Below are 56,808 nucleotides of genomic sequence, written 5' to 3'. Positions count from 1 at the left end.
AATAGATTAAATGACCAGGATGGCTTGTATACTCTTTTTTTACAGGGAATGAAGGATGGGGAAGCGGTAAACGAAAAGACGATTATCAATTCAATCAGCCGCGGTATTGATCTGTTTTCCGACTATGACGAGTTCAAAAAGCTGGCTTCAAGCGAAGAGCTGCGTTTTATCATTTCTAATACAACCGAAGCTGGTATTGTTTGTGAGAAAGAAGACTGCTTAGAGGATAGGCCGCAAAAAACATTTCCAGGGAAATTAACAGCTTTTCTGTACTTTCGCTACCAGGCTTTTGCCGGAGACGAGACAAAAGGGTGTGTCTTGATTCCATGTGAGCTGATTGAAAATAACGGGCAAAAGCTAAAGGAAGCGGTTCTGCATTATGCTGATCTATGGGAGCTGGAAGAGGGGTTTACGCAATGGATTCAGAACGCCAACACGTTTTGTCATAGTTTAGTAGACCGCATTGTTCCCGGTTATCCTGTAGACAGCATTGATGAGATCACTGCGGAATTAGGCTATCAAGATGAACTGGTTGTTGTGGGAGAACAGTATTATTTATGGGTGATTGAAGGGCCGAATTGGATTGAAGAAGAATTGCCCTTTGCGGCAGCCGGTCTCCATACAAAGGTTGTCAGCGATCTGACCCCATATCGGACGAAAAAAGTAAGAATTTTAAATGGCGCGCATACGGCAATGACGCCAGTGGCTTCTTTATACGGTTTGAAAACGGTGCGTGATTCAGTTGAACATCCGAAAGTGGGGCGCTTTGTTGAGGAACTGATTTATGATGAAATACTTCCTGTTTTAAAAATGGAAGGGCTTACTCAATATGCGGAGGATGTGCTGAATCGCTTTAAAAACCCGTACATCAAACATTATGTAGAAAGCATCGCACTGAATTCAGTATCAAAATTCAAAACGAGAAACCTGCCGACCCTTCAGGAATATGTTGAACAGAAGGGACAGCTTCCTGCACGTTTAGTGTTTTCATTCAGCGCGCTTCTGTATAGTTATCGGAATAGGGAAATGCAGGATGACCCGGCTGTTCTTCGATTTTTCCAAGAGGTTTGGATTCAGGAGACCGGAGATATGCTCCGTATCGCTTCAGCCTTTTTAGGAGAACAATGGCTGTGGGGAGCAAATCTGAATGAGATTCCGAAGCTGACTGAGAGAGTCGCTGAGTACTTGAATCATATTCATGAACTGGGAATGGAGCGGGCTCTTGAACAATGCTGTCTGCAAAGGGGGAAAGTGCTGTGAAATCATTTATAAAGATTCATAGACAGGATAATGTTTTGCTTGCTCTGCGTGATATTCAGAAGGGAGAGCGGCTGAATGCGGGCGGCGTGATGATTGAAGTAAAAGATGATATTAAAAGAGGCCATAAAATTGCATTGCAGCATATAAAGGAAAACGACAGCATCATCAAATACGGGTTTCCGATCGGGCATGCGTTAAAAGATATTTTTATTGGAGAGCATATTCATGTTCATAATACAAAAACAAATTTATCTGATATCCAAACGTACAGTTATACACCGAAATTTGAACAAAATCCATACACACATGAGAACCGGACATTTAAAGGATATAGAAGAGAAAACGGAAATGCCGGTGTTCGCAATGAATTGTGGATCGTGCCAACCGTCGGCTGTGTCAATGGAATTGCCGAAAAAATGCTTCAGCGGTTTGTCAGAGAAACGGGGGATATTGCCCCGTTTGACAATGTGTTAGTGTTAAAACATCAATACGGATGCTCACAGCTTGGCGATGATCATGAAAATACTAGGCAAATCCTGCTGAACGCCATTCGCCATCCAAATGCCGGCGGTGTCTTGGTGCTGGGGCTCGGCTGTGAAAATAACGAGCTGGCAGCCATGAAAAAAGCGCTTCAAGATGTCAACAAGGATCGGGTGAAGTTTCTCGAATCCCAGTCGGTGACAGACGAAATGGAGGCAGGTGTCGCATTGCTGAAGGACATCCATGAAGCCGCCAAAGGGGATAAACGGGAAGACATCCCGCTTTCTGAACTGAAAATAGGGTTGAAATGCGGGGGATCTGACGGTTTTTCCGGCATCACAGCGAACCCATTGCTCGGACGGTTTTCTGATTATATCATCGCGCAAGGGGGCAGCACGGTCCTGACGGAGGTACCTGAGATGTTCGGTGCGGAAACGCTGCTGATGCAGCGGGCTGCCAATGAAGAGGTATTCCATAAGATTGTCGATTTAATTAATGATTTTAAACAATATTTTATACAGCATGATCAGCCGGTGTACGAAAACCCTTCGCCAGGCAACAAAGCAGGCGGCATTTCCACCCTTGAGGATAAATCGCTGGGCTGCACGCAAAAAGCGGGGATTTCTCCTGTCTCAGATGTATTAAAATACGGAGAAGTGCTTAAGACAAACGGACTGACGCTTTTGAGCGCGCCTGGTAATGATTTAATCGCCTCCTCCGCATTGGCTGCGGCGGGCTGCCAGATTGTCCTGTTTACAACGGGGCGAGGCACGCCGTTCGGCACTTTTGTTCCAACGGTAAAGGTGGCGACGAATTCACAGCTGTACGAGACGAAGCCGCACTGGATTGATTTTAACGCAGGTCTCTTAGCAGAGGATGATGTTCATGAGGAATTTGTGCTTCGAGAGTTTATCGATTATATCACGAAGGTTGCAAGCGGAGAGCTTGTGAATCACGAAAAAAATGACTTCAGAGAGCTTGCTATTTTTAAATCGGGTGTGACGCTATAACAAGAAAGGCTATCCTGTAAAGGATAGCCTTTCTTGATTAAATCAGCTTTAGTCCGCTGATTAAGATAATGGATGCCATAATAAATTGCAGCGGACGGGGGGAAAATCTAGGTGAGAGATGACTGCCAACCAGCACCCCCGGAATGGAACCGATAAGCAAATTGGCCGCTAACAAATAATCAACGCTCCCGAAGCTTGCATTTAAAATACCTGCAGCAGTAACGAGCAGAAAAGCATGCGCAATATCGGTTCCGACAATGTCGGATGTTTTCATTTTAAATAAGTACAGCATAGCAATCGCAAACAACGAGCCGGAACCGATCGATGTTAAGCCGACGATAAATCCAAACACGACACCGATTAGAATCGTAAGCATTCGCTTATCTTCTAGCGGCATCAGCTGCCAGCGGTTCGGGCGAAGTTTTTTGTCCAGAAACAGGCGGACGATGATCGAAATGGCAACTAGGGTCAGAACATAACCAAGAGCGTGTTTAATAATCTCTTCCTGATGCTGGTGGAAGGCGGGGAACAAATGAAGTATGCCAATGGCTATAGAAGCACTGGGAATACTGCCGATGGCTAAGTATTTTACCAATTTAAAATTGATTGTTTTCTGCCGCCAATGGGACGCAACGCCAAACAGCTTGGTGATTGAGTTATAGACAAGGTCTGTGCCGACCGCTATGGAAGGATTGATTCCAAGCACTATTAAAAGAGGAGTTAAAAGCGCAGCTCCGCCTACACCTGTCAATCCGACTAAGACACCGACTAACAAACCCATTAAAATGATGCTAACACTCATGATAAAGGCCTCCTGAAAACCCGACTATTTTTATCAGATTATATATGATTAGGTCGCTTTAATCAATTAAATTTTTTGAATATTTGTACGTATGCTTCGTTGATTTTTGTATGCTCAATATCTTTATTCATTTGCCCTATAATGAGTGTCAGGACGAGATGGGAGTAAGTTTGACGGGTTAAAACAGGTCATTCGGGTCGGTATTTGGCGAATTAGGTCAACCATCAGCCAGCTATGTGCCAATACCGGCTGTCACTGTAAATCGCGGTGTGTATTGGATGCGGTAGGAAACGAAGGCAATAAAAAAGATACCTTTAGGTCAGGTATCTTTTTTTAGGTTACATACGCTGCTGATAAAACGGCAGCTCCGTATGGCCCATTTCTCTTACATAAACAAACAGGTTGCCTTTATGGTGAATTTCATGCTCCATCGCAAGCTGAAGCAATGCGCTGCCAGTGACTTTTCTTCCGAAAGCAGCTGTCAAATCAATTTCTCTGTTAAGGTGTTCCTCAGTCAGCTGTTCAAGGATGGCAGCCGTTTTTTCTGTATACGTTTTAGCCAAAACATTGAGATCCGTTTCCGTTTCTTCCTGCTGGTTTTGAAAAGGTGAGGCATTGCCTTCTTTAATGACATTTGCGAACAGATGGAAAGACGTCAGGATGTGCTTGACCAGCTCTTCTGCTGACATTGATGTTTCCGTCGGTTTGTAGCTGTAATGGTCTTTGCTGATTTTTTCTGTCAGCTCAATCGTCACATTGCGATGTGACAAAAAGTGACTCACAGTTTGAGTGGATTGGGTCAATAGAATCTCCTCCATATTCAAAATAAATGGTGCAATGAAATCCTATATCAATGGGCATAAATTAACAAGCAATATGCTAAGAAGTGATTGTATATTCTTGCGGTTAGCCGAAATTCGACAATTGCGGTCTTTTTGCGTTCTTCTTTTTCTTGTAAATATGATAAAATATGACATATCTCGGGTATATAAAAGGGGGGATTAATTGAGGATGAAGCAGACTATTCCGTCCTCTTATGTCGGGCTTAAAATTAATGAATGGTATACCCATATCCGGCAGTTTCACGTAGCTGAAGCAGAACGGGTCAAGCTCGAAGTAGAAAGAGAAATCGAGGATATGGAAGAAGATCAAGATTTGCTGCTGTATTATTCTCTAATGGAATTTAGGCACCGTGTTATGCTGGATTACATTAAGCCTTTTGGAGAGGACACCTCACAGCTAGAGTTTTCAGAATTATTAGAAGACATCGAAGGGAATCAGTACAAGCTAACAGGACTGCTCGAATACTACTTTAACTTTTTTCGTGGGATGTATGAATTTAAGCAGAAAATGTTTGTCAGTGCCATGATGTACTATAAGAGGGCAGAAAAGAACCTTGCCCTTGTGTCAGACGACATTGAAAAAGCTGAATTTGCTTTTAAAATGGCTGAGATCTTTTACAATTTAAAGCAGACGTATGTCTCTATGAGCTATGCCGTTCAGGCATTAGAAACGTATCAGATGTATGAAACGTACACTGTCCGCAGAATCCAATGTGAATTCGTTATTGCAGGTAATTATGATGATATGCAGTATCCAGAAAGAGCATTGCCCCATTTAGAACTGGCTTTAGATCTTGCAAAGAAAGAAGGCAATCCCCGCCTAATCAGTTCGGCCCTTTACAATCTCGGAAACTGTTACGAGAAAATGGGTGAACTGCAAAAGGCAGCCGAATACTTTGAGAAATCTGTTTCTATTTGCAAGTCGGAAAAGTTCGATAATCTTCCGCATTCTATCTACTCATTAACACAAGTTCTGTATAAACAAAAAAATGATGCCGAAGCGCAAAAGCAATATCGTCAAGGATTGGAAATCGCCCGTCAGTATAGCGATGAATTATTCGTGGAGCTTTTTCAATTTTTACATGCGTTATACGGAAAAAACATTGACACAGAATCAGTCTCACACACCTTTCAATTTCTCGAAGAACATATGCTGTATCCTTATATTGAAGAGCTGGCGCATGATGCTGCCCAATTCTATATAGAAAACGGACAGCCTGAAAAAGCACTTTCCTTTTATGAGAAAATGGTGCACGCACAAAAACAAATCCAGAGAGGAGATTGTTTATATGAAATCTAAATGGATGTCAGGTTTGTTAATCGTTGCGGTCGTGTTCAGCTTTACTCAGGAGATGGTCCATGCAGGAGAAACAGCAGATACAGAGGGAAAAACATTTCATATTGCGGCACGCAATCAAACATGATGATGACAAAAAAAGACCCTCATGGGTCTTTTTTATTTCAGCTTCCATTGTTTTATGGTTAGCTCAGAAGATCTGCTTGTCACCAGAGGATCTGCATGTCCGATTTCCTTCGCTTCTTCCAGCGATCCTGCTTTGATGACGTAGGCTCCGCCTGTGCCGTCGCTGAATGGCCCGAACATTTTTAAGCGCTTCTCTGCCTGTAAGCGACCTAAAAATTCATAGTGGCCGGCTACATGCTCCTGATTGAATTGACCTGTTCTTGTTGTCAGCATTAAGTACGTATTCATCTCATACCCCTCCTATTAAACTTCAGTGTTTAACACGATTATCCATATATCGATGATGGATGATAGGAGCTTTTCGTCCTACGAATGCCACTTATTAATGAAAAAAGAAAAAGGAGAGATGATAGGTGAGCATTCAAGTGAAGAAAAATTTGGTTTCTGAGGCGAAGTACGCGCTGAAATGCCCGAATGCGATGACCGCTGAATACATTACCATTCACAACACGGCCAACGACGCGTCCGCTGCCAATGAAATCAGCTACATGATCGGGAACACCAGCTCGACAAGCTTTCATTTCGCGGTTGACGATAAAGAGGTGATTCAAGGACTGCCGCTTAACCGTAACGCTTGGCATACCGGTGACGGCACAAACGGTACAGGCAACCGCAAGTCGATCGGCGTTGAAATTTGCTACAGCAAATCGGGAGGCCCAAAGTATGAGGCAGCCGAGGCATTGGCAATCTCTTTTGTGGCACAGCTTTTGAAGGAGCGGGGCTGGGGAATTGACCGTGTCAAAAAGCACCAAGACTGGAACGGTAAATACTGCCCGCACCGCATTTTATCAGAGGGGCGCTGGGAGCAAGTCAAGGCGGCAATTGAAAAGGAATTAAACGGTGGCGTATCACCGAAAAAAGCTTCTTCTTCTGCGCAAGTGTATTATGTGAAAAAAGGAGATACGCTGTCCGGCATTGCAGCAACACATGGTGTCAGTGTGAAAACACTGCAAAGCTTCAATCACATTACTGATCCAAATTTCATTAAAGTCGGACAGGAGATCAAGCTTTCAGGGAACGCTTCTTCTAAAAGCCATGCCACATCCTCATATCCGCTGCCATCCGGGGTAATCAAAGTAACGAGCCCGCTGACAAAAGGCACAAAAGTAAAGCAGGTGCAAACTGCACTGGCAGCTCTATATTTTTATCCTGATAAAGGGGCGAAGAATCATGGGGTGGACGGTGTATATGGGCCAAAAACAGCAAATGCGGTGAAACGCTTTCAATCTGTCAGCGGATTAACAGCAGACGGCATTTACGGTCCGAAAACGAAAGCCAAAATGGAACAAAAACTATAATGAAAAAAAGGATGCTTCACCTGAATGGAGCTTCCTTTTTCATCTTACATAAACGCAGCGAGAACTTCTCGAATATCGTATATACTTTTAGACTGATTTGGCACAGCAGGGGAGCGCCGCGCTACAAAAGGATTTCAGAGTTTTTGACAATTTCCTAGGCTTAAAGCTGCCATGGAAATCTAGAGAAGCAAAAATCTTCGAGCATTAACATAGAAAAAAAAAGACCCGGTGATCACCGGGGAAAATAAATAGAAAGTTAAAGGTTTAAGTTTAGTGATATTTTTTATATTCTACTTTGTAATCATAGTCATGCTTGTCATGATCATAACACTTTTTGCCATGGTCATAATATTTTTTATCATGGTCATAGCACTTTTTGTCGCAATCGTAATCTTTCTCATGATCATCATAATACTTTTTATCATGGTCATAATACTTCTTGTAATATTTCTTTTTGTAAGTGTAATACTCTTCTTTATATTTTTTATAATAACCCATGTTTACTCCTCCTTTAATGTTTGATCAGTTTTATTATATGATTTCAAAAAGAGATGGTATGGTCATATGTATTCGTCATTAAAAAAAGGCTGTTTTAAATAGACAGCGTGCCAGCTTACATCAGTTTGTTAAAAGATTTGGCAAGCATGAAGACATAAAATAGAACGTCTGCTGAATAAACGTAATAATAGTTTAGCCTCGTTTGAGTAAACATGTTTTCCGCCCTGTAACTTGATATGCTTGTGTACGATTGTTTTTTGCCGAGTAATCCACCTGTAGATCGACCGTATAAGACGTGTGTCAGAATCACACTCCAATGTAAACGCCGCATTTTTTCTTCTCTAGTAAAAGAAGAGCTAACTTTTCTTTCGCCTCAGCTGTAGAGTCAATCTACCAATAAATCCCTTCATCGATCTCCTGAAATGTAAATACGATAAAAAGGTTTTCATTCATAGATGAGTAGCGTAAACTGGTGCTGACTGATAAAGGAGAGCGCTTAGCATGAAAGATATGTATGACAGTTTTTTATCCCTTTCTGCGTCTGAATCGGAGTACCGGATTATTTATGAAGAGAACAGCGGGAGCGAGCATATTGTTCTTGGTCCTCACGGCGGAAGAATTGAGCCGGGCGTCAGTGAACTGGTGCGGGCATTTGCTGATCAATGTTCCATTTATATTTTTGAAGGATTGAAGCAGCGCAATAACCGTTCGCTTCACCTGACAAGCACTCGTTTTGATGAACCGCTTGCTTTAGAAAAAGTAAACGCCCACCGATTTTCACTGGCCTTTCACGGCTACCGTGATCTGAAAAAGCCGCATACATTGGTCGGAGGCGCGGATCGGAGAAAAGCAGCAGCCATTTGTGGTTTGCTGAATGAGGCGGGGTTCAGTGCGGAACTGGTCAATGAAAAAGACCGGCTGGCAGGTGTCCATCCGCAAAATATCGTCAATCGGACAAAAAGGGAGATGGGGCTGCAGCTGGAACTGAGTACGGCGCAGCGAAGCGCGCTATTTCACAATTTTGGCTGCCGTAAAGGACGGTACATAGAAAACAAGCTTTTTTCTCAATATGTGAATGCCGTTAAGCTTGGTTTTTATGGAAATAGCAAGTAGGACCTGCAATAACTGCCTATTCCTTCATACGCTGTGAATGTGTGAATGCGTAGGGAGGAATGAACAATGTTTTATCATATTAAAGAGCTTCAATATCAGGCAAAGCCTTCCCGTCCGGATCCTGTTTATGCGAAAAAGCTTCAAGAGGTGCTGGGCGGCCAATTTGGTGAAATTAGTGTGATGATGCAATATTTGTTTCAGGGTTTTAACTGCAGGGCAGATGCCAAGTATAAAGATTTGCTATGTGATGTGGGGACGGAAGAGATCGGACATGTGGAAATGTTGGCTACAATGATTTCCAGGCTTCTGGATGGTGCTCCCGCTGATGTACAGGAAAATGCTTATAAAAGCAACCCCGCTATTGCAGCCGTGATGTCCGGAATGAACCCTCAGCACGCTATTGTGTCCGGCTTAGGTGCGATGGCATCAGATAGTGAGGGTTATCCGTGGAATGCAAAATACATTATCTCAAGTGGAAATCTGCTGGCGGATTTCCGCGCAAACTTAAATGCGGAAGCCCAGGGGCGCCTTCAGGTGACGCGACTCTATGCCATGACTGATGATCCCGGGGTAAGAGATATGCTGTCATTTTTGATTGCGAGGGATACTTATCATCAAAATATGTGGTATGCAGCGATTAAAGAGCTGGAAGAAAGAGAACGGGATATTGTCGTTCCCACGACATTTCCGCGTGAGCTAGAAAAGCAGGAAGTTTCCTATGACCTGTTTAACTTTTCCAGAGGGGATGAAAGCTCACAGGGAAGGTGGGCTCATGGCGAAGCCTTTGATGGCCGGGGCGAGTTCAGGTATATCCCGGCTCCGATTGCGTTCGCATCTGCACCTCATCTTAAACCAGCGCCAATGTGGCTGCAGAATACCATGCCTCCGATGTCGAAATATTAATATCTCTGCCGGGCTGAGGACTTATGTTCCCAGCCCATTTTTTATGTCAGCCGCGACTTCTGATACTGTACAGTGTTTTTGCTTCCGCTACCTGTAATGGGGGCTGATCTTCTTCATATTCCGCTTTTGGCCTATTATCAGATAATAAATAAGCAAGCCTCTTCTGAAATTGAATACCTGCTTTACGCCGTTCAAACATTTCAAGTCTTTTCTCAGCAAAGTCCTTTGTCACCCGGAATACCGTCGCAATGGTTGCAAGAGCCTGACTTCTCCATTGCGGCAGTTCCATTTGCAACAGCATAAAGGTTGGCACACAGAAGTGGTACATAAATTGGTTCGCCTGGAATTCCTGCAGCTCCCTGAAGAGCTTGTTCATCTGAAAATGATTGCCTGCATGTTTTAATACGTGGCACAGTTCATGGCCAAAATCCTCCCATTGCTCTTCCTGGGACTTTTTTTGGTTCAATATGATACTGTACATGCCGTCGTATTTTACCATCATGCTTCCCATCTCCTCGAAATGAACCCATATATCAAGGTCGTTTGCGATTTTCAGCATGTCAATGTGATGGGGAGAGGTGATGCCCAGCCGGCTGTATAAATTTTTTACGTATTCCTCCAAATGTGATAAGTAATCGCCCAATTGAATACTCCCTTTCGAACGTATGTTCTGTTTGTAGCGAGAAAGAAAAGCCCGTTTAGGACTAAAAAAGTGTGTTGAAATCTTTCCCTTTTCTTTAAAAAATAAACACTTTTTTCTTTATATCGGTCTATTTTTTATATGTTTTAGAGAACAGAAAAAATATTTATTTGTTTTTCGGTTTCCGGCTTTTTTCTTTTTCTTTTAAATAGTTGATAAATTCGATGGCCTGCTGCTTGCTTTCCGGGGAAAAATCCTGCATATCCCGGTATGCGAGCTGCAAGTCCGGATCAGAAAACATATCATCGTCAGATTTTTTTTCTTTTCCTGTTAATAAGTAATCGGTTGTCACTTGGAAGTAATCAGCCAGCTTTTGCAGTGTGTCGTAATCAGGTTCGCTTCGCCCATTTTCATAATGAGAATAGCGTGCGCGCGATACACCGATGTGAGTTGCGATTTCTTCCTGTGTCCTTTTCCCTCTGAGACTCTTCAATCTGCTGCCTATCATACTATGACCTCTCTTTTTTTAACTCCCTAAGTTACTTACGATTATAGATACAATCTGTATCAAAATAAAGTTATGATAAAAAAAGTATCAAAAATAACTTGATGATACGGAATGTATCGTTTATACTTGGTAACAGTTGATACAAATTGTATCAAAAACAAATCGGGAGAGTGATCACATGCATCCGATTCAAATCGTTTTTAGTGAAAATCCGATAGATCAGCGCCATCTCGGGCAATCCGGCGGCTCCATTTCTTTTACGGCATGCGGCCTTCCGGTATTCCATTTTGAAAATCGAGAACAATTTCAGGCGTACTTGCTGTTAAAAGAAGAGGTGAAACGCAATGAAAAGGGATAAAAGCTATCCTTTTCCGATGTATTCAGGGCTATTGAATTCAGAACATTATGACAAAATAGGACCGGCTCTGTGGCTGTTTCTCTGGTTTATCAGCTCAACGACAAAAGAAATTGAAAAGGACGGCGTGAACTGGGGAATTGTGCTCGGCCATAAGCCGTTAAAAGCGAGAGAGATGGCAGCCGTATTCGGTGTTAGTGAAAAAACAGTCAGAAGATGGCTGGAGCTTCTTGAGAGCCATGGATACATAAAGGCTGCCCGCGCGCCATACGGACTTATGATTTCTGTGAAGCATTCCAAAAAATTCAGCTTCAGATCGGACAAAACGGAGCAACGCAGCGATAAAGAGCGGTCATTTTCGCCGCTGGCACAGGACAAAGAAGACCACTCTAATATAGATAAAACAAAAACATATACTGCTGCTGATGATGCAGTGGATCACATTGCGAAGCGGTTTGCACAATTACGGTCGGCTCAAGAAGGACGCACCGTGTATCCTTCCTCCAGAGATTATCAAGCCATCGCCCGTATTGTTGCCATCGGCGTTCCTGTAACGCAAACAATCAAATGGCTTGAGGAATGTTTTCAAGCTTTTGAAAACCGGCGAACTGCTGCTTCTGAAACGATAAAGGCCTTTCGCTACTGTTCGAAATTCATCGAAGACCGATTTTTTGCGCAGCAAGCCAAAAAGACCGCCGCAATACAACTTGAGAGGAATGAAAGTAATGACAAAACATACAATCGAGCAGATTTTAGACGAGCTGAGAAAAGGGAGACGTCCATTACTGGCGGACAGACCGGCCGAATCAGACGCAAGCCGGTATGATTGCCAGAGATGCAAGGATCAGGGGGGATATCTCAGCCGGCAAGACGGTCTGGAAGTATGGACAATGTGCAGCTGTATGGCAGAACGAAAAGTGAAACGGCTGCTTGGCGCCAGTGAAATTACCCCTGCCTTCAGACAGCTTGGCTTTCATGAATTCCGCACCCAAGGGAAGCCACAGGCCGTCAAGGACGCGTTTGAATGCGCCAAAGAGTTTGTGGCGGATTATGAACACATCAAGGACAGCCGGAAAAACAGCATCGCCCTTTTGGGTCAGCCCGGTACCGGGAAAACACACCTTCTTACCGCTGCGGCTAATGACTTGATGAGAAAGCGCCATGTGCCGGTCATTTATTTTCCGTTCGTCGAAGGCTTTACTGATTTAAAAAATGATTTTGATCTTTTGGAAGCTAAGCTGAACCGAATAAAGCAGGCAGACGTGCTGTTCATTGATGATCTCTTTAAACCGGTAAACGGCAAACCGCGCGCCACTGATTGGCAGCTGGAACAAATGTATTCCGTTTTGAACTACCGCTACTTAAATCATAAACCGATTCTGCTTTCAAGCGAGCTTACGATTGAAACGCTTGTCCGGGTTGATGAAGCGATCGGCACGAGAATCTATGAAATGTGCAGTGATTATTTAGTGATTATCAAAGGAACAGCGTATGACCTGAATCATAGATTGGAGGGCATCAGATAATGTGCAAGCTCTGTCATGCAAAGAAAGTAATTGTTGAACATACCGGGATCGGAGCGGTTTTTCATCCATGTCCGAACTGCCGGTCCGGCAATGATTTAACGCCGGTTATTCAAAAGCTGGAACAAATGCTGACAGCCGGAAAAGCGGGGCTGAATGCCCGTGATTAAACAGCTGGCTGCTCTTTTCGCTTTGCTGTTTCGTGCGAAGCGAACAGAAAAAAACATCGAACAATGGTACAAGGATGACGGGAAGTGAAGAGATGCAAGAAACAAAACAATTTGAAATGAGTCCTGCGCCGTGGCGTGCTGTCGCATGCGGAGATACGAAGCCAATTTATATCTATTCTGCTTACAGTGAAGAAGAAAAAGAGAGATTCCCTTATTCAAACGGCCGGCTGATCGCCGCTGTATTTGACCTCAGCTCTTTTTCGCAAATAAGCAATGCCAACTTGATGGCAGCCGCACCTGAGCTGAAGGAAGCGGCTAAAGCGGCGCTGGATTTTCTAAACGGGAATTCCGCTCATTCCAAGGAACACATCATAAGGGTATTAGAAAAAGCTAACAAAAGCGCTGAACCCGAAAGGAAGGAAAAGACATATGATCAACCCTAAAAAACTCGTAAATATTGATTCCATCACGCTCGACAGCCAGCTTGAGGATGGGAAAATCCGCGTTATTATAGTCGACGGCATAAAGCATGAAGCCTGGATCACAGAAGCTCCAGAGCACGGGAAAACGCTTGTTGAAACGAGAAAGGGAGACCTTGCCCGAGTAGAATTTGAAATCGGCTACAAATTAAACTAAAGCGAAAAAAGAATACGTCCAAGACGGAAAGCCTGCGGACACTGATCAACATGCACAGCATTTGTGCGTTGATTGGTGTCCGTTTTTTTATTGCACAAATGAGGAGGAATCATAGAATGCAAGATTTATTATTTGAATATAAACGCACATTAAAACAAACAAGAACACTTTATAAACCGCTCGCTGAAGCAGATGAATCAGTGCTCTCAGCTGAAGACATGAAGGATAAAAAGATTATCAGAAACATCATCACAGACCTCGAATATGTAACAGAATGGCTTGAAAAAGGAAGACAGCCCGGCATCAGACGGGCGATTGACCGGCGTGATGCGTATCAGCGGCTGATGATCAAAGATCCAAGAATCATAGAATCATTTTCTGGCGATATGATGTTTGAGCCGGACGGACAGGTATCTGAGGAAGACAGGGACAGAATCCGAGAAGCTTTATCCCTTTTAACGGACAGGGAGAAAGAAATGTTTTTGCTGCATAAGGTAGAATGCTTTTCTTATGAACGCATTGCTGATCTTCTTGGCGTCAAAAAATCAACTGTGCAGACGACAATCAAACGGGCTCTATTAAAGATGCAAAGACAGCAGGAGGAAATGAACCGATCACTTGCCTGAAGCTTGTCATACGTTTGCCACCTATAAGTGAAAAGAGCATGACACATAAGCGGCCGGCATTACCGGCCGCTTTTATGAATAAAAATCTATGCTGGAGGTGGCGGTGATGCCGTAGCATGAAAACACAACAGAGAGAACAAGCATTAGCAATCTATCAGCACCATCAGGGAAATATCACAAACCGGGCCATTGCAGAAACAATCGGTGTTTCAGCGAAAACAATCAGCATTTGGAAAAAACAGGACAGATGGAAAGAAGCCTTGTTTTCTGAAAACGGACATAAGCAGCGCCGCATAGAAAACGATGAATTAAATGAACGGCAGCGGCTGTTCTGCCTGTACTACGTAAAAAGCTTCAATGCGACACAATCAGCGATCAAGGCGGGCTATTCTCCGGACAGCGCCCATGTGACGGGCTGCCGGCTGTTAAAGAATGAAAAGGTTGCCGCTGAAATCAGGCGGATAAAAAAAGAAATGGTGAATGAAGTGTTTATTGAAGCGATGGACGTTTTGCAGGTATATGTCAAAATCGCGTTCGCCGATATCACGGATTATGTGACCTTTGGCAAAAAAGAGGTACAGGCCGTCGGGAAGTCAGGACCGCTGTTTGATGAAGATGATAACCCGATCATGAAGGAAGTCAGCTTTGTCGATGTCAAAGACTCCGGTCTCGTTGACGGCACCATTGTCACGGAGGCCAAGCTCGGCAAGGAAGGCATCGCCATTAAGCTTGCCGATAAAATGAAAGCACTTGAAAAGCTGTCATTATACTTTGATTTGTTTCCGGATCAATTTAAGCAAAAAATAGAAAATGAGAAGTTAAAGCTCGCGAAACAAAAAGCGGATAAAACTGATGACGGCCGCGAGCCAATTGAAATCATGATCAAACGAAAAGAGGACAAGGCATGATCGTAAAAGAAATCAATCCTCATTTTGAAGATTACGTGTTCAATTGGAAGCAGACGTACCAGTTTCTCGTCGGCGGCTACGGCTCATCTAAAAGCTATCATACCGCATTGAAAATCGTATTAAAGCTGCTGAAGGAAAAGCGGACGGCGCTCGTCGTCCGCGAGGTGTTCGATACCCACCGGGATTCGACCTTCGCTTTATTTGAAGAGGTGATTGAAGAGCTAGGTCTCACGAAGGCAGCCGCAGCACTTTCTTCCCCGCTTCAGCTGCGGTTTCAAAACGGCAGCCGGATCATGTTCAAAGGAATGGACAACCCGGCGAAGCTGAAATCTGTTCACAACATTTCATTAATATGGATTGAAGAGTGCTCTGAGGTGAAGTATGAAGGCTTTAAGGAATTAATCGGCCGTCTGCGTCACCCTGAGCTGAAGCTGCACATGATTTGCACCACTAATCCCGTCGGCACCTCCAATTGGACATACCGGCATTTTTTTCGAGATGAACGCAATCAGCGGTTTGTGCTGGATGACAGCGAGCTTTACGAAAAGCGGACACTTGTCAGGGGAGATACGTATTATCATCATTCCACGGCAAACGACAACCTCTTTCTCCCGGAAAGTTATATCAGGCAGCTTGACGGACTGAGGGAGTATGATCCAGACCTTTACCGAATTGCCCGAAAAGGAAGGTTCGGCGTTAATGGAATCAGGGTGCTGCCGCAGTTTGAGGTGCTCCCGCACGACCTTATCGAGAAACATATTGCGGCCATCAGCCAGCCGATCCTTCGCACGGGCATGGATTTTGGTTTTGAAGAATCCTACAATGCTGTTGTCCGTCTCGCCGTCGATCCTGATAAGAAATATCTCTACATTTATTGGGAGTATTATAAAAACAAAATGACAGATGACAGGACGGCTGAGGAGCTGCGGGAATTGGTTGAAACACAGGAAATGATCAAAGCCGACTCCGCTGAGCCGAAAAGCATTCAATATTTCCGCCAGCAGGGGTTTCGGATGGTCGGAGCCAGAAAGTTTCCCGGCTCCAGGCTTCAATATACCAAAAAGGTCAAACGCTTCAAAAAAATTTTCTGTTCGGACCGCTGTGAAAATGTCATCTATGAGCTCAAGTCACTGACGTATGCCAAAGATAAAAACGGTGCGCTGATTGAGGATGAATTCACGATCGATCCGCATACGCTTTCTGCTATTTGGTATGCGCTTGATGATTATGAGGTCGCAGATGTGAAGGAGACAGCGCAAAAACGAATCCGTCCGAACCGAGAAAGGAGAAGGTCATAAATGCCGCACAATCAAACAGTCAGAGCAACCGTTTTAAAAGCCAATGCATCTGCTCCTCAGACAAAGCAAATTTATGAAGACGACTTTTCTGATTTGTACGGAGAGGATATCATCGCTCCGCCCTACAATATCACCGAGCTCAAAACAATTGCTGAATACTCAACCATTCTTCAGCAATGCATTGATGCGTACAGAGTGAATATTACTGGTTTTGGTTTTGATGTGGAGTACACGTTTGATGTCAATGCCACGGATGTCGACCAGGAGAAAAAGAAAAAAGCGGAAAAAGACTGGGCCAGACTTGAAGCCTTTTACAAATGCCTTCACTTTGATGAATCTGCTGAAATGATTTTAGGCTATGCCATCGAGGACAGGGAAAAAACCGGAAACGGCTTTATGGAAGTGCTTCGCGACGGAATGGGAAAACCGGCCGGCATTGAATATTTGGATGTGAAATATATGCGCGTATGCGGGGCCGGCGAGCCTGTCGAAGTATCTTTTATGTATGAAGAAAACGGAAAAGTGAAGAGAATCAAAAGGCAGAAACGGTTTCGAAAATTTGTGCAGATGATTAATGGAAAGAAAGTATTTTTCAAAGAATACGGCGATCCTCGGAAGATGGACATGCGCACGGGCGAATATGTCAGCACACTGGCCGAAAAGCACCAAGCAAATGAAGTGATCCATCTTAAAATCGGAAGCGGCGTATACGGCGTGCCCCGCTGGGTAGGCAATATCGTCAATTTATACGGCGCCCGGAAAGCGGAAGAGCTCAATTTTATGTACTTTAAGCAGGGGCGTCACGTACCCGCTGCGATTACAGTGGAAAACGGGATGCTGTCTGAAGCGTCTTACCGGGAGCTGCAGGCGTACATGAATGACCTTGAGGGTGTGGAAAACGCCCATAAATTTCTTCTGATTGAGGCGGAAGGCATCGCGAAGGAGAAGGATCTACACGGCGGTGAAGATATCACGCCAGTTTCTGTGGAGATCAAATCACTTGCGGAAATCCTGCAAAACGACGCCTTGTTTCTTGAATATGATGAAAAAAGCAGAAATAAGCTGCGCTCTGCTTTCCGTCTGCCGCCGCTTTATACGGGAGAAGCTCAGGAATACAACCGGGCTACGGCTGATACTGCGAGAAAAATTACGGAGGAGCAGGTGTTTCAGCCAGAGCGGAAAACGCTTGTCAACAAATTGAACACACTGCTTTTGCCGGAGCTGAATCTTCATGATGTGAGGCTGACCTTAAAAGGACCGGACTTTCGTGATCCGCTTGAGATTGCGAAAGTGCTCGGTCCTTTTATTACGGCTGGAGCCGTTTCGCCAAATGATTTACGGGACCTTGCCGGACGGGTTCTCGGCAAAACGCTTGAGGAGTGGCCGGAGGACGTTTACAAACGCCCTGCCGGACAGGATGCTGAAAAGACGAATCTGACAGCACTTATGCAGGAGCTGAAGGACAGCATCGACGATATCAAAACGTCCTGAAGGGAGGTGAATCAAGCAGGTGGCGCGGGAATTGAAAAATGCCAAAATCAGCTTTGTCAGCTATGTGGACAAGGCGGCAAACCAGACAGAATTTTTCTTTACGAAGTCAGCCGAACCTCCGTCATTTGAAAAAAAGGTTCGGCTGTTTACGAAAAGCGAGCAGGATGAACAAAAGCTTGTATACGGAATTGTGTATGAGCCTGATGTTCCAGATGCCCACGGCGACTATATGACCGCAGAAGAAATTGAAAAAGCGGCGCATGGCTTTCTTGCAGACGCGCGGGAGATTGATATCAATCACAGCTTTGAAGGCGGCACAGGCGTGGTCGTTGAATCCTATGTTGCGCCCGATGATTTTATTATCGGAACAAAACGGATTACAAAGGGCTCGTGGGTGCTTGTGACAAGAGCGTCAGATGAGGTGTGGGAACAGATCAAAGCCGGCATCATCACCGGCTACAGCATGGCGGGCACTGCTGATGTACATGAAGAAGAACCGGTTGAAAAAGCCGGATTCCTAAGCGTGTTCAAGCAGCTGCTGGCCGACAAAACAGGAAAGGAGACTGAAGACATGAGGAAAGAAGACATGAGGGAATCAATCGAGCATGCGCTGTATCCGTTGCTCAAACGGCTGGAGACCATTGAAAAAAACACAGAAACAGAGGAAAAACCGGAGCAGACGGGAGATGACGAGCGCCTGAAGAAGCTCGTTGAGGACATGATTGCCCCGCTGATCGAACGCATTGAAGCTCTGGAAAAAGCTCGGGGAGCCTCTAAACAGACGGCGGACGATGCGGCCGGCAATACAGAGCAAGTCAAAAAAACAATCTGGAGCGGACTGCTGTAAACCAGTCAAAGAGGAGGAAATCAATTGAGAAATCAAGAGATCATTCGGAAAGCGGAAATGTCGCTTTCTGCTTTAAAAAGCGGCGGGCTCATGAACCCTGCACAAGCATCAGCTTTTATCCGCATGGTGCAAAACACGCCGACCATTTTCAGTGAATCCCGCGTGATTCAAATGGAAAACGATTCACAAAAATTTGAGAAAATCGGCTTCGGCCAGCGTATCTTACGTGCAGCTCAAGAAGGAAAGGCGCTGACAACAGACGAGCTGACGGTTCCGACGACAAGCACTGTCCAGCTGAACACAAAGGAAGTCATTGCGGAAATTAACATTACGTATGACACGCTCGAAAACAATATCGAAAAAGGCGGATTGCAGCAAACGATCATGCAAATTTTAGCAGAGCGGGCGGCAGTTGATATTGAAGAACTGATCGTAAACGGAGATACGGCATCAAAAGACCCATACCTGGCGCAGCTGGACGGTATCCGTAAACAAGCAGTGTCCCACATCGTCGATATGAACGGTGAAGAACTGTCCAGAGCGACATTTAAAAAAGGCTTAAAGGCTGTTCCGCCAAAATATTTGCGCATCCCTCAGGAATTCAGATTCTATACCTCTCACGGCTTAGAAATTGAATGGAAGGACCGCGTGGCGGACCGTCAGACAAATCTTGGGGACCAGGCTGTTCAGGGCGGCTTGTCCACAGCATTCGGCGTACCGGTAAAAGGGGTATCCAATATCCAGCCGTACGCAGTAGGAGAGGGAGACGCGCAATATGATGCGTCCGATATCATTCTGACACATCCGAAAAATATCATTCTCGGCTTCTCGCGCAATATTCGAATCGAAGTCGACAAGGATATCCGCTCCCGTAAGTTCATCATTGTCTTAACGGCCAAGCTGGACAGCAAATTCGAGGAAGAGGATGCCTGCGCTAAATTAATTAACGTAAAAGAATAATCGAAATGGGGTGGCCAGCTTATATGCTCATCGAACCGACTGACATCGTTTCTTATTCAGTCTATGACCAGGTGAAAAACAGGCCGGAAGAACTGCTGGCGCAGGATATCATCGAGGCGGAATCGGAAGCGGCCCTCATTACAGGGCACAGCTTTACAGACAGCGTCTACGATCCGCTTCCTGAAAAGGCAAAAATAGCTCTGCTGAAGCTCGCCCAATATTTTGCGCTAGTAAACAGCGACGAATCAGCGGCATCAAGCTATCAGTCTGAGAAAATGGGGGATTACTCCTACACGGTTTCCGGTGAAGCCGGTATTCAAAAGCCCGATGTGTATCATTTGCTGGAAGAGTTTATCCAACCGGATTATGTTCCGGAGTCCGCCAGATTGAAGGTGCGGTCGTTATGAGCTATCAGCAGATGCTGATCCATCGCTGTGATATTTATCATGAAACAGCGCAGCCGCCGCTGGCGGGACGATTCGGAATTCCGGCGGACAAGCTTCAGCCGGTATTTTCATATCCGGATACACCCGATGAAGAAAATGTCCCCTGCTACTTTACAGAAAAAACGCAGCAGCTGATTCAGGAAGAGCCTGATCAAACCGTGTACCACAGCTTTCTTGTCCATTTTCCAGGCTCTTCGGATATCCGTATGAACGACAAAATCATTTGGCAACACAACAGCTATATTCTGAAGCTGCCAAAAAAGATCAGACACCATCATTGGGAAGTCATCGCTGTCAGGGATGAAAGTCTATGAAGATAGCGGGACTTAAACAGCTGAACGCATCGTTAAAAGAAGCGGCATCCGGCGGTTTTTCCCGCGAGGCGTCCCGGTGGCTTGAAGAGTGCGGGCAAGATTTTCTGGAGATCGTACAATCTGAACTCATCAGCACGCAAACGATAGATACAGAAAAACTGCTCAGCTCCTTTCAGAAAGGCTCAGAGGACAACCTCTGGATGGTCCAAAGCGGCGGACTCTCACTTGAGGTCGGGACCCAGCTTGAATATGCCTCTTTTCTCAATGACGGCCACTGGACGTCAAAAGGAGACGATGTGAGATGGGTGCCGGGGCATTTTCAAGGCTCGCGGTTTATCTATGATCCGGCTTCTTCCACAGGCATGGCACTCAAGAAAAAATGGATACCCGGTACGGGCTATTGGGAGCATGCACTGCTTCTATATGAAAAGCTGTTTGCAACATCAATGGAACATAAATTGCGCCAGTGGCTGAAAAAGATGTAAAGGAGGAGCGGGATGAACAGCGAAACAGGATCGATCATGGCTTTTTTGTACAGCCAGTGGTCTGTTCCCATTTATGAAAGCCAGCTGCCTGATCAGTTTCAAGTGCCGTCTTTATATGTCCCTGCGCCATCTGTTTTTGAAGAAACAGATACGGTCTCCACATTTAAAAAAACCTACAGTCTCAATGTGAAGCTGTTTCATCTTGACTCCGTGCAGGCGCTGAATGAAGCGGACAGGCTCGCGGATGCCATCAGAGAAGCGAGAAATATGGTTCCGCTGCTCAGTGACTCCGGTGAGAAGACCGGGGATATGGTTCGCATCACCCGGATTGAGACGAGGGTAGGAGACAGGGGCGAGGCGGTCATGGTGATCAGGTGGAGCAGCCGATATTATTATCACAAAACAGAACAGCCTGTCTTACAGGATATCGACATGAACAGTGGGGTGAAGTAGCGGTGGCAAAGCAGAAACAAGCGAAGGCTGTACATACAGAGAGCCGGGAAGCTCTTTTTGATACAGCGGATTTGATCAAGCACGCAAAGGAGCTGTTCGGCGTTAAGCCGGAGATCCTTCAGGGGGCTTTATTTGGCGTGGACAAAACACGTCTGACGAAATCAGAGGCCAGTCAATTGATACAAACATTTTTAACTAAGGAGGTCATGCAATAATGAATGGCGGAACATTTACAGCAGGAACAGAAAAGGACCGTGCAGGCATTTATTTCAATTTTAAAACGACGGCACAGGAACGGGTGTCACTTGGTGAACGGGGGACGGTCGCACTTCCGGTCGCATCAAGCTGGGGCGAAGCGAAAACATTCGTCTCCATTTCAAGCGTGGAGGATTTAAACAAAAAAGTGGGTCTCAGCATCGACGATCCATCTTTATTACTGTTGCGTGAAGCGAAGAAAAACGCGAAAACGGTATTGATGTACCGCCTCACTGAAGGCGTCAGAGCATCTGCCGATATTGCCGAAGGCGTTAAAGCGACTGCTTTATACGGCGGATCAAAAGGGAATGACATCATCATCCGCATCAATGAAAATGTACTGGATGCAGCGGCATTTGATGTCACAACGTATATGGATGAATCAGAAGTGGATAAACAGACTGTCAAAAAAGCTGAAGAGTTAACAGCGAACGGCTATGTGACATTTACCGGAACAGGAGATCTTTCCTCTTCAATTCCGCTGACTGGATCAGAGGGAGACATGGCTGCCGAGACGCTGAACGCATCTGCGGGAATCCGTTTATCCGGCGGTACAGATAAAGCGCCGGTCAACTCAGACTATACTGATTTCTTGGCTGCGGCTGAAACGGAGAGCTTTGATGTCATCGCTTTGCCGGTTGCAGAAGGAGATCAGCTGAAGGCGACCTTTGCCGCATTCATTAAGCGTCTGCGTGACGGTCAAGGGCAAAAAGTCCAAGGGGTAACAGCCAACTACAGCGGTGACTATGAAGGCATCATCAATGTGACAGAAGGCGTGCTGCTGGAAGACGGAACAGAAGTGACACCGGACAAAGCGACGGCGTGGGTAGCCGGCGCAAGTGCGGGAGCAACCTTTAACCAATCTCTCACATTTGTGGAGTATGAAGGCGCCGTTGATGTCTTAAACCGCCTTGACCACGATACGATTGTGGAGCGCTTAGGCAAAGGCGAATTTTTATTCACATTTGACGCCCGCGATAAATCGGTAAGCGTAGAAAAAGACATTAACTCACTTGTCACGTTTACGGCTGAGAAAAACAAGAAGTTTGCGAAAAACAAAATCGTCCGTGTCTTAGACGCCGTCAATAACGATTTAACACGCGAGCTGAAAGCCTTAATCAAATCAAGAAAGGGAAGCGGAAGCGACATCCCGGCCTCTGAAGACGGGCTTCAGTATGTGAAAACGATGATTACGCAATACATGACAACGCTTCAGGATGCGGGCGGCATTACCGGTTTTGATTCTGATCAAGATATCACAATTTCAATGAATGAAGACCGTGACGGCTTCTTGATTGACCTGGCTGTACAGCCTGTCGACGCAGCAGAAAAATTCTACTTTAATGTGGAGGTAAACTAATATGGCATTAAAAGCACAAAACACGATTTCAGGTAAAGAAGGCCGCTTATTTCTCGATGGAGAAGAAATGGCGCATATCAAAACATTTGAAGCAAATGTGGAGAAAAACAAGTCTGAAGTAAACATTATGGGCCGTCGCATGACAGGCCATAAAACAACAGGCGCAAACGGAACAGGCACAGCGACGTTCTATAAAGTCACATCAAAATTTGTCATCCTAATGATGGACTACGTCAAAAAAGGCAGTGATCCTTACTTTACGCTGCAAGCTGTGCTGGATGATAAGTCCTCGGGAAGAGGCACAGAACGAGTCACACTTTACGATGTAAACTTCGACTCCGCCAAAATCGCCAGCCTCGATGTTGATTCAGAAGCATTAGAGGAAGAAGTTCCGTTTACATTTGAAGACTTCGACGTGCCTGAAAAGCTTTCTGACACGTTTTAATCAAAACTGAACAAGCCATACGCAGACCTTTCTCAGAAAGGTCTGTTTTTTAATGATGAAATCAATTTAAAGATAAGGGAGTTTTTTACATGAGCGAGAAGAACGAAAACGTATATGATCTTTCCTTTTTTATGCCGGGAAAAACAATCGAAGCCGAAGAAATCAAAGTGCCGATCTCTAAACGTTTTGTTGATAAAAAAGGGGACATCGTACCATTTATATTTAAAGCGATCACGACGGAGCGCATTGATGAATTAGAGAAAGAAACAACAACTTATAAAAATGTCAAAGGCAGAGGCCGTGTAAAAGATTTAGACAGCCAGCGCTTTTATGCCCGAATCGCAGTTGAATCAACGGTTTATCCGGACTTCCGTTCAAAAGAGCTTCGAGAAGCTTACAAAACGGCCGACCCGGTAGAAGTTGCGAAACGCGTCCTCTCAGTTGGAGGCGAATACGCAAACTGGCTCAACAAAGCGATTGAGATTAATGGTTTCGAAGATGAATTAGAGGATCTGGAAGAAGAAGTAAAAAACTAATCAAGGATGGGCATAAAGAAGCCGTGTATCTCTACTATGCGATGCACGAGCTTCATTATTCTCCATCGGATTTATTAGAACTGTATGAAGCGCCCAGAAACTTTAAGGCGCTTTTGTATGGACTGATTGGATATAAGCTGGATCTTCTTGAAAAACAAGCTAAGAAAGGAGGGGCATCGTAATTGGCAAAGCTGACAGCAAGATTTGAAATGGAAGACCGTGTAAGCAAAAAGTTAAGAAAGATACAAAATGGGTTTAGAGCACTTGAAAAGTATAGAAAAATGGCACAGCGAAATAGCGCTATTGATATACGAAAAGAAAGCAAAACGGTGTTAAGTACAATTGACCGGATACAAAAATCAATAAAGAAAAAGCTTGGGGCCCAAACGATATCCATTTCAGCTGAGGATAACGCCAGCACTGTCATTCAGAAGGTTCAAACTCAATTGCAGGGATTGCCGGCATCGGTATCTATTAAAATTGGCGCTAATGATCAAGCAACAGAAAAGTTTGAACGATTAAGAGAGTTCGTTTCGGGTTTCAAAGGCTTTACGATTATGCTGAGTGCGGAAGATCAAGTTTCGCCAGCTGTGCAAAAAATACAGCGTTATATGGAAACCGCACTTAAAAATGGTTACTCTGTTACGATACGCGTGATTGATCACGTCATGAAAACAGTCGGCCGCATTTCAGCAGGCATTGATGCACTTACACAAAAAGATAATCAAATTCAGCTTACTTTGAATGATCAGGTATCAAAGAAGCTGGATGAACTTCAGAAGAAAATGGATAGCTTTGGGAAACTAAAGACAGCTGAGAAAACAGCTCCCCCATCAGCTAAGAAAGCAGAGAGCAAAAAGGGAGAGGAAAAAGAAGGCGGTTCCTTCTGGGGAAACCTCGTTGAAGAAGGCAAAAAGAAGATCAAAGAAAAACTAGATGAAAAAGTAACTGAATATAAAGAAGCCGTTATTGATCGTGTTACCCAAAAGTTTGAAAAGTTTAATCCAGAAAAAATACTGGATGATAAGTTTTATGCTTTATTAGATAAAGTGTTCGGTCCCGAAGAAAAAACTCCGGCAGAAAATGCGTGCTGCTGCTGCAACGGATTGAACCCAGGAGCTGGAGGAGCCGCAGAATCAGGAGGTGAAGGCCTTTTAGATTCTTTTATTAGTGAAGGTACAGCCGGTATCAGCAATGCGATTGAGGAATTAAAAAATACCTTTTTGAAGGAATTTGAACATTTCACACCCGAATCGATCACCTCAAAATTAGAATCATACACAGAATCCATTACATCTAAAATGACCGCACTAGCTGAGAAGTTCAGTCCAGAGACGATTTTGACAGAGCTGGATAAGTTTACAACATCGTTTATGGGAAAAGTGGACGAAATCGCGACGAAGTTCAGTCCAGAGACGATTCTGTCACAGCTGGATAAGTTTACAACATCGTTTATGAGTAAGGTGGATGCGATTGCGACAAAGTTCAGTCCAGAAACGATTTTGTCACAGCTGGATAAGTTCACAACATCGTTTATGAGTAAGGTGGATGCAATTGCGACAAAGTTCAGTCCAGAAACGATTCTGTCACAGCTGGATAAGTTCACAACATCGTTCATGGGTAAAGTGGACAAAATCGCAAGTAAATTTAGTCCTGAAGCCATTTTTAAGCAGCTTGACAAGTTTACAGGCTCCTTTATGAAAAAAGTAGACGAAATCGCAAGTAAGTTCAGCCCTGAAGCCATTTTTAAGCAGCTTGATAAATTTACAGATTCCTTTATGAAAAAAGTGGACGATGTCGTAAGTAAATTCAGCCCAGAAACCATTTTTAACGAACTGGATAAGTTTGCAGATTCCTTTATGAAAAAAGTGGACGATGTCGTAAGTAAATTCAGTCCAGAAACCATTTTTAACGAACTAGATAAGTTTGCGGATTCTTTTATGAAAAAAGTGGACGATATCGTAAGTAAATTCAGTCCAGAAACCATTTTTAACGAACTGGACAAGTTTACAGACTCTTTTATGAAAAAAGTGGATGATATCGTAAGTAAATTCAGTCCGGACGCAATTTTCACTAAAGCGGAAGACTTTGTAACCAATATTGTTGACAAAATCTCTGAAAAATTCAATTTCCTCAACCCAGATAAAATCGCGAATAAAGCAGAAAAGTTTTTCGATAATATTGTCTCAAAAATCGCGAAAAAATTTGAGAAATTCAGCCCTGATAAAATTATTGAAAAAGCGGCGGAATTTTTTGAAAAAATGATAAAAGGCATTGCTGAAAAACTGGGGAATCTGGATTTTGGAGGACTGTTTGGCGGCAAATCCAGCGGAAGCAAAGGGAAACAAAAAGCCTCAAAAGCCAATACAAATCATTCAACTTCAAACAACTCAAACCGCACTAAAAAACCTTCGATGAACCAAAAAGCGTCAGGTTCTAAATCGAAGAAATCAGGCGGCAAATGGGGCGGAACTTGCGGATGCTGTTGTGCCGGTATCAGTACAGGCAAAAGCAAAAAAGTCAAAAATAGAAACGGTTCATTAAAGAAAGGCAATCAATCAAATCCTGTGAATACGCCTAAATCGGCAAAAGCAGCTAAAGGCGGATCAGGCAAAGGTTTTTCAGGCCTTCTGAAAACATTGGGAGAATCAAAAGGTTTAAAGGGCGGACTAAAGGGCTTAAAAGGAGCCGCAAAAGGTTTACCGGGATTAGGCGAAATTTTGTCTCTAACCGACTTAGCCGGAATCAATAAGGATAATGCCGGTGAAAAAGTAGGTTCAGCCGGCGGAGGTTTAGCAGGAGCAGCTGCCGGAGCGGCTATTGGAAGCGTTGTGCCGGGAGTCGGAACCGCTATTGGCGGTGTTGTAGGAGGAATTGCCGGCACTTTCGGTGGTGAAAGTTTAGGGAAGGCATTTGATGCCGGCGCACTGAATGATACATGGAACAGCATTACAGAGGGAGCGCAAAATGCTTGGTCAGCCATTCAGGGTATTTGGGGAACTGTATCAACATGGTTTATGGACAATGTTTGGGCACCAGTATCATCCGCAGTTGTGGGTGTGGCTACAAGTATATGGTCAAATATTGTAAACGCATGGACCACGATACAGACAATCTTTAGTACCGTGGCAACATGGTTTATGGATAATGTTTGGACGCCGGTATCATCCGCGGTTGTCGGTGTGGCTACAGCGATATGGTCTAAAATTGTAAACGCATGGACTACGATTAAAAATGTATTCAGTGCAGTTGCTTCATGGTTTATGAGCAATGTATGGGAGCCAGTCAAATCGGCTGTTATCGGAGCGGCAACCACTATCTGGGATAAAATGACTGGCGCTTGGGATAAGATTAAGAGTGTTTTCAGTACAGTATCAGGATGGTTCATGGATACAGTTTGGAACCCAGTTAAAAATACAGTCTTAGATGTAGGCAAGGGAATATCTGATGCTTTCCAAAAAGCTTTAGATACGGTCAAGAACATTTGGAAGGGTCTGAGCGGCTGGTTTAAAAAGAATATTCAAGAACCTCTTACTAAGGTTGGAGAAACAGTTTCGGATGCTTTTTCTAAAGCGTTCGGCTGGGTAAAGAAAATTTGGGATAAAGCAGGCGGCGTTGTCTCAAGCATTGTCAACTTCGTAACTGGCGGAGGAGACCCGGATGACTATAAAGGAGAAAAAACTAAAACTGATAAAAATGCCACAGGCGGCTATATCACCAAACCAACCATTTCATGGATCGGTGAAGCCGGCAAGGAATTCGTTATCCCAGTTGATAATAACCGAGGCAGAGGTAAAATGCTTCTCTCACAAGCGGCGTCTAAACTTGGTATGCAAGTCGTAGACAATATGGGAACCGCTTCGTCTTCTGCTGGAAGCCCGGTAGCTGTTTCAAGAGGAGCTGCTGCCAGTCCGATATCAGGGTCAGCCTCTCCATCAATGGACACTGCAAATCTGACAGGGCAAGCGTCCACACTCGGACAGCAATTTTCAGAAGGCTTTGGTAAAGGCATCAGCAATCAGCCGGTTAAAATGGAAGATTGGAAAAAGAAAAACATCAATATGCCATTTACACAAATGATTTCTTCTTCACCAAATTACGGAAAACAGATGGTAAGCGGCTATGCTAAGGGGCAAAACGGCACAGCAACCGGAACAGACGGCTTTTTACAATCAAAAGTCAAAACGCCGTTCCAAGCTACTGTAAACAAATCTTCATCATGGGGAAGCGGTACAATCAAAGGGTTTGCTTCAGGACAAAATAGTTCCCAAACCGGTACTGATCAATATGTAAATACACATGTGAATAAGCCGTTTTTGCGATCTAAAGAATCTTCAAACGGCTGGGGAACCGGTATGATCGCGAATTTTGTTTCAGGTATGACTTCTAAGGCAAGTGAAGTCCACGAAGCCGCCAAGGAACTCGCGAAAAAAGTTGAGAAGGCTTTCCGTGAAGAATTAGATATCCATTCGCCTTCTCGAGTTATGATGAGTCTTGGCCGCTTTGCCTCTGTTGGTGTTGTAAAAGGCCTGGATTCTGTCGATGTGAAAAAATACGCTGAAAAGCAAGCCGGTTCACTGGCAGCTGCTTATTCCGGAATGGGTGCAATAGGGGGAAATGTGAAACAGTGGCTTATGGCTGCAATGATGGCCACAAAGACACCATTAAGCTGGCTTCCAGGATTGATGACGATTGCTCAGTATGAATCAGGAGGCAACCCGAACTCTATTAACCTGTGGGATAGCAACGCGAAGGCGGGAAATCCATCACAAGGGCTTATGCAGACAATACCGACCACATTTAATGCACACAAAGCGCCGGGCATGGGTAACATTAGAAACCCGATTCACAACGCTGCTGCAGCGATCGGCTACATTAAAAGCAGATACGGCTCAATTGACAATGTGCCTGGTATTAAAAGCTTGAGACGTGGCGGACCGTATGTTGGATATGCCAACGGCGGACTGATCACAAAAGAACAAATTGCCCGTGTCGGTGAAGGAAATAAGCGGGAATGGATCATTCCGGAGGAGCGGGGCATACGCGGCCGCTACCTTCTTCAGAGAGCAGCCCAAGCTTTAGGAATGGAAGTAACAAATCCATCACAAACTCAGCAGTCTGAGCTTTCATCAGGACAAGTTTCAGCAGCCGTTACTTCCGGATCCCGGCAAACGGTACAAACAGCCGGAACGAAAGAAATAAAGATTGAATTCAATGGCGACCAGCATTTTCATAACGGGCAGGATGCTGACAGTCTAGTAGCTAAAATCAGGCAAGCATTACTTGATGAATTACAAAAAGACATTAACACCGGAACAAAGGGGGTCGTGGCTTTTGACTAAGTCTGTCTATGAATTTTGGATATCACAGGGGAAGGAAAAGCTGCGATTTCCCGTTCTTCCCGAGACAATTGACGTATCTAATAGCTTACAAAATGACTCAGTAAAAATAACAGGGCTGGGTGAAATCACATTTATTGAAGAGCCCGGAGCTAAAGAAATCTCTTTTTCTTCTTTTTTTCCAAAAAGGTATAGCCCGATAGCTGAATATCAGAATATCCCTTCTCCAGAGAACGCCCTTGTTAAAATTGAAAAATGGATGAAGGCGAAAAAGCCTGTCCAATTTTTAATTACGGGAACAAAAATCAATATGACATGCAGCATTGAAAGTCTTAAATACAGTGAAGGAGACAAAGAGATAGGAGATAGGGATTTTGATATTGTACTGAAAGAATACAAAACCGCTTCCCCCCGAAAAATCAAGCAAAAGAAAAAAACAAAGGCAAAACGTCCGTCAAAGGCCTCTCCGAAAACCTATACAGTAAAAAAGGGAGACACGCTTTGGGACATTGCCGGCAGGTTTTACGGGAACAGCACGCAATGGCGCAAAATTTGGAACGCCAATAAAACAGCGATGATCAAGCGAAGCAAACGAAATATCAGGCAGCCGGGCCACTGGATTTTTCCCGGCCAAAAATTAAAGATACCGCAATGAGACAGGTGATGTATGATGATAGAATTGTTTGTCATTAAAGATACAGAATGGCTTGAGCTGGTAGCGGAAAGCGTATCGCTGGAGGGGCACCGTTTTCAGGCGCCGCGCTCCATAGAAGCGACCATCGTCATCAAACAGGGCGACCAAACGTATTACAGCGTCACAGAAGGAGATACCGTCTTGTTTAAGTGGAAGGGAAAAGAGCTTTTCCGCGGGATCGTCTTCGCCCGAACGCCTGATGAACATACGCTTGCCTTCAGTGCTTACGATATGCTGCAATATCTGGTCAAAAATCAGGATGTGTACGTGTTTTCCAACCAGCGTGCTGACCAGATGATCAGGAGGATTGCCAATGATTTTCAGATACCGACAGCCTCGATTGCGAACACAGGCCATACGATCAAAAGCCTTGTCATTAAAAATGATACGACCCTGTATGACATCATCTTAAAAGCGTTGAAACAGACGAAAAGCCAGACAGGACGGAATTATCAGCTGTATTCGGAAAAGGGAAAGCTCGGCCTGCGCGCTTGGCCAGATCCGTCAGAGGTATGGGTGCTGGAAACCGGAGTCAATATTACGGGCTACCAATACAGCACGTCTATAAATGATACCGCTACACGAGTCGTGCTGCGCCGTCAGAAGGACAATAAAACGTATAAAGCGTCTGCGAAGGACAGTTCAGGCTTAAACAAATACGGCGTGCTTCAATATACGGAGACTGTAACAGACGAAATTAACCAGGCGCAGCTTCAGCAGAGGGCCGACGTACGACTTGCTGAAAAAAAGGGCGTAAAAAAAGAACTGAAAAATATTCAGGCCATCGGCATTCCAGAAGTGCAGAGCGGCTTGCCTGTCTATATATCCATTCCGGAGGCAGGTATCAAAAAAACCTATTGGGTAGATACAGACCGGCATGAGTTTAAAGGAACGAAACATACAATGACGATTGATGTTGTCGAAAAGAATACAATGCCGGAAGGGGTTTCCTGATGAGACTGAGTGAAGCCATCAAACATTTGGCCGTCGGTGCGGTTGATGCTGAATCTCCGGTGGAGCTGCTCCCCGCTGAGGTGGTTACGGTTTCTCCTGTTGAAATCAAATTAAAAGAAAACAGCAAACTGATTATACCGGCTGACGCCCTCATCATCCCAAAACGGATGCAGTCCGGAGGAAACGATGCACTCGAGCCGGGGGATCGCGTCATGGCCGCGGCTCTGACTGGCGGGCAATCGTTTTTTATTTTAGATAAAGTATAAACAAACCGCTTCGGCATGAAGGGGTTTTTATTTAGCTTGTAAAAAGGAGTGGGCATCATGGCCCTGACACCAGAAGTGGAGTTTGAGGATATCGAAGATGACAGCGAAGTCATTGAAACCTCTAAAACATACAAAATAGATTTTGAAAACGGAAGAATTACAAATGAGCTGATTACCGGGCTTGAAGCGATCAGACAGTTCGTGTATATCGCCTTACAAACTGAACGATACGCGTATTCAGTTTACAGCCATAATGTCGGAAATGAGCTGCAGGACGTGCTTACAGATCATGAGACGACTGATGCCTACAAAAAAATGGAGATTCCAAGGCTCATAGAAGAGGCACTTGTTTATGATGACCGGATTTCGGCTGTAACAGATTTTGAGATAGAAAAACAAGGCGATGCGTTTCATGTTTCCTTTGTAGTCGAGACAGATGAAGGATCGCTTGAGATTGAGGAGGTGATAGGTGCAGATGTTTGAAAATCAGACCTTTGAAGAGATAATGGAGCGTATGCTGAATAGCATCTCCGCAGATATTGACACGAGAGAAGGCAGCGTTATTTATAACGCATTAGCCCCAGCGGCAGCCGAGCTTGCGAAGTCGTATATATGGCTGGACACCGTGCTCGAGCTTGTGTTTTCTGATACCGCGCAAGGAGAGTTTTTGGACCGGCGCGCTGCGGAAGCGGGGATTGAACGGACAGCTGCCACAAAGGCAGTGAGAGCAGGAGAGTTCACAGCTGGCGTCAGAATTCCTGAAGGCTCCCGCTTCTACGTGGATAATCTTTATTTTCAATATACAGGAGATGGGACGCTGGTCTGTGAAACGCCGGGAGAAGCAGGAAACGCCAATTTGACCGGACGCAATCTGTTGTCACTGGATACTATCCCGGGATTGGAAAAAGCGATTGTCAAAGACATTCTAATTCCAGGGCGTGAAGAAGAAGGAGACGATAGTTTAAGAGAACGGTATTTTACGAGGGTTCGTCGCGAGGCTGTCAGCGCTAACAAAATGCATTACAAAGAATGGGCTGAAGAAGTGGACGGAGTAGGGAAGGCGAAGATCTTTCCGCTTTGGAACGGAGACGGGACGGTTAAAATTGTCGTCACGAATGCCAACCTTGAGCCGGCTTCTGAAATCTTAATTCAAAAAGTGAAAGACTATATTGACCCTGAGCCCGGTCAGGGCGAGGGGCAGGCGCCAATCGGAGCCGTTGTCACAGTGGAAAGCGCGGTCTGGAAGGACGTTGAGATTTCTGCCGAGGTGCTGCCAGAGATCAATCACTCAATTGATGAAGTGAAGTCAGAAATTGAGAAGGGCGTTTTAAATCTCTTTAAGAAAATGGCGTTCGAAGACAATGTCATCCGTCTTTCTCAAATTAACAATATTGTCTATAATTCGCCGTCAGTCAGTGATTATTCCAATATTAAAATCAACGGCACCTCCGAAAATTTAGTGCTGAGTGACGTGGAAATTCCTAAGCTTAGGCAGGTGAAGATCATTGAGCAAACAAGATGACATGACAGCCTATCTGCCTCCGTTTCTCACCAGCCTTAAAGAAATGTCGGAGCTGCTGAAAGCGGAAGCACCTGAGTTTGATCAGCAGAATAATAGTATATTTGATCTGACAGACCAGTTATTCGTGCCAACAGCAACATGGGGGCTCAGCCGCTGGGAAAAGATATTAAACGTGCCGCGGGAATCGGGAGACACCGACGAAATCAGGCGATTGAGGCTCATTTCAAAAATGTCGAACATTCCGCCAATCACATACCGGGCCATTGAGCAAGCGGTGAATCGTTTCTTAAAAAAACCGTCGGCACAAGTCCGCCTGCTGCCCGGTGAATACCGCTTTAATGTGGACATCAATATTGATGATCTCCAGCACATGAATGAGCTGATCGAAGCATTGGAAAACATGAAGCCGGCACATCTGGCGTATACGCTCAGAGGCGGATTAAATGAGACGCTCCAAATAAAGGACACAGTCATCCTGAATCACCGAAGATACCGAACAGCCAGTGAGCTGAAGGTCGGTTATTCCGTCACCCTTAACAATAATGAGGTGGTGTTAACTTGATTTCAACCATATACAGAGAACGCACAGCTGCCGACCTGAAAAGCAGGATTCATCACGTGCTGCTTAACGGCCAAGAAACAGAAATAGTGGAGCTCACCATTGACGGAGCGACAGTCACCGTTCTGACAAAACGTGAGGAAGACATCAAGCATATCGAAACGGTACAAATTTTTGACGAGCTGGGCAACATCATTACAGAAAGAAAAACAGACCTGGACGTCAGCGAAAACAGAACACTTGATTTCAGATTTACCTTTGAGGTGGTGTAAACATGGCATACGAAGAAAAAACCGACTGGCTTCCGGACGATCCCATTAACGAAGATGACGTCAACCGCTGGGAAAAAGGCATAAAAGACGCCCACACAGACCTGGGCGCTCACAAAAACGACATGAACAACCCCCACAACACAACAAAGGCGCAAGTCGGGCTGGGGAATGTTGATAATGTGCAGCAGGCGTCCAAGACGGATTTTGATGAACATGAGCAAGATCAGGTGCGGCATATTACTGAAGATGAGAGAATGAAATGGAATCGTGCGCAGTTGTCAAAAATATCTGATGACAATGGTCAGCCGATGTTTAACTTAACGACTGATTTTCACACTGAGCTTCAAAATTACCCGACATTGACGTATTTTTCATATGATAAATCAGCAGCTAATGCTCCACCGAGTGGAGGACGAGGATTCTGGACGTGTAGTGTGGGCAAAACATATGGGCACGTAATAGTAATGACTAATGATAATAAAACGTTTCGTAAATCGCTGGCTAATAATAAGTGGTCAGATTGGGTTGAATTGGAGAATACAGAAGGAGCACAAGAGAAAGTTAATGTTCATGCGGGGAAGTCGGACATACACGTTACACAAGCAGAAAAAGACAATTGGAATAATAGCCAGCTTTTTAAAGTAACAGCAGACAACGGTCAAGCAAAAATAAACTTAAGCGAAACAGATGATTTCCATGAAATTGTTCCGAAGAACACTGGAATGGTTCATTTCACCTCGATGTCAAAAACGTTAAATGGCCCAGGTACTTCGGTCAGGGGCATATGGACAATCAATGCTGCCGGGGATTACGGTCAGATTATCGCTTTTGATAACGCTAATAAAACATATCGGAAAACGATATCAGGAGGAAACTGGTCCGAGTGGATTGAATTAGAGACAACAGCTGGGGCAGAGGCAAAGGTATCTAACCATGCCAAGGATTCAGTAATTCACATTACATCTGCTGAGAGAAGCAAATGGAATGGAGCTCAACTTACTAAAATAACAAGCGATATAGGAGGGGTGTCCATTGCAGCAAACGAAGGAGAGGACATTCTTCAAAAAATAATTGATCAAGGTAGAGGCATGGGCACATTTTATGCACATGGAAAAGCTGTAAATGCTCCATCTCCATTTTCAATTAGAGGCGTATTTCATTTGACCAGCCAATCAACAGACGGTAAAGGTATGTTTGGTTGGGTCTTTGCTACTGATTACAGAAACAATGTCTTTACGAATTATTATGATGGAAGTAATGTTGCGTGGCAAGGGTGGAACAAGCTTGAAACTGAAAGCAGCGCTCAAGCTAAAGCGGATAAAGCTTTGTCTGATGCAAAAAATTATGTTGACACAAATTATACCAATCAAAAATTAACTGTTCTTACAGGCTCAAATGCAATCCAAGATGCGAGAACAAGCGGAAATGATTACCCAGCTGGTATTACTTTTATGGACATAGGAGCCAATAACACAACAGGATACCCACTTACCTATGGAATTGTAAAAAATGAAAAGCATAATAATGTTCGATTTGCTCAGTATTTTTATGGAACTGGAAATGAATCTAGCTCCTACTTTACTAACACAGGTTCTTGGATCCGCCATTGGTGGGCAGATTCAGGATGGACGGCTTGGCAGAAAATTTCTGGATTTGCTCACGCGAATATTGGTACTACTGGAAAACAGTTATTGACAAAAGGCGTGTCTCAAAAAGTTAATTTCAATAGGAAAATAAAAGACAGCCATAACTGCTTTGATACTACAAACAACCGTTTTGTTGTACCGAATGACGGAATGTATTTAGTCAATGCTGGTATATATATAGAAAATTATTTAGAATATGCAAACTATGAAACATCTATATATATAAATGGGAGTAGATATAAAAACATCGCGCATTATAGAATAAGCCCTTCGAGTCCCGAAGATAATACGAACATTAATATAGGTTTATATGGTGCAGCTACAGTATCTGTCAACAAGGGAGACTATATTGAGATTTATTTGTATGTCGGATATAACGGGCAGACACAACGCTATATCACAGATAGTTTAGGTTGGTACAACTACTTTGATATAACAGAAATAGGTGGCCAAAATTACCCTGTACGATAGGAGGTACAAAAATGATATTATACGACGCAATCATGTACAAATACCCTGACGCTGTGCCAAGAAAGGATTTCGAGCTGCGGAATGACGGAAATGGTTCCTATATTGAAAAATGGAACCTGCGCACCCCAATCCCAACACAAAAAGAACTCGAATCCTGGTGGGAAGAGCTGCAAAAAAACCCGCCGTACGAGCCGCCTGATCAGGTGGAGCTACTTGCTCAGGAATTGTCGCAGGAAAAGCTGGCACGCAAGCAGCTTGAAGAACTGAACAAAACGTTGGGGAGCGAGCTGTCAGATATAAAGCTTTCATTATTATCTTTGAAAGGAGAGAGTGCTGAATGAATTATTGGGTGCTTGCCTTACATTATGATTGGGCGACGACAGATATGGTGAAGCAGGCCATACAATTCAAAGATTGTTCTATAGAGGATCTGGCAGAAGGCATGAACAAAAAACTGATCACATCTGACCAGTATGAAGAAATTACCGGTAAAGCCATGTAGGCTTTTTTATTTTGCTCGTTTTTACATGAAAAGGAGGATAAAAATGGTCAAGTATCAATATGAGTTTCCTCTCGATAAGACTGGAAAAGCTGGGGCTGTGAAGCCGTATAGAGGAGAGAAAACCGATTTTGTCACACCTGTTTCGAACCTCTCAGGTGTAGCGGAGATTTTAACAAATGCCACGCTAAAGGCCACTGAGGCATACAGTCAGCTCGGACAAGACCGACTTGGCGCAGTTCTGATTTCTAAAGTAAAGGGGTGGGCGTATGCAGACCGTGAAGGCACGCTCTTTATAGAAGAAAGCGACAATAACAATGTTTGGACAACGACAGCAGCAGTTAATGTCGCAGCGGGTGTCCTGACAGCTACAGACTGGGTGTACCTTTCTAAACGCTATTACCGCTTCCGATATGTGAACGGAAATCTCCAGCAGTCGGAGTTTGTGTTATATCAATCAGTCGGTGCCGGCGAAATGGACGTGCGCTTAAATGAAAATCTACCATTGCAAATTAATTTGAAGGAAAATCAGACAGATGACGGACGTTTGAAAGTGGAGGCCGGCAAAACAATTGATTTTGTTTTTCATGAGAATGCCGAGTCGGCTGGCGAAGGTGCTGCCTTATCCGTAGAAGGCGCCTCGCATTTACTCGTTGAAGTATTCGGCACAGCGGAAAAGAGTGAGGTGAAATTTTGGGGAAAATCTGTGTCAGGACAGAAACTTCCAATCAGAGGTGTGAAATCGGATGATGCTTCTGCCGCTTGCAGCACCTTAGGCAAGGATGAGGCTTGGTCCTTTGATATTAAAGGCTTTAAGGAGATCGTGATGGAGATTGCCAGCATGACCGGCGGGAGTCTATCAATTAAAGGAACCGCGGTCTCTTAACCATTGCAATTGGCCTCGGAAAGGAGGTGATTCGTATGTAAAGGAGGAGTAAATGATGCAGCAAGACATAGATGTTAATGTCTTTCAGCAGGATTTAGCAGACATAAAAGGTGAACAAAAAGCGCTGGAGCAGAGGGTTTCCGCATTAGAACGAGTGTCTGACCGGCAAGACCAGCAAATCATGACGCTGAACGAAAAATTAAACAAAATTGATGAAAATACAACATGGATTAAACGCACCATTACAGGTGCCATCATTACAGCAGTGTGCACAGGAATTATCGGTGGAGCCATCGCCATTATGTACAACCTGCTGCAACATTAAGGGGGATTATCATGAAAACGTATGATAAAGGCACGGTCACTAGGACGGTGCTTCTTTTGCTTGCGCTCATCAACCAGAGCATGCTGATGCTTGGCAAATCACCATTGGACATACAGGAAGAGCAGGTGAATCAGCTTGCAGATGCTCTGTATTCAGCAGGATCAGTGATCTTCACAATTGGGACAACACTAGCAGCTTGGTTTAAAAACAACTATGTAACAGAAAAAGGGAAAAAACAGCGCGACTTGCTAAAGGAAAATAATCTGACGAAATAAGGAGAGATGAAAATGGTTAACATTATTCAAGACTTTATTCCGGTCGGTGCCAATAACCGCCCAGGCTACGCGATGACACCTCTTTATATTACCGTACACAATACAGCGAACACGGCAACAGGCGCCGATGCCCAAGCGCATGCCCGCTATTTGAAAAACCCTGATACGGCAACAAGCTGGCATTTTACAGTTGATGATACAGAGATTTATCAGCATCTGCCGTTAAATGAAAACGGCTGGCATGCAGGAGACGGGAACGGAAGCGGCAACCGGGCTTCTATCGGGATTGAAATTTGTGAAAATGCGGATGGCGACTTTGCAAAAGCAACTGCTAATGCCCAGTGGCTGATCAAAACATTGATGGCTGAACACGCTATCAGCCTCGCTAACGTCGTGCCTCACAAATATTGGTCAGGGAAGGAATGCCCTCGCAAACTGTTGGATACGTGGGACTCGTTTAAAGACGGGATTGGCGGTAGCGGCAGCCAAACTTATATCGTGAAACAAGGTGACACACTTACATCCATAGCGAGAGCGTTCGGTGTCACTGTAGCTCAGCTGCAAGAGTGGAACAACATCGAAGATCCGAATTTTATTCAGGTCGGTCAAGTGCTAATTGTAAGTGCCCCGTCAAATGTTGAAAAACCAGAACTCTATCCGCTCCCTGACGGCATCATTCAACTGACAACACCATATACCTCAGGCGAACACGTCTTTCAGGTGCAACGAGCGCTGGCGGCTCTCTACTTTTATCCTGATAAAGGAGCTGTGAACAACGGAATTGACGGCGTTTACGGGCCGAAAACTGCGGACGCCGTTGCGCGTTTTCAGTCAGTTAACGGTCTAACCGCCGATGGTATCTACGGGCCTGCGACGAAAGAAAAGATCAGTGCTTTATTAGTTTTGTAGAAAAAGAAAACATTGACAATGCATGTTAGTAAAACCATACTGAATATGATGAATTTGTATTTTGGGTGGTTATACTATGCAAAAAGATATGAAACTAAGTAATGTCAAAGGCGTATTGATATTTTTGGTTGTATTTGCCCATCTGCTGGGTGTTAGTAAAAGCGGGTTGGAAAATATGATTGAATTCATTTATTCATTCCATATGCCTGCTTTTATTTTTTTAAATGGTTATTTTTCCAAAAGGCCATCAATCAAAAAAGTGATCAATCTCATTCTGTTATATGTTATTTTTCAAACCTTTTACTGTGTGTACCGTTACTACGCAGGTAATTTTTCTGTCATTCAATTTACTTACGGCAGCCCGCATACCCATTTATGGTATATTGTCAGTCTCGGTAGCTGGTATACGTTGGCTATTATTTTAAAGAAAATAAATAGGAGAATAATCTTAAAGCTGGCTTTACTGATCTTGTTGTTGGGGTTAAGTTTTTATTCCAGATTTTATGCAGATCAGTTTATAGAATTGATCAAAATATATTATAGCAATATGCATACGCAAACGCTCTCTATATTAAGGACTTTTGTTTTCCTTCCATTTTTCCTGGCTGGTTTTTATTGTTCAAGAGATCTGATGGGGAAAATATACAGTTCTTTAGAAAAATTTAAGTTTAAATTGTTTTCAACTTTAGCTATCTCTGTATTGGTATTCATTATATTAGATTTTCATCATGATAAATTTAATCAGCTGTTTTTTGGTTTCCTTGGCTATCAAAAGTTCCATATAGAGAATCATAGCTATACTGGTATTGTATTTTTTCATTATTCCTTAGCTGTATTAGGCATTTTCTTGTTATTGAATATAGTTGGGGCCGGCAAAAATAAGTTGACCCAATGGGGAGAAAACTCTCTTGCGATCTATTTATTTCATATGATCTTTGTCTTCCCGCTATTTACTCATAATAGCTGGCTAAATGAGCAAAGCCCTGACACCCGATTGATATTATGTTTTACGATGGCATTAGGAATAACGTATCTATTTGGATCGCGTGTTTTTAACCGGATCGTGAAATATCTAATCTATCCAATGAAATATTTAGAAATCATTTATGCACGTCTCTTTAATCAAACAGATAAAAATAATGAATATAAAAAGCGACATGTTGTTTAAATGTCGCTTTTTTTTGTGCGTTTTTTTAGATGTTTCAATATTATTGCACTACGCTCCCTCACCCGAAGCGAATACCCGGAAAAGCCAAACCTCCCGTAATCAATAACCTTCACACGCCTCACCAATTTTTTCACTGTATCACCTGACATTATCCTCTGTTTGTTTTATTATATGTAGCCCCTTAAGAAAAGGAATAAGGACAAGAGCTGTTTTCCCTTGTCCTTTTAGTGTGTTCATGCTTTTTTTCGTTTATACTCATCAATCAGCCGTTCGTTTTCTTTGAAGATTCTTGCTGTGTGCGGACTGACTTGATAGCTTGCGACACTGGTGGTTGAACGTTTTTTCAGGATTTTGAACGGTTTCTTTGCCTGTGGATGGCATCCGTTTTGAAACGCGTTTTCCATTATCCTTCACCTTCCTCCTCAATTGGCAGCACCAAATCATATATGCTCGTTAATGATGTGAAAAGCAAATAATCAAATTCTGTTACAATGCTGTCAGACGTCAGTTTGATGACATAGCTCTGTGTCTCGATTGTAAAGGGAATGAGCACTACTTTCCCATACTGGTCGTAATAGACATCCTTTCGATCCAGCCTCGTTTGTACGTCAGCGGGATCCTCCATATGCTCTGTTAACCGGTCTTTATCAGGCTGTGTCGAATAGTGACAAAGACTGGCTGTCAGATTCATTTTATCAGCATAGGTTTTCAGCAGTTTATCAATTCCTTGAGCATATGCTTCTATACTTCCATAATAAACATGAATCGGTTCGTTTTTCAATAGATATTGGTATGTTTTCAGCCGATCGAGATACATGTGGAGCATTTCGTTGTTTTCTTCGAGAATTTCTCTTGTATCTGTTTCCAGTTCACTGCCGGCCAGCTTTTTAACATAAGCACTCAAAAAGATAAACGCGTCAATTAAAGCAAAGCTGACAGCGACAATGACATACCGCTCCCAGTCTGTGAACAGGGAAGAGGGATCATATGTCCAGTATATCATGGCACCAAAAACAAACATCAAATACCATGTTTTTCGGATGGCGGACATTTTTTCTTTGACCTTCGCTTCGAACCGCCACGTGGCGTATACGTAAAAGCCTAAAGCGGCCATAGTGCACCAGACCATGATTTGAAAGAATAAAAGCATACATCAATCCCTCGCATCTGAAATAGGTTCTGATTATTGTATTCTAGAAATGCGGCTGGTTTTCCTGTTTCATCAAAAAAACCGCTCCTTTGACAGAAGCGGTGAAACATTAAAAAATCATATTTAAGATAAAGTAGGCGATGGCACCAAGTGTCGCTGAAATCGGAAGCGTGATGACCCATGTAATGAGCATCCGCTTAGCTGTGCCCCAGTTTACGCCTTTTACCCGGTGTGATGCACCGACGCCAAGGATTGATGAAGAAATGACGTGGGTTGTACTGACCGGCAAATGAATAAATGTGGCGCCGAAAATAATGGCTGCCCCGGTTAAGTCAGCGGATACACCGTTAACCGGACGAATCTTCATGATTTTTCCGCCAACGGTTTTAATGATTTTCCATCCGCCGATTGAAGTTCCGAGACCCATGGCTGTCGCGCAGGCGAATTGCACCCAGGTTGGAATATCATTAGCAGAAGTATGTAAATTTGCTGTGATGAGTGCCATTGTGATAATTCCCATTGCTTTTTGCGCATCGTTTGTTCCGTGTGTATACGATTGCAGGGCAGCAGTTATAATCTGCACTCTGCGGAATTGCTTGTTCGTTTTCGCCAAATTGCTGTCTTTGAAAATCAGCTTGACGATGGTGTAAAGAATATAACCAAGGACAAAGGCAATAATTGGTGATAAAATGAGTGCCTCAATGATTTTAATGAAGCCCTTATAATTTAACGCAGTAAATCCGGCTGCCGCAACGGCTGCACCGGCAATCGCCCCGATGATGGCGTGGGATGAGCTGCTTGGGATGCCGTAATACCAAGTAAGCAGGTTCCACACTATTGCTGCGATTAAAGCAGCCAAAATAACAACAGAGCCATTTTCCAAAGTATAAGGGTCTACAATATCTTTCGTTATGGTTTTGGCAACACCTGTAAACGTCATTGCTCCGACAAAGTTCATCACTGCCGCCATTATAATGGCATGGCGCGGTTTTAACGCTTTTGTTGATACTGAAGTCGCAATTGCGTTCGCCGTATCATGAAACCCGTTGATGAAATCAAACGCCAGAGCAAAAATGACAATTAGTATCGTTAATATAAATAGAATATCCATTTTTATCCCTCGTTACGCGTTTTTCATAATGATGGTTTCAAGATTATTGGCAACACTTTGGCAAGAATCAGCAATTTCCTCAAGCGTTTCGTAAATTTCACGATATTGAATGACTTTAATTGGATCTGTTTCATTTCCGAAAAGATTCTTTAATGATTTTCTGTGCAGGTTGTCACAGCTGTGCTCATACTCTTTAATTTTGATCGCGTGAGGCTGAATATCCTTTAAGCGGTTTTCTGCCAGCAGCTCAATGGTAATCAAAATTTCTTTCGCGCATTCTCTGATGTAGCCGCTGAATTTATCGATATGCTCGTCTGATGAAGTAATTGAGAAAATCTCCATCATGGCAGAGAAATGTTCGATTCCGTCAAGCACATCATCCAGGCTGTTTGTCAGCTGAAGGATATCCTCGCGCTCAATAGGAGTGATGAATGCTTTGTTAAGCTCTTTGATCATGACATGAACATGATTGTCACCTTTTGTTTCATATTCCTTTAACGTATCTGCAAACTCTTTAAGCGTCGTTTGGTTAGTGACCTTAAAATTCAAAAAATATTCTGCAGTTTCGTCTATGTTCTTTGCAATTTCTGTTAAAAGGAGTGAGAACTTATCTTTTTTTCTTCTTATCATTAAAAACCCTCCATAGTTTGAATGAACAATGCACACATCAAATTATTATATAGCCTTTTGTCGAAAAAAAACAGGAAAAGTCGAAAAAAACGCGGCTTGACTTTTTCAGTAAAACGTGTCTCCTTATTTTGGCCTACTTCATCTCAAAAAAACGAACCAAGTTTGCAAAATCTTTCTGGTTAACGTAAAAAGTATATCAAAAGTTGTGTTTTTTTTGTCAACATTTATCTTCTGATTCACCAAAAAACGATTCCCTAAACAAGGGAACCGTTTTTTTTTAGCTGGCTTTTCGTTTTTGCATCCAAAAATACAAAGGGAGTCCGGCTAGGCCGATGAGAATTGATAAACCGCAGCTTAATGTGTCTGTAATGAGTGTGCTTCCCAATACAAAGAATGAACCTGCGATCGCCAATATCGGCATGAACGGGTAAAGCGGAACACTGTAAGCACGCGTTTTTCCCTTTGTTTGTTTCCGAAGAATAAATACTGCAAAAAAGGCCATTACGTAAAAGATATAGATCATAAAAATAGAGATTTCAGAAAGCTTATCAGGGTTGCTGATGAGCATCAGGATAATCGCTACAGCAATTTGGAAAGAAATTGCAATCCATGGTGTGCGGAATGTCGGGTGCACGCGGGACAATCTCTCAGCAAAAGGCAGCTGTTTTCGTTCAGCCATTGCAAAGGTCACACGCGGGAAAGAAAGAATCTTTCCGTTTAAACAGCCGAAGATGCTGACAATAATTCCGATACTGATCAGCTTTCCGCCGATTGAACCGAACAGCATGTTGGCAGCAGTGCTTGTTGCATTTTCTCCAAGTGTGACGATTTCGTTTGCAGACAGGATGTGAAGCAATGCAAAGTTAATGAAAATATAGATTGCTGTTACAATTAATAATCCGCCCGTCATTGCGCGTGGCAGCAGCTTTTCGGGATTTTTCATTTCTCCGCCGAGAGCCGCGAGCAGGATCCATCCGTCATAAGCAAACAATGTAGCCAAAATAGCTGCCCCGAAATTCATATCAGAAATGCTTTCGTTTACTGCCGTAAAGATATGCTGATCGCCTTTCCAAAGACCGAAAATAATGATACAGGCAATCGGAATCAGCTTTCCGACCGTAGTCAGTGTTTGAACAAAACCGCCGTATTTTGTACCGATAATATTAATCACACATAAAAAAATAACTGCTATAATACCGATTACCTTTGATAGTCCTGAACCCCAGCCAAAAAGATTTGCCATTAAAGAGCCAAAATATAAACCGAGTGCACCGATAATCGCCGGGCCGTAAATAATGATCTGCACCCAGCCGCATAAAAATCCCCAAAACTCGCCGTAAACTTCTTCAAGGTACGTGTAAAGTCCGCCTGTTTTCGGAATCTGTGTACCGATTTCTGCAATCGTCAGTCCGCCTGCCAGCGTTAATATACCGCCTAACAGCCACGCAAATAGCGCAGTCTTTGAGTCTCCTGAATAAGCGAGCACAGCACCGGGCTTCATAAAAACGCCGGAACCGATAATGGTTCCAATAACAAGAGTAAGGGCAAACAAGAGGCCTATCTCTTTTTTCAAACCGTTTTCTTCATTATGCATGTCCTTAACCTCCTATGATGAAGCTTCGTGATGAAGAATCTATTTTTCATATTGTAAACCCTATTTTAGAAAACTGAAATAAAATAAATTTTCTGATTTTCAATAATTGCTATATTTTCATTCGTGAAATCTGTGAAAATGTCTATTTGTTATCGCTTGAAACGAATAAAGGTGAGTATAATCTTTTGTAAAGTTCGTGTTTTGCGAAAGGTATTCAAGTAGAGAATGAACACAATAAATGGCTGACGGCGGGACTTAGCAGGATCCCGGACCCAGATAAAGCTGATATGTTGACTTTCGTATGTGAATAAAATATCTTGTAATTAGGAAAATAAATAGACATCTTTGATATAATATCTCGAAATCGAGATAAATTGACCTGGAGGGACAGCATATGAAAGTCAACGGCATTCACCACGTGTCCGCATTAACAGCTGACGCGCAAAAAAACTTGGATTTCTATAGTAAAGTATTAGGATTAAAACTTGTCAAAAAATCCGTAAACCAAGATGAACCGACGATGTACCATCTATTCTACGGAGATGAAGTGGCAAATCCGGGAACGGAACTGACGTTTTTTGAGATTCCCCGCATTGCGCCGTTTCATGCGGGAACAAACAGTATTTCTTCGATTGGATTACGTGTTCCAAGCACAGACGCGCTACATTACTGGAAAGAACGTTTTGAAGAGCATCAGGTGGTGCATAGCGGTATCACCCAAAGAGCCGGACGTGACATATTGGCGTTCGAAGATCATGAAGGACAGCGCCTTGTGCTGACTGCTGATGAGAAAGGCAAAGGTTATGGTCTGCCTGTTAAACAAAGCGGCATTCCGGAAGAATTTTCATTTCGCGGGTTAGGGCCTGTTGAACTGACAGTGCCATACGCTGAACCAACCTTACACGTATTAACCAATATTCTTGGATTTACAGAGATCAGCCGGGAGCCGGTTGAAGGACAGGGAACAGCGGTCATTTTAGAATCTGGTGAAGGCGGTGCGGCCACAGAAATCCATTTAATTGAAAGAAATGATCTTCCGCGTGAACGCCAAGGAAAAGGAAGTGTCCATCATGTCGCATTTCGCGTGAGAGACGAAGAAGAGCTTGCTGGATGGCACCGCATCATCAGCCGGGAAGGCTTTAGCAACTCAGGCATCGTTGAGCGCTACTATTTCAAGGCGCTGTATTTCAGAGAACCGAACGGCATTCTGTTTGAGTTATCTACAGACGGTCCGGGCTTTATGGTTGATGAAGAAATTGATGAGCTTGGCCAAACCATCGCTCTTCCGCCATATCTTGAGCATAGAAGAGAGGAAATCGAAGCAAGACTGAAGCCGATTCAATAACGATATATTGTGATTCTTTGCCTTCCGGCGTCACCGGAAGGCTTTTTTTGTTCAAAAACGGCTGTGTTTTTTTCATTATCTTAAATTTTGACATAAACAGCATGCTGATTAGGTAGAAAATATCAGGTTTGAAACAGGATAAAGACTCAAAACCCTTTGTTTTTATGGACAGATTGTATGAATTTTTTTCGGCAAAACTATTGCCTTTGTTTATTAATAGTTTTTTCACATTTGCTTGTTACACTATTTCAAGGTTAGACGAAAAGGAGTGAAGACACACGTGGAAAAGAAAAAGCGCGAGCTGGACATCTTCCTGATTCTCATTTTGCTCGCATCTGCATTCTTAAATATCTATAACATCTGGAATGATGATACGGTGAATCCTTATTACACCGCTGCAGTCACAAGTATGATGCAAAGCTTTCATAATTTTTTCTATGCCTCATTCGACGCGGCGGGGTTTATAACGGTTGATAAACCGCCTATTACGTTCCAGATACAAACCATCAGCGCACTTATATTCGGTATGCACGGCTGGAGCGTCATCCTGCCTCAGGCACTTGCTGGTGTAGGTTCTGTCCTTTTAATGTATCTGTTAATAAAACCGACATTCGGTAACACGGCAGCAAGAATCGCCTCTTTCATCATGGCATGCACACCGATTGCGGTGGCTGTCGCCCGGACAAATAATGTTGATGCGTTACTGGTATTTTTCTTATTGCTGGCTACATGGCTTCTCTTTAAAGCCATCAGAAAAGGAAAGCTGATCTGGCTGTTAGCAGCATTTTTCGTAGTTGGTGCAGGTTTCAACACAAAAATGCTTCAAGCTTATATGATTTTACCGGCTTTCTTATTGTTCTACCTGATTGCGGCAAATACCACAATCAAGAAAAAAATCATTTCACTAGGAAGTGCATTAGTCGTATTAGCGGCAGTTTCGTTATCATGGCCGCTCATCGTTGACAATATCCCTGCCAGCAAACGACCTTATGTCGGAAGCAGCCAGACCAACTCTGTTTTGGAATTGGCTTTCGGATACAACGGAATTCAGCGGCTGACAGGACAAAATAACGGCGGCGGTCAGGGCGGGTCAAGCAAAGACGCAGCAAAAGAAATGCCTTCTTCGGAGAATAGTTCATCTGACGCTCAGGCACCGCCTAATCAGTCATCAAGCAGCAGCTCATCAAACGATGACAAATCTGCAAATGGCAATATGACGGCACCGCCATCCAATGGGGAAATGCCAAGCGGCGGTCAAGGAGGCCCTCCAAACGGCGGAGGAGATGGCGGACCTGGCGGCGACGGAGGTAAGGGCGGTTCAGGCGGATCGAAAATGCAATCAGGTACAGGAATGTTCGGAACGGGAACACCTGGCCCGCTTCGGCTCTTCCAACAAGAACTATCTGATCAAATCAGCTGGCTGCTGCCATTTGCGATTTTTGGAATGGCAGGCTTGCTGATTGCAGGCGCGAGAGAAAGAAGAAGATTATCTGTTGAGCAGAAGGAGACGGTGTTTTGGGTTGCATGGCTTGTGCCGATTGCCGGATTCTTCAGTGTAGCAGAATTTTTCCATCATTATTATCTCATTATGCTGGCGCCGCCGATTGCTGCACTTGTCGGAGCTGGGTGGGTTGCGCTCGTTCAGTTATACCGAAGCCATACAGGCTGGAAGTCTTGGCTTTTGCCGGCGGCGATGGTTGCCACAACGGGATTTGAATTGTTTATTCTGAGAAACTACAACGATCAAATCAGTGTTGGATGGAGTATCGGCGTAGGAGTTATCGGTGCGTTATCTGCCATTGCTCTTCTGATTTTTAAACAGCGCCAAAAACCGCTCACATATTATATATCACTTGCAGGTCTTCTCGTATTGCTTGTGATGCCGATTTATTGGGCAAGCACACCTCTCCTGTACGGAGGAAACAGCTCTCTTCCTGAAACAGGACCGCAGCTTGCTTCAAGCAGCGGAAAAGGCATGGGAATGAACGAGTCGAGTGTAAATGAAAAATTGATTGAGTATTTAGTAGAAAACAACTCCGGAGCGGAATATTTATTCGCCACAACTGATTCAAACACAGCGGCTCCGTACATTATCAAAACGAAAAAGGCCGTCATGACGATCGGCGGATTCAGCGGTTCTGACCCGGCCATCACGCTGACTCAATTTAAAAAGCTCGTAAAAGAAGGAAAAGTGAAATACTTCTTGGCTTCAGGAATGGGGAAAGGCGGAAACAATGAAATTGTCGAATGGGTTCAAGAAAACGGCAAGAAAGTTTCTTCTGATAAATGGCAGTCAAGCTCTGATCAGACTGATTCATCAGGTACGGCAAGCAAGAGCAACGCTTCAGGCCAAACCGGCAAAATGGGCGGCGGCCCTGGCGGAATGAAGCAGTCAGCTACATTATACGAACTAAATGCTGATGAATAGGAGGAAAAAACATGAGCAGACATATTCAATATTCAATTGTGATACCTGTGTATAATGAAGAGCTTGTCATTCATGAAACCTATCAGCGCTTAAAAGAGGTCATGGATCAAACGAAGGAAAACTACGAGCTGATTTTTGTCAACGATGGCAGCAAAGACCGCAGTATTGAGATTTTAAGAGAGCACAGCCTGATCGATCCGAGAGTGAAAATTATTGATTTTTCAAGGAATTTTGGACACCAGATCGCCATTACGGCGGGAATGGATTATGCACAGGGGAATGCAATCGTCGTTATTGACGCCGATTTGCAGGACCCTCCTGAGTTAATTTTAGACATGATTGAAAAGTGGAAGGAAGGCTATGAGGTCATATACGCCGTGCGGACAAAACGAAAAGGGGAAACCTTTTTCAAAAAACAGACAGCGGCCATGTTTTACCGGCTTCTCAGCAGCATGACAGATATTGATATCCCGATTGATACCGGGGATTTCCGTCTCATGGACAGAAAAGTCTGTGATGAAATGAAAAAATTAAAGGAAAAAAATCCTTTTGTCCGAGGCCTCGTCAGCTGGGTAGGCTTCAAACAAACGGCAGTTGAGTATGTGCGTGATGAAAGGCTTGCCGGAGAAACGAAATACCCGCTTAAGAAAATGCTGAAGCTTTCAATGGACGGCATTACGACATTTTCACATAAACCGCTGAAGCTAGCAAGCTATGCCGGGGTCTTAATGTCAGGCGCAGGTTTTCTGTATATGTTTATCGTGCTGTATTTGAAGCTGTTCACTGACAGCACCATTACCGGCTGGTCATCGCTTATTGTCATCCAGCTCCTGTTCAGCGGCATTGTGCTTCTGATACTGGGGATGATTGGTGAATATATCGGCAGAATCTATGATGAAGCCAAAGACCGGCCGCTTTACATCGTACAGAAATCGTACGGGATTGAAAATAAAAGACTCTATAGAGACCAGCATATGTCTTGACCAGAAGCCCCTGTCCTTTACGGACAGGGGTTTTTATGTCTGTATGATGATCAAAGTAAAAAGATGCTGATATGAAAGGGAGAGGGAGAGAAGAAGGGATTGTGAGCTTGCACTGCGGTTCAGGCATGCTGAAATAAAAACGGCAACGCCTAAAAGCTTTCAACTTAGGCGTTGCTGAATTTAGCTGTTAGATTGAGGGGTTTTTAAGAAACGCATGATCACAGCCGTACCTGTTATATTTAATAGAATACTGGCCCCCAGTGTAACTCCCCATGCCACTGTTGATGCAGGAAGGAGATAGCTCAGCATCAGAAAAGCCAATCCTGCGCAAATCATGCTCAATCCCATGGTTTTCATGTCATTCCTCCTCTAAACAATGCTTCAAGCATCTGATTAGAATGAAATCAGTCTATATCATATACGGGTGTGTCGGTAGAAAGTTTCATAGAGCAGATAGTTCTTATGTCTAATAAAAAGCCTCAGACCGCTTTTGCGGCCTGAGGCGCTTTTCTTAAGAAGGTGTTTCTTCTTTTTGATCGAGTTTGATTTTTTTCGTCATCTCTTTGCCGTTTCTGAGAATTTTCACTTCAACGGTGTCACCGATATTTGCGTCTTTGTATAGGATATTGCGCAATTCGCTGCCTGTGTTGATTTTTTTGCCTTTTAAGCTGATGATAATATCTTCGGCTTTCAGCCCGGCCTTTGCAGCAGGGGAGCCTGAAGCGACTTCACGGATGTATACGCCTTTATTCAGCTGGCTGCCGAATAAGCCAAGTGTGCCTTCTTGATAGTTTTGCGGCACCTGTTCCAAATCAAGCATGCTGACACCGATATACGGACGTTCAATTTGCCCTTTAGACAGCAATTCTTCAGCTATCGGTTTGACGTCGTTGCTTGGAATGGCAAATCCGATGCCCTCAACATCATCTTCACTGATTTTCATGCTGTTAATGCCGATAATTTTGCCGTCTGTATTTAACAACGGACCGCCGCTGTTACCCGGGTTAATTGCGGCATCAGTTTGAATCACGTTAATGCTTGTTTGACCGGCTGATGTTGACATTGAAACTGTTCTATCCACGCCGCTTACAATTCCTTGTGTTACTGTGCGAGACAGGTCTTTACCGAGCGGATCTCCAATTGCAATAACGGTTTCGCCTGTTCTGAGATCCGATGAATTACCGAAGTCTGCTACCTTTGTTACGTGGTCATCACTGATTTGAAGAACGGCTAAATCTGTTAAAGAGTCACTGCCTACAAGCTTTGCTGTCACATCAGTTCCGTCGTATAAAGACACTTTAAGTGAAGTTGCGCCTTCTACAACGTGGTTATTCGTAATGATATAAGCCTTGCCGTTCTCTTTTTTGAAAATGACACCCGACCCTGAGCCGCTTTCTGTATCTTCGCTAGAATCAGAGCTGGAACCGGAAGAGCCGGAGCCAAACAAAGAGCTGTTTGACTGAGCCTGAAGGTTTGTGATACCCACAATCGCCGGTGAAAGATCTTCCACCATATCTGAGATTTTAGAAGAATCCTCGCTCTTAAATGCAGATGAGCTGCTTGAGTCCGTTGAGCTTTTGCTTGATTCAGAGGAGGTGCTTTTAGCTGTAACAGATTGAGTTTGCTGCTGGCTGGACGTCTGTTTCGCTGCATCCTGAGAATCGTGGTCGCCAAGCGGTGTGAACGTATAAATGCCAAGGGCAAGACTTCCGCCGATGACTCCGCCAAGCAGCGGCCTGAACCATCCGAATCCGCGCTTTTTCTTCTCTTGATCATGAATCACATTGCGGGCTGAGTAAGAAGGGTTTTGATCATTCTCTTTCGTTAAAAAAACCTCATTCTCTTGTCCTTCTGTTCTATTTTCGTCACGATAGTTATCCATCATGTTCACTCCGTTTCTCTCTATTTTCAACTCATTACATCTTAATAATGGCAGTTTTATGACTTGATTTTATCATAAACAAAAACTGTGGGATAAAAATGAAAACTTTATGGGAAATTGTGAAAAAGTGCGAAAACCGGTACACTTTATAAGGAATATTGTACATGAAAGGGCTGAAACGATGGAACCCATCGGATTGATTGGATATGGCAGCATGGCGGATATGATCGCCAGACAGCTGCTGAAGCATAAACAAATAGAGGAAAATGAGCTGTATGTTGAGACAAGAACTAAGGGTGATCGGCTTCAGGCATTGCTCGCTGACTATCCAAACGTTTCGGCAAAACCGCTTGAGGTATGGGCGGAAAAGTGCGCGTTGATCTTTATATGTGTCCCGCCGCTCCATGTCATTGAAACAGTGCGCCGGCTGCACCCGTATGTGAACCGGAATACTCATATTGTATCCATTGCGGCTGGTGTGCCTCTGCGGCTTTTAGAAACGGCAGCTGGAATATCACGGGTGATTCCGGCCATTACATCTGAAACAGAAGCCGGCATCTCACTGGTTGTTCACAGTGAAGCACTGGCGGCACAGAAGAAAGAACGTTTGGATGAACTGTTATCGGCTTTCAGCAGTGTGCGAGAAATAAAAGAATCCAATTTGGATGCCGCCAGTAATCTGACGAGCTCTGCTCCGGGCTTCATCGCCGCAGTGTTTGAAGAATTAGCGCTGTCGGCTGTGAGAAACAGCGGCCTGACAAAAGAAGAAGCCTTTGATTTCCTGATACACTCACTGTATGGGACAGGCAAGCTGCTGATTGAAAAGAAGATGTCCTTTGAGGAGACGCTGAACCGTGTTGCAACGAAAGGCGGAATTACAGGAGAGGGAGCGGCGGTGATACGTGCCTCCGTGCCGAATGTATTTGATCAAGTATTTGAAAAAACACTCGAAAAATATGAGCAGCTGACAGAACAAGCAGCAAAAGAAACATGAATCCTTGAAAGAGGATTCTTTTTTATATCTGAACGTTAGTGATTTTTCCCAGCTATATTGCATTTTTCCTCTTTTTTTAATATAATCTGTTAGAATATTCATAATTTAGTAAAAAAGGAGGAGCGCTATGAAACTGTACATGTCAGTAGATATGGAGGGTATTTCAGGTCTTCCGGATGATACCTTTGTTGATTCCGGCAAGCGTAATTATGAACGTGGACGGCTGATCATGACCGAAGAAGCAAACTACTGTATTACCGAAGCGTTTAACAGCGGGTGTACGGAGGTGCTGGTGAATGACAGCCATTCGAAAATGAATAATCTGATGGTTGAAAAGCTTCATCCGGAGGCAGATTTGGTTTCCGGTGATGTTAAACCATTTTCGATGGTGCAGGGGCTGGATGATACTTTCACGGGCGCGTTGTTTCTCGGTTATCACGCAAGAGCTTCAACTCCCGGTGTCATGTCCCATAGCATGATTTTCGGTGTCCGTCATTTTTACATAAATGATCAGCCTGTCGGTGAGCTTGGATTAAATGCTTACGTTGCCGGTTATTACGATGTCCCGGTATTAATGGTAGCCGGTGATGACCGGGCGGCCAAAGAAGCTGAAGAGCTCATCCCGAATGTCACGACAGCTGCTGTTAAACAAACGATTTCAAGATCTGCAGTTAAATGTCTGTCGCCTGCGAAAGCCGGCCGGCTGCTGACAGAAAAAACCGCATATGCCCTGCAGAACAAGGATAAAGTTAAACCGCTTACACCGCCTGACAGGCCTGTATTGAGCATTGAATTTGCCAATTACGGCCAAGCTGAGTGGGCTCATCTAATGCCGGGTACAGAAATCAAAATGGGAACCACAACCGTTCAATTTCAGGCGAAGGATATGCTTGAAGCCTACCAGGCTATGCTTGTCATGACTGAACTGGCGATGCGAACATCATTCTGCTAAAGGGGTGTTAAGGCTTTGGCAAGATATATAATGAAGCGTTTTTTGGCAATGGCAGCTACGATTTTGGTCATTACCACCCTGACTTTTGTTCTGATGAAGGTCATTCCCGGATCTCCTTTTAATGAGGAGAGGGGTACAAATGAAGCGGTTCAAAGAAATCTCGAAGCCTACTATCACTTAGACGATCCTCTCATTATCCAATACACCATCTATCTAAAATCCATCATTACATTCGATTTTGGCCCTTCTATTAAAAAACCGTCAGACAGTGTAAATGATATGCTGGAACGCGGATTTCCCGTTTCCTTCGAACTTGGGATGGCAGCGATTGTCATTGCTGTGATCTCAGGGCTGATACTTGGCGTAACCGCCGCGCTACGCCGCAACGGCTTTTTGGACTACGCCGCGATGAGCCTCGCGGTACTCGGCATTTCCATCCCGAATTTTATTATGGCGACGTTGCTTATTCAGCAGTTTGCCGTCAATCTTAAACTATTTCCCGCCGCTACGTGGACGAGCCCGATCCATATGGTGCTTCCGACCGCAGCGCTTGCAGTTGGACCGATGGCGATTATCGCCAGGCTGACAAGATCAAGCATGGTCGAAGTCCTGACACAGGATTATATCCGCACAGCGAAAGCGAAAGGGCTGTCTCCGCTCAAAATTATCGTAAAACACGCACTCAGAAACGCGCTCATGCCCGTCATTACCGTACTGGGAACACTCGTTGCCAGCATTTTAACAGGAAGCTTTGTTATTGAAAAAATCTTTGCCATTCCGGGAATGGGAAAATATTTTGTCGAAAGCATTAATCAGCGGGACTATCCCGTGATTATGGGAACGACCGTTTTTTACAGCGTCATTTTGATCGTGATGCTGTTTTTGGTCGACTTGGCCTACGGTCTGCTGGACCCGCGCATTAAACTGCATAAGAAAGGGTGAAGCGTATGAATCTCCCTGTACAAACAGATGAACGCCAGCCGCAGCAGCACGTTCAGGTGCCGGACGAATGGTTTGTTCCGAATCAGGAAAAGACCCAAGAAACCGATTCAGTCAAACGGCCGAGTTTGTCCTACGCGCAGGATGCCTGGAGGAGGCTGAAGAAAAATAAACTAGCGATGGCCGGGCTTTTTATTCTTTTATTTCTATTTGTGATGGCAGCAGTTGGTCCTTTTTTATCCCCTCATAGTGTCGCGCGCCAATCGCTGACAGAACAAAACCTTCCCCCTTCTGCAGATCATTGGTTCGGTACAGATGAGCTTGGCCGGGATGTGTTTACACGAACATGGTACGGAGCGAGGATTTCGTTATTTGTCGGAGTGATGGCTGCACTGATTGATTTTTTGATCGGTGTCATTTATGGAGGCATTGCCGGCTATAAAGGCGGCAGAACAGACAGTGTTATGATGCGGATTATTGAAGTGCTGTACGGGCTGCCGTATCTTCTTGTTGTCATTTTGCTGATGGTCTTGATGGGTCCGGGGCTTGGCACCATTATCGTAGCGCTGACTGTTACGGGATGGGTCGGCATGGCGAGAATTGTAAGAGGCCAGGTGCTGCAAATAAAAAATTACGAGTATGTGCTCGCCTCGAAAACCTTTGGTGCGAAAACCTTTCGCATCATTCGCAAAAATTTGCTGCCGAATACAATGGGCGCGATCATCGTACAAATGACTTTAACTGTACCTACCGCCATATTCGCAGAATCATTTTTGAGCTTTCTCGGTCTCGGCATTCAAGCGCCGTTTGCCAGCTGGGGTGTGATGGCGAATGACGGCCTGCCGACCATTTTGTCTGGGCATTGGTGGCGCCTGTTCTTTCCTGCCTTTTTCATCTCATTAACGATGTACGCGTTTAATGTGCTGGGGGACGGATTGCAGGATGCACTGGACCCTAAGCTAAGGAGGTAGCTGTATGGAGAAAGTTCTGTCAGTCAATGATCTGCACGTTTCTTTTACGACTTACGGCGGGACGGTTCAGGCGGTCAGAGGCGTGAGCTTCGATTTGTACAAAGGGGAAACCTTTGCCATTGTCGGCGAATCGGGCTGCGGCAAAAGCGTCACCTCTCAAAGCATTATGGGACTGCTCCCGCCCTATTCAGCGAAGGTGACAGACGGCAGCATTTTATTTAAAAACAAAGACCTTTGCCGTCTCTCTGACAGAGAAATGAGGAGCATAAGGGGTGCGGACATTTCAATGATTTTTCAAGATCCGATGACGGCGTTAAACCCGACGCTGACTGTCGGAGACCAGCTGGCAGAAGCGCTTCTTCGTCACAAGAGGATGAAGAAAAAGGCTGCTGAGAAAGAGGTTCTTTCTATGCTGGCATTGGTCGGCATTCCAGATCCTGAAGCACGCCTGAAGCAGTATCCCCATCAATTCAGCGGCGGCATGAGACAGCGGATTGTCATTGCGATGGCGCTGATCTGCGAGCCTGATATTTTAATAGCGGATGAACCGACAACTGCCCTTGACGTCACCATACAGGCGCAAATTCTGGAACTGTTTAAAGAGATTCAGAGAAAAACAAAGGTTTCTGTCATTTTGATCACACACGATTTAGGGGTGGTTGCCCAGGTGGCTGACAGGGTGGCAGTGATGTATGCCGGAAAAATAGCGGAAATTGGCACGAGAAAAGATATATTTTACAAGCCGCAGCACCCTTATACAAAAGGGCTGCTGAATTCCGTCCCGCGGCTGGATCTTGAAGACGCTGAGCTGATTCCGATTGACGGCACGCCGCCGGATTTATTTTCACCGCCGCCGGGCTGCCCATTTGCCGCCCGCTGTCCGAGCAGAATGATCGTGTGCGACAGGGTATACCCTGATCAAACCGTTCGATCCGGCACGCACGCTGTTCACTGCTGGCTTCAGGATAAACGGGCTGAGCACGCGGTGCTGCCGGGAGCGAAGGATGAATAACGAAAAAGGGGGAAGAGGATGAAGAGAGTGAAGAAGCTATGGGGAATGGGTCTTGCACTGGGACTTTCATTTGCGCTGATGGGATGCACGGCAAATGAGCAGGCTGGAAAAGAAAGCGGAGAAGATAAGGCGAAGACAAGCGGAGAAAAGGTACTGTACTTAAATAATGAAAATGAACCGACTTCGTTTGACCCGCCGATCGGTTTTAATAATGTGTCTTGGCAGCCGTTAAATAACATCATGGAAGGGTTAACGCGCCTCGGTAAAGACAATGAACCGGAGCCGGCGATGGCAGAGAAGTGGTCTGTGTCGAAGGATAAAAAAACGTACACATTTACGATTCGGGAAAATGCGAAATGGACGAACGGAGACCCTGTGACAGCCGGAGATTTTGAATACGCTTGGAAACGGATGCTTGATCCGAAAACAGGAGCATCTTCCGCGTTTCTCGGCTACTTTATTGAAGGCGGCGAAGCCTATAACAGCGGAAAAGGGAAAAGAGACGATGTGAAGGTGACGGCAAAGGATGATCATACCCTTGAAGTGACACTTGCCGCGCCGCAAAAATATTTCCTGAGCGTGGTGTCAAACCCGGCGTATTTTCCGGTTAACGAAAAAGTTGATAAAGAAAATCCAAAGTGGTTTGCTGAAGCTGATACATTTGTCGGCAACGGCCCGTTTAAACTGGCGGGATGGAAGCATGATGACAGCATCACAATGGAAAAAAGCGATACGTACTGGGATAAAGAAACCGTTAAGCTTGACAAAGTGAAATGGGCAATGGTGAGTGACAGAAATACAGATTACCAAATGTTTCAGTCTGGAGAATTGGACACCGCATACGTACCGGCTGAGCTAAGTGACCAGCTGCTGGATCAAGACAACGTGCACATCGTTGATCAGGCGGGTTTATACTTTTACCGCTTTAATGTCAATATGGAGCCGTTTCAAAATGAAAACATCAGAAAAGCCTTCGCAATGGCTGTTGATCAGAAGGAAATCGTAAAATACGTCACGAAAAACAATGAAAAACCGGCGCACGCTTTTGTTTCGCCCGGGTTTACACAGCCTGACGGCAAGGACTTCC

General features: G+C 44.3%; 65 protein-coding genes and 2 pseudogenes (2 of these 67 running past the window's edge). 53 read left to right on the top strand and 14 right to left on the bottom strand.

The genetic code is table 11. The features are described 5' to 3' along the window. Together V6D42_RS08220 and V6D42_RS08215 are read left to right on the top strand one after the other, a co-directional pair. Positions 1–1,260 carry the 3' portion of a tagaturonate reductase gene (locus V6D42_RS08220; RefSeq protein WP_333512883.1) on the top strand. 180 nt of this gene lie to the left of the window's left edge, so the window shows 1,260 of its 1,440 coding nt (coding positions 181–1,440); its start codon lies beyond the left edge, outside the window; the stop codon is at positions 1,258–1,260. After that, on the top strand, positions 1,257–2,750 hold the full coding sequence (locus V6D42_RS08215; RefSeq protein ID WP_333512882.1) for a UxaA family hydrolase: 1,494 nt from the start codon (positions 1,257–1,259) through the stop codon (positions 2,748–2,750). The genes V6D42_RS08220 and V6D42_RS08215 overlap by 4 nt, the downstream gene beginning before the upstream one ends. Positions 2,751–2,787: 37 nt before the next feature. Here the strand turns inward: V6D42_RS08215 and V6D42_RS08210 are convergent, their stop codons facing one another. Further along, positions 2,788–3,552 (bottom strand): sulfite exporter TauE/SafE family protein, encoded by a 765-nt coding sequence (locus V6D42_RS08210; RefSeq protein ID WP_044156273.1) that lies wholly within the window; start codon positions 3,550–3,552, stop codon positions 2,788–2,790. 338 nt (positions 3,553–3,890) lie between these two features. Continuing rightward, positions 3,891–4,355, bottom strand: a complete 465-nt coding sequence (locus V6D42_RS08205) for a DinB family protein (RefSeq protein ID WP_333512881.1) — start codon at positions 4,353–4,355, stop codon at positions 3,891–3,893. A gap of 202 nt (positions 4,356–4,557) precedes the next feature. Between V6D42_RS08205 and rapA the strand changes: the two genes are divergently transcribed. Continuing rightward, positions 4,558–5,694, top strand: coding sequence for a response regulator aspartate phosphatase RapA (rapA, locus tag V6D42_RS08200; protein ID WP_326130621.1), 1,137 nt, complete (start codon positions 4,558–4,560; stop codon positions 5,692–5,694). Next, positions 5,684–5,818 carry a phosphatase RapA inhibitor PhrA gene (gene phrA, locus V6D42_RS08195; RefSeq protein WP_010333880.1) on the top strand — a complete coding sequence of 45 codons (135 nt, stop codon included), beginning with the start codon at positions 5,684–5,686 and terminating at the stop codon, positions 5,816–5,818. Before rapA ends, phrA begins: the two co-directional genes overlap by 11 nt. 32 nt (positions 5,819–5,850) lie before the next feature. Here phrA and V6D42_RS08190 read toward each other — a convergent pair whose 3' ends face one another. Further along, positions 5,851–6,105: a YciI family protein gene (locus tag V6D42_RS08190; protein WP_333512880.1), complete on the bottom strand. Its 255-nt coding sequence runs from the start codon at positions 6,103–6,105 to the stop codon at positions 5,851–5,853. Positions 6,106–6,230: 125 nt separating this feature from the next. On the opposite strand from V6D42_RS08190, the gene V6D42_RS08185 reads away from it, so the two are divergent. Then, positions 6,231–7,175, top strand: coding sequence for an N-acetylmuramoyl-L-alanine amidase (locus V6D42_RS08185; protein WP_333512879.1), 945 nt, complete (start codon positions 6,231–6,233; stop codon positions 7,173–7,175). Positions 7,176–7,445: 270 nt separating this feature from the next. Here the strand turns inward: V6D42_RS08185 and V6D42_RS08180 are convergent, their stop codons facing one another. Further along, positions 7,446–7,673: a hypothetical protein gene (locus V6D42_RS08180; protein ID WP_026014694.1), complete on the bottom strand. Its 228-nt coding sequence runs from the start codon at positions 7,671–7,673 to the stop codon at positions 7,446–7,448. A 501-nt stretch (positions 7,674–8,174) separates the two neighbouring features. Here V6D42_RS08180 and V6D42_RS08175 point away from each other — a divergent pair. After that, complete coding sequence (locus V6D42_RS08175; RefSeq protein ID WP_333512878.1) at positions 8,175–8,786, top strand: poly-gamma-glutamate hydrolase family protein; 612 nt, start codon at positions 8,175–8,177, stop codon at positions 8,784–8,786. 66 nt (positions 8,787–8,852) lie between these two features. Continuing rightward, positions 8,853–9,689: a manganese catalase family protein gene (locus V6D42_RS08170; protein ID WP_010333883.1), complete on the top strand. Its 837-nt coding sequence runs from the start codon at positions 8,853–8,855 to the stop codon at positions 9,687–9,689. 46 nt (positions 9,690–9,735) lie between these two features. Here the strand turns inward: V6D42_RS08170 and V6D42_RS08165 are convergent, their stop codons facing one another. Together V6D42_RS08165 and xre are read right to left on the bottom strand one after the other, a co-directional pair. Then, positions 9,736–10,332 carry an ImmA/IrrE family metallo-endopeptidase gene (locus V6D42_RS08165; RefSeq protein ID WP_333512877.1) on the bottom strand — a complete coding sequence of 199 codons (597 nt, stop codon included), beginning with the start codon at positions 10,330–10,332 and terminating at the stop codon, positions 9,736–9,738. 163 nt (positions 10,333–10,495) lie between these two features. Continuing rightward, on the bottom strand, positions 10,496–10,837 hold the full coding sequence (gene xre / locus V6D42_RS08160) for an HTH-type transcriptional regulator Xre (RefSeq protein WP_333512876.1): 342 nt from the start codon (positions 10,835–10,837) through the stop codon (positions 10,496–10,498). 178 nt (positions 10,838–11,015) lie between these two features. Between xre and V6D42_RS08155 the strand changes: the two genes are divergently transcribed. The 37 genes and pseudogenes from V6D42_RS08155 (at position 11,016) to V6D42_RS07970 (ending at position 39,730) form a co-directional block, all read left to right on the top strand. Next, the gene (locus V6D42_RS08155) at positions 11,016–11,195 is read left to right on the top strand and encodes a hypothetical protein (RefSeq protein WP_010333886.1); all 180 of its coding nucleotides are present in this window, start codon (positions 11,016–11,018) and stop codon (positions 11,193–11,195) included. Then, positions 11,182–12,018: a phage portal protein gene (locus V6D42_RS08150; RefSeq protein WP_333512875.1), complete on the top strand. Its 837-nt coding sequence runs from the start codon at positions 11,182–11,184 to the stop codon at positions 12,016–12,018. The genes V6D42_RS08155 and V6D42_RS08150 overlap by 14 nt, the downstream gene beginning before the upstream one ends. Further along, complete coding sequence (locus tag V6D42_RS08145; RefSeq protein ID WP_333512874.1) at positions 11,918–12,718, top strand: ATP-binding protein; 801 nt, start codon at positions 11,918–11,920, stop codon at positions 12,716–12,718. Before V6D42_RS08150 ends, V6D42_RS08145 begins: the two co-directional genes overlap by 101 nt. Beyond that, the gene (locus tag V6D42_RS08140) at positions 12,718–12,885 is read left to right on the top strand and encodes a hypothetical protein (protein ID WP_268446452.1); all 168 of its coding nucleotides are present in this window, start codon (positions 12,718–12,720) and stop codon (positions 12,883–12,885) included. The genes V6D42_RS08145 and V6D42_RS08140 overlap by 1 nt, the downstream gene beginning before the upstream one ends. A gap of 92 nt (positions 12,886–12,977) precedes the next feature. After that, entirely contained in the window at positions 12,978–13,328 is a 351-nt protein-coding gene (locus V6D42_RS08135) for a phage portal protein (RefSeq protein WP_333512873.1), read from the top strand. Continuing rightward, entirely contained in the window at positions 13,315–13,521 is a 207-nt protein-coding gene (locus V6D42_RS08130) for an XtrA/YqaO family protein (protein WP_010333893.1), read from the top strand. Before V6D42_RS08135 ends, V6D42_RS08130 begins: the two co-directional genes overlap by 14 nt. Before the next feature lie 116 nt (positions 13,522–13,637). Further along, entirely contained in the window at positions 13,638–14,147 is a 510-nt protein-coding gene (locus V6D42_RS08125) for a sigma-70 family RNA polymerase sigma factor (protein ID WP_333512872.1), read from the top strand. A 116-nt stretch (positions 14,148–14,263) separates the two neighbouring features. After that, on the top strand, positions 14,264–15,055 hold the full coding sequence (locus V6D42_RS08120) for a terminase small subunit (RefSeq protein WP_333512871.1): 792 nt from the start codon (positions 14,264–14,266) through the stop codon (positions 15,053–15,055). Next, positions 15,052–16,353, top strand: coding sequence for a PBSX family phage terminase large subunit (locus V6D42_RS08115; RefSeq protein WP_333512870.1), 1,302 nt, complete (start codon positions 15,052–15,054; stop codon positions 16,351–16,353). Before V6D42_RS08120 ends, V6D42_RS08115 begins: the two co-directional genes overlap by 4 nt. Continuing rightward, entirely contained in the window at positions 16,354–17,844 is a 1,491-nt protein-coding gene (locus tag V6D42_RS08110; RefSeq protein WP_333512869.1) for a phage portal protein, read from the top strand. Between the two features lie 19 nt (positions 17,845–17,863). After that, positions 17,864–18,691: an XkdF-like putative serine protease domain-containing protein gene (locus V6D42_RS08105; protein ID WP_010333898.1), complete on the top strand. Its 828-nt coding sequence runs from the start codon at positions 17,864–17,866 to the stop codon at positions 18,689–18,691. 21 nt (positions 18,692–18,712) lie between these two features. Further along, positions 18,713–19,651 (top strand): annotated as a pseudogene (locus tag V6D42_RS08100) (phage major capsid protein); the annotation flags it as partial. A 23-nt stretch (positions 19,652–19,674) separates the two neighbouring features. Further along, positions 19,675–20,058, top strand: a complete 384-nt coding sequence (gene yqbG / locus V6D42_RS08095; RefSeq protein ID WP_333512868.1) for a protein YqbG — start codon at positions 19,675–19,677, stop codon at positions 20,056–20,058. Beyond that, complete coding sequence (locus V6D42_RS08090) at positions 20,055–20,411, top strand: YqbH/XkdH family protein (RefSeq protein ID WP_333512867.1); 357 nt, start codon at positions 20,055–20,057, stop codon at positions 20,409–20,411. The genes yqbG and V6D42_RS08090 overlap by 4 nt, the downstream gene beginning before the upstream one ends. Next, positions 20,408–20,896 (top strand): HK97 gp10 family phage protein, encoded by a 489-nt coding sequence (locus V6D42_RS08085; protein WP_010333902.1) that lies wholly within the window; start codon positions 20,408–20,410, stop codon positions 20,894–20,896. The genes V6D42_RS08090 and V6D42_RS08085 overlap by 4 nt, the downstream gene beginning before the upstream one ends. A gap of 12 nt (positions 20,897–20,908) precedes the next feature. After that, positions 20,909–21,349 carry a phage tail terminator family protein gene (locus V6D42_RS08080; protein WP_333512866.1) on the top strand — a complete coding sequence of 147 codons (441 nt, stop codon included), beginning with the start codon at positions 20,909–20,911 and terminating at the stop codon, positions 21,347–21,349. A gap of 2 nt (positions 21,350–21,351) precedes the next feature. After that, complete coding sequence (locus tag V6D42_RS08075) at positions 21,352–21,564, top strand: hypothetical protein (RefSeq protein ID WP_059336109.1); 213 nt, start codon at positions 21,352–21,354, stop codon at positions 21,562–21,564. Further along, entirely contained in the window at positions 21,564–22,964 is a 1,401-nt protein-coding gene (locus tag V6D42_RS08070; protein ID WP_333512865.1) for a phage tail sheath family protein, read from the top strand. Before V6D42_RS08075 ends, V6D42_RS08070 begins: the two co-directional genes overlap by 1 nt. A 1-nt stretch (position 22,965) precedes the next feature. Further along, positions 22,966–23,409: a phage tail tube protein gene (locus V6D42_RS08065; RefSeq protein ID WP_003220592.1), complete on the top strand. Its 444-nt coding sequence runs from the start codon at positions 22,966–22,968 to the stop codon at positions 23,407–23,409. Between the two features lie 89 nt (positions 23,410–23,498). Further along, complete coding sequence (locus V6D42_RS08060; protein ID WP_003327445.1) at positions 23,499–23,945, top strand: phage tail assembly chaperone; 447 nt, start codon at positions 23,499–23,501, stop codon at positions 23,943–23,945. A gap of 41 nt (positions 23,946–23,986) precedes the next feature. Beyond that, on the top strand, positions 23,987–24,127 hold the full coding sequence (locus V6D42_RS08055) for a hypothetical protein (RefSeq protein ID WP_072692631.1): 141 nt from the start codon (positions 23,987–23,989) through the stop codon (positions 24,125–24,127). After that, positions 24,128–29,287: a transglycosylase SLT domain-containing protein gene (locus tag V6D42_RS08050; RefSeq protein ID WP_333512864.1), complete on the top strand. Its 5,160-nt coding sequence runs from the start codon at positions 24,128–24,130 to the stop codon at positions 29,285–29,287. Continuing rightward, a complete protein-coding gene (locus V6D42_RS08045) occupies positions 29,280–29,939 on the top strand; it encodes a LysM peptidoglycan-binding domain-containing protein (protein ID WP_333512863.1) in 660 nt (219 codons plus the stop codon). Before V6D42_RS08050 ends, V6D42_RS08045 begins: the two co-directional genes overlap by 8 nt. 15 nt (positions 29,940–29,954) lie before the next feature. Further along, positions 29,955–30,932, top strand: coding sequence for an XkdQ/YqbQ family protein (locus V6D42_RS08040; RefSeq protein ID WP_333512862.1), 978 nt, complete (start codon positions 29,955–29,957; stop codon positions 30,930–30,932). Beyond that, entirely contained in the window at positions 30,932–31,198 is a 267-nt protein-coding gene (locus V6D42_RS08035) for a DUF2577 family protein (RefSeq protein WP_333512861.1), read from the top strand. Before V6D42_RS08040 ends, V6D42_RS08035 begins: the two co-directional genes overlap by 1 nt. Before the next feature lie 57 nt (positions 31,199–31,255). Beyond that, positions 31,256–31,681: a DUF2634 domain-containing protein gene (locus V6D42_RS08030; RefSeq protein ID WP_326130602.1), complete on the top strand. Its 426-nt coding sequence runs from the start codon at positions 31,256–31,258 to the stop codon at positions 31,679–31,681. Then, a complete protein-coding gene (locus V6D42_RS08025; protein WP_333513135.1) occupies positions 31,674–32,720 on the top strand; it encodes a baseplate J/gp47 family protein in 1,047 nt (348 codons plus the stop codon). Before V6D42_RS08030 ends, V6D42_RS08025 begins: the two co-directional genes overlap by 8 nt. Further along, positions 32,704–33,282, top strand: a complete 579-nt coding sequence (locus V6D42_RS08020) for a YmfQ family protein (protein ID WP_333512860.1) — start codon at positions 32,704–32,706, stop codon at positions 33,280–33,282. Before V6D42_RS08025 ends, V6D42_RS08020 begins: the two co-directional genes overlap by 17 nt. Beyond that, positions 33,279–33,551: a hypothetical protein gene (locus tag V6D42_RS08015; RefSeq protein ID WP_333512859.1), complete on the top strand. Its 273-nt coding sequence runs from the start codon at positions 33,279–33,281 to the stop codon at positions 33,549–33,551. Before V6D42_RS08020 ends, V6D42_RS08015 begins: the two co-directional genes overlap by 4 nt. A 2-nt stretch (positions 33,552–33,553) precedes the next feature. After that, positions 33,554–33,817: pseudogene (locus V6D42_RS08010) on the top strand (terminase); the annotation flags it as partial. A 1,862-nt stretch (positions 33,818–35,679) separates the two neighbouring features. Then, complete coding sequence (locus V6D42_RS08000) at positions 35,680–36,009, top strand: XkdW family protein (RefSeq protein ID WP_333512858.1); 330 nt, start codon at positions 35,680–35,682, stop codon at positions 36,007–36,009. After that, complete coding sequence (locus V6D42_RS07995) at positions 36,006–36,170, top strand: XkdX family protein (protein WP_333512857.1); 165 nt, start codon at positions 36,006–36,008, stop codon at positions 36,168–36,170. Before V6D42_RS08000 ends, V6D42_RS07995 begins: the two co-directional genes overlap by 4 nt. A gap of 43 nt (positions 36,171–36,213) precedes the next feature. After that, entirely contained in the window at positions 36,214–37,053 is an 840-nt protein-coding gene (gene xepA / locus V6D42_RS07990) for a phage-like element PBSX protein XepA (protein ID WP_333512856.1), read from the top strand. Between the two features lie 55 nt (positions 37,054–37,108). Next, the gene (locus V6D42_RS07985; RefSeq protein WP_059352787.1) at positions 37,109–37,378 is read left to right on the top strand and encodes a hemolysin XhlA family protein; all 270 of its coding nucleotides are present in this window, start codon (positions 37,109–37,111) and stop codon (positions 37,376–37,378) included. A gap of 11 nt (positions 37,379–37,389) precedes the next feature. Next, positions 37,390–37,653 carry a phage holin gene (locus V6D42_RS07980; protein WP_010333919.1) on the top strand — a complete coding sequence of 88 codons (264 nt, stop codon included), beginning with the start codon at positions 37,390–37,392 and terminating at the stop codon, positions 37,651–37,653. Positions 37,654–37,665: 12 nt separating this feature from the next. Next, complete coding sequence (locus V6D42_RS07975) at positions 37,666–38,562, top strand: N-acetylmuramoyl-L-alanine amidase (protein WP_333512855.1); 897 nt, start codon at positions 37,666–37,668, stop codon at positions 38,560–38,562. Between the two features lie 76 nt (positions 38,563–38,638). Beyond that, positions 38,639–39,730 carry an acyltransferase family protein gene (locus V6D42_RS07970; protein WP_333512854.1) on the top strand — a complete coding sequence of 364 codons (1,092 nt, stop codon included), beginning with the start codon at positions 38,639–38,641 and terminating at the stop codon, positions 39,728–39,730. Here the strand turns inward: V6D42_RS07970 and spoIISC are convergent. The 6 genes from spoIISC to steT form a co-directional block, all read right to left on the bottom strand. Beyond that, on the bottom strand, positions 39,727–39,879 hold the full coding sequence (spoIISC, locus tag V6D42_RS07965; RefSeq protein ID WP_333512853.1) for a three component toxin-antitoxin-antitoxin system antitoxin SpoIISC: 153 nt from the start codon (positions 39,877–39,879) through the stop codon (positions 39,727–39,729). The genes V6D42_RS07970 and spoIISC overlap by 4 nt on opposite strands. 84 nt (positions 39,880–39,963) lie before the next feature. Next, positions 39,964–40,134, bottom strand: coding sequence for a type II toxin-antitoxin system SpoIISB family antitoxin (locus V6D42_RS07960; RefSeq protein WP_010333922.1), 171 nt, complete (start codon positions 40,132–40,134; stop codon positions 39,964–39,966). Further along, entirely contained in the window at positions 40,134–40,880 is a 747-nt protein-coding gene (locus V6D42_RS07955; RefSeq protein ID WP_333512852.1) for a type II toxin-antitoxin system SpoIISA family toxin, read from the bottom strand. The genes V6D42_RS07960 and V6D42_RS07955 overlap by 1 nt, the downstream gene beginning before the upstream one ends. Before the next feature lie 109 nt (positions 40,881–40,989). Beyond that, positions 40,990–41,991 carry an inorganic phosphate transporter gene (locus tag V6D42_RS07950; protein WP_333512851.1) on the bottom strand — a complete coding sequence of 334 codons (1,002 nt, stop codon included), beginning with the start codon at positions 41,989–41,991 and terminating at the stop codon, positions 40,990–40,992. Between the two features lie 12 nt (positions 41,992–42,003). Next, entirely contained in the window at positions 42,004–42,621 is a 618-nt protein-coding gene (locus V6D42_RS07945; RefSeq protein WP_010333926.1) for a DUF47 domain-containing protein, read from the bottom strand. Positions 42,622–42,898: 277 nt separating this feature from the next. After that, the gene (gene steT, locus V6D42_RS07940) at positions 42,899–44,215 is read right to left on the bottom strand and encodes a serine/threonine exchanger (RefSeq protein ID WP_333512850.1); all 1,317 of its coding nucleotides are present in this window, start codon (positions 44,213–44,215) and stop codon (positions 42,899–42,901) included. A gap of 394 nt (positions 44,216–44,609) precedes the next feature. Between steT and V6D42_RS07935 the strand changes: the two genes are divergently transcribed. The 3 genes from V6D42_RS07935 (at position 44,610) to V6D42_RS07920 (ending at position 48,971) form a co-directional block, all read left to right on the top strand. Next, positions 44,610–45,560 carry a ring-cleaving dioxygenase gene (locus V6D42_RS07935; protein ID WP_333512849.1) on the top strand — a complete coding sequence of 317 codons (951 nt, stop codon included), beginning with the start codon at positions 44,610–44,612 and terminating at the stop codon, positions 45,558–45,560. A 280-nt stretch (positions 45,561–45,840) separates the two neighbouring features. Further along, entirely contained in the window at positions 45,841–47,988 is a 2,148-nt protein-coding gene (locus V6D42_RS07925; protein ID WP_333512848.1) for a glycosyltransferase family 39 protein, read from the top strand. Between the two features lie 11 nt (positions 47,989–47,999). Continuing rightward, complete coding sequence (locus V6D42_RS07920) at positions 48,000–48,971, top strand: glycosyltransferase family 2 protein (protein WP_333512847.1); 972 nt, start codon at positions 48,000–48,002, stop codon at positions 48,969–48,971. 180 nt (positions 48,972–49,151) lie between these two features. Here the strand turns inward: V6D42_RS07920 and V6D42_RS07915 are convergent, their stop codons facing one another. Both V6D42_RS07915 and htrA read right to left on the bottom strand, forming a co-directional pair. Next, complete coding sequence (locus tag V6D42_RS07915; RefSeq protein ID WP_326197181.1) at positions 49,152–49,328, bottom strand: hypothetical protein; 177 nt, start codon at positions 49,326–49,328, stop codon at positions 49,152–49,154. Positions 49,329–49,482: 154 nt separating this feature from the next. Beyond that, on the bottom strand, positions 49,483–50,853 hold the full coding sequence (htrA, locus tag V6D42_RS07910) for a serine protease HtrA (protein ID WP_333512846.1): 1,371 nt from the start codon (positions 50,851–50,853) through the stop codon (positions 49,483–49,485). A 181-nt stretch (positions 50,854–51,034) separates the two neighbouring features. Here htrA and proG point away from each other — a divergent pair, with 181 nt between their 5' ends. The 6 genes from proG to dppE all read left to right on the top strand — a co-directional run. After that, positions 51,035–51,847 (top strand): pyrroline-5-carboxylate reductase ProG, encoded by an 813-nt coding sequence (gene proG / locus V6D42_RS07905; protein ID WP_333512845.1) that lies wholly within the window; start codon positions 51,035–51,037, stop codon positions 51,845–51,847. Positions 51,848–51,974: 127 nt separating this feature from the next. Further along, entirely contained in the window at positions 51,975–52,799 is an 825-nt protein-coding gene (gene dppA, locus V6D42_RS07900) for a D-aminopeptidase DppA (RefSeq protein WP_333512844.1), read from the top strand. Positions 52,800–52,814: 15 nt separating this feature from the next. Further along, positions 52,815–53,741, top strand: a complete 927-nt coding sequence (dppB, locus tag V6D42_RS07895; RefSeq protein ID WP_333512843.1) for a dipeptide ABC transporter permease DppB — start codon at positions 52,815–52,817, stop codon at positions 53,739–53,741. Positions 53,742–53,746: 5 nt separating this feature from the next. Next, positions 53,747–54,709 (top strand): dipeptide ABC transporter permease DppC, encoded by a 963-nt coding sequence (gene dppC, locus V6D42_RS07890; protein ID WP_168747548.1) that lies wholly within the window; start codon positions 53,747–53,749, stop codon positions 54,707–54,709. A 4-nt stretch (positions 54,710–54,713) separates the two neighbouring features. Beyond that, positions 54,714–55,721, top strand: a complete 1,008-nt coding sequence (locus V6D42_RS07885; protein WP_326130588.1) for an ABC transporter ATP-binding protein — start codon at positions 54,714–54,716, stop codon at positions 55,719–55,721. 18 nt (positions 55,722–55,739) lie between these two features. Then, a protein-coding gene (gene dppE, locus V6D42_RS07880) for a dipeptide ABC transporter substrate-binding protein DppE (RefSeq protein WP_333512842.1) crosses the window boundary here: on the top strand, positions 55,740–56,808 show its 5' portion. It continues 563 nt past the right edge of the window; 1,069 of the gene's 1,632 nt are visible here — the first part of the coding sequence; the start codon lies at positions 55,740–55,742; the stop codon falls past the right edge of the window.

Origin of the sequence: Bacillus sp. 0909A, from assembly GCF_036765115.1 — a bacterium.
Classification (GTDB): Bacteria; Bacillota; Bacilli; order Bacillales; family Bacillaceae; genus Bacillus; species Bacillus mojavensis.
Note: the sequence above shows the minus strand (reverse complement) of the source record. Positions and strands in the feature narration are given on the sequence as shown.

What these genes read in the sequence shown, in the direction of transcription:
- V6D42_RS08175 (WP_333512878.1), top strand. Translation starts at nt 8,175, where the DNA reads ATGAAAGATATGTATGACAGTTTTTTATCCCTTTCTGCGTCTGAATCG.
- V6D42_RS08085 (WP_010333902.1), top strand. Translation starts at nt 20,408, where the DNA reads ATGAAGATAGCGGGACTTAAACAGCTGAACGCATCGTTAAAAGAAGCG.
- xre (WP_333512876.1), bottom strand. Translation starts at nt 10,837, where the DNA reads ATGATAGGCAGCAGATTGAAGAGTCTCAGAGGGAAAAGGACACAGGAA.
- V6D42_RS08130 (WP_010333893.1), top strand. Translation starts at nt 13,315, where the DNA reads ATGATCAACCCTAAAAAACTCGTAAATATTGATTCCATCACGCTCGAC.
- V6D42_RS07970 (WP_333512854.1), top strand. Translation starts at nt 38,639, where the DNA reads ATGCAAAAAGATATGAAACTAAGTAATGTCAAAGGCGTATTGATATTT.
- V6D42_RS08055 (WP_072692631.1), top strand. Translation starts at nt 23,987, where the DNA reads ATGCACGAGCTTCATTATTCTCCATCGGATTTATTAGAACTGTATGAA.
- spoIISC (WP_333512853.1), bottom strand. Translation starts at nt 39,879, where the DNA reads ATGTCAGGTGATACAGTGAAAAAATTGGTGAGGCGTGTGAAGGTTATT.
- V6D42_RS08210 (WP_044156273.1), bottom strand. Translation starts at nt 3,552, where the DNA reads ATGAGTGTTAGCATCATTTTAATGGGTTTGTTAGTCGGTGTCTTAGTC.
- V6D42_RS08180 (WP_026014694.1), bottom strand. Translation starts at nt 7,673, where the DNA reads ATGGGTTATTATAAAAAATATAAAGAAGAGTATTACACTTACAAAAAG.
- phrA (WP_010333880.1), top strand. Translation starts at nt 5,684, where the DNA reads ATGAAATCTAAATGGATGTCAGGTTTGTTAATCGTTGCGGTCGTGTTC.
- V6D42_RS08090 (WP_333512867.1), top strand. Translation starts at nt 20,055, where the DNA reads ATGAGCTATCAGCAGATGCTGATCCATCGCTGTGATATTTATCATGAA.
- V6D42_RS08135 (WP_333512873.1), top strand. Translation starts at nt 12,978, where the DNA reads ATGCAAGAAACAAAACAATTTGAAATGAGTCCTGCGCCGTGGCGTGCT.
- V6D42_RS08035 (WP_333512861.1), top strand. Translation starts at nt 30,932, where the DNA reads ATGAGACTGAGTGAAGCCATCAAACATTTGGCCGTCGGTGCGGTTGAT.
- yqbG (WP_333512868.1), top strand. Translation starts at nt 19,675, where the DNA reads ATGCTCATCGAACCGACTGACATCGTTTCTTATTCAGTCTATGACCAG.
- V6D42_RS07915 (WP_326197181.1), bottom strand. Translation starts at nt 49,328, where the DNA reads ATGAAAACCATGGGATTGAGCATGATTTGCGCAGGATTGGCTTTTCTG.
- V6D42_RS08070 (WP_333512865.1), top strand. Translation starts at nt 21,564, where the DNA reads ATGAATGGCGGAACATTTACAGCAGGAACAGAAAAGGACCGTGCAGGC.
- V6D42_RS07980 (WP_010333919.1), top strand. Translation starts at nt 37,390, where the DNA reads ATGAAAACGTATGATAAAGGCACGGTCACTAGGACGGTGCTTCTTTTG.
- V6D42_RS08155 (WP_010333886.1), top strand. Translation starts at nt 11,016, where the DNA reads ATGCATCCGATTCAAATCGTTTTTAGTGAAAATCCGATAGATCAGCGC.
- V6D42_RS08040 (WP_333512862.1), top strand. Translation starts at nt 29,955, where the DNA reads ATGATAGAATTGTTTGTCATTAAAGATACAGAATGGCTTGAGCTGGTA.
- xepA (WP_333512856.1), top strand. Translation starts at nt 36,214, where the DNA reads ATGGTCAAGTATCAATATGAGTTTCCTCTCGATAAGACTGGAAAAGCT.
- V6D42_RS07960 (WP_010333922.1), bottom strand. Translation starts at nt 40,134, where the DNA reads ATGGAAAACGCGTTTCAAAACGGATGCCATCCACAGGCAAAGAAACCG.
- dppA (WP_333512844.1), top strand. Translation starts at nt 51,975, where the DNA reads ATGAAACTGTACATGTCAGTAGATATGGAGGGTATTTCAGGTCTTCCG.
- V6D42_RS08030 (WP_326130602.1), top strand. Translation starts at nt 31,256, where the DNA reads ATGGCCCTGACACCAGAAGTGGAGTTTGAGGATATCGAAGATGACAGC.
- V6D42_RS08025 (WP_333513135.1), top strand. Translation starts at nt 31,674, where the DNA reads ATGTTTGAAAATCAGACCTTTGAAGAGATAATGGAGCGTATGCTGAAT.
- V6D42_RS07945 (WP_010333926.1), bottom strand. Translation starts at nt 42,621, where the DNA reads ATGATAAGAAGAAAAAAAGATAAGTTCTCACTCCTTTTAACAGAAATT.
- V6D42_RS07950 (WP_333512851.1), bottom strand. Translation starts at nt 41,991, where the DNA reads ATGGATATTCTATTTATATTAACGATACTAATTGTCATTTTTGCTCTG.
- V6D42_RS08000 (WP_333512858.1), top strand. Translation starts at nt 35,680, where the DNA reads ATGATATTATACGACGCAATCATGTACAAATACCCTGACGCTGTGCCA.
- htrA (WP_333512846.1), bottom strand. Translation starts at nt 50,853, where the DNA reads ATGGATAACTATCGTGACGAAAATAGAACAGAAGGACAAGAGAATGAG.
- V6D42_RS08170 (WP_010333883.1), top strand. Translation starts at nt 8,853, where the DNA reads ATGTTTTATCATATTAAAGAGCTTCAATATCAGGCAAAGCCTTCCCGT.
- V6D42_RS08150 (WP_333512875.1), top strand. Translation starts at nt 11,182, where the DNA reads ATGAAAAGGGATAAAAGCTATCCTTTTCCGATGTATTCAGGGCTATTG.
- V6D42_RS07985 (WP_059352787.1), top strand. Translation starts at nt 37,109, where the DNA reads ATGCAGCAAGACATAGATGTTAATGTCTTTCAGCAGGATTTAGCAGAC.
- V6D42_RS08140 (WP_268446452.1), top strand. Translation starts at nt 12,718, where the DNA reads ATGTGCAAGCTCTGTCATGCAAAGAAAGTAATTGTTGAACATACCGGG.
- V6D42_RS07935 (WP_333512849.1), top strand. Translation starts at nt 44,610, where the DNA reads ATGAAAGTCAACGGCATTCACCACGTGTCCGCATTAACAGCTGACGCG.
- V6D42_RS08145 (WP_333512874.1), top strand. Translation starts at nt 11,918, where the DNA reads ATGACAAAACATACAATCGAGCAGATTTTAGACGAGCTGAGAAAAGGG.
- proG (WP_333512845.1), top strand. Translation starts at nt 51,035, where the DNA reads ATGGAACCCATCGGATTGATTGGATATGGCAGCATGGCGGATATGATC.
- V6D42_RS08110 (WP_333512869.1), top strand. Translation starts at nt 16,354, where the DNA reads ATGCCGCACAATCAAACAGTCAGAGCAACCGTTTTAAAAGCCAATGCA.
- V6D42_RS07920 (WP_333512847.1), top strand. Translation starts at nt 48,000, where the DNA reads ATGAGCAGACATATTCAATATTCAATTGTGATACCTGTGTATAATGAA.
- V6D42_RS07975 (WP_333512855.1), top strand. Translation starts at nt 37,666, where the DNA reads ATGGTTAACATTATTCAAGACTTTATTCCGGTCGGTGCCAATAACCGC.
- V6D42_RS08190 (WP_333512880.1), bottom strand. Translation starts at nt 6,105, where the DNA reads ATGAATACGTACTTAATGCTGACAACAAGAACAGGTCAATTCAATCAG.
- V6D42_RS08125 (WP_333512872.1), top strand. Translation starts at nt 13,638, where the DNA reads ATGCAAGATTTATTATTTGAATATAAACGCACATTAAAACAAACAAGA.
- V6D42_RS08065 (WP_003220592.1), top strand. Translation starts at nt 22,966, where the DNA reads ATGGCATTAAAAGCACAAAACACGATTTCAGGTAAAGAAGGCCGCTTA.
- V6D42_RS07955 (WP_333512852.1), bottom strand. Translation starts at nt 40,880, where the DNA reads ATGCTTTTATTCTTTCAAATCATGGTCTGGTGCACTATGGCCGCTTTA.
- dppC (WP_168747548.1), top strand. Translation starts at nt 53,747, where the DNA reads ATGAATCTCCCTGTACAAACAGATGAACGCCAGCCGCAGCAGCACGTT.
- V6D42_RS08120 (WP_333512871.1), top strand. Translation starts at nt 14,264, where the DNA reads ATGAAAACACAACAGAGAGAACAAGCATTAGCAATCTATCAGCACCAT.
- V6D42_RS07885 (WP_326130588.1), top strand. Translation starts at nt 54,714, where the DNA reads ATGGAGAAAGTTCTGTCAGTCAATGATCTGCACGTTTCTTTTACGACT.
- V6D42_RS08060 (WP_003327445.1), top strand. Translation starts at nt 23,499, where the DNA reads ATGAGCGAGAAGAACGAAAACGTATATGATCTTTCCTTTTTTATGCCG.
- V6D42_RS08115 (WP_333512870.1), top strand. Translation starts at nt 15,052, where the DNA reads ATGATCGTAAAAGAAATCAATCCTCATTTTGAAGATTACGTGTTCAAT.
- V6D42_RS07995 (WP_333512857.1), top strand. Translation starts at nt 36,006, where the DNA reads ATGAATTATTGGGTGCTTGCCTTACATTATGATTGGGCGACGACAGAT.
- steT (WP_333512850.1), bottom strand. Translation starts at nt 44,215, where the DNA reads ATGCATAATGAAGAAAACGGTTTGAAAAAAGAGATAGGCCTCTTGTTT.
- V6D42_RS08080 (WP_333512866.1), top strand. Translation starts at nt 20,909, where the DNA reads ATGAACAGCGAAACAGGATCGATCATGGCTTTTTTGTACAGCCAGTGG.